Source organism: Streptomyces sp. NPDC059373 (assembly GCF_042751495.1).
Classification (GTDB): Bacteria; Actinomycetota; Actinomycetes; order Streptomycetales; family Streptomycetaceae; genus Actinacidiphila.
Map to the genome: position 1 here is coordinate 86585 of NZ_JBHYXC010000012.1, position 42038 is coordinate 128622.

The window sequence follows — 42038 nt, forward strand, 5'->3', positions numbered from 1 at the left end:
ACCCACACCGTCGCCGACGGCACCGGCCTGTCCGCCGAAGTCGCCACGCGCGTACGGACCTTCGTGGACGGCGTGACAGCGCTGAAGTCGCTGCGGCCGCGCGTCGCGGCCCGCTCCGCCGACTGGGACGAGGCGTACGACGACTACACCGCCGCCGTCGAGAACGCCTTCGCGGTCGGCGGCGCGCTGGCCGCAGATCCCTCCGACCGCGTCGCCCTGGACCTCGCCAGGTCCGCCGAACTCCTCTCCTGCGAGGACGCGCTGCTGTCCGCCGGCCGGCTCGGCCACGACATCTCCGCGGCCCACCAGCGCGAGTTCACCGGCGCCGTCAACAGCCGACGGCTGCTGCTGACCTCCTCCGCCCGCGACCTGCACGGCGCCCAGCGCGCCGCCTGGGACAAGCTGGCCCGCTCGGGCCCGTACCAGGACCTGGAGTCCCTGGAGGACCGGGCGGCCGCCGCCACGCCCGGCAGGGCCGCCGCGGGCGCCGTGTCCGCCACCGCCTGGGATCAGGCCTCGGCCCCGGTCCTGACGGACCTGCGCGACCTCGCCTCGGCCGCCGGGTCCACCGGCCGCGCCGACCCGGTCACCCACAGCGTGCTCACCAAGTCCGGTGCCGCCGTCCTCCTCGGCCTGTTCGCCGTCCTCGCCTCGCTGCTGATCTCCGTACGCATCGGGCGCGGCCTGGTCATCGAGCTGGTCGACCTGCGCAACACCGCGCTGGAACTGGCCCGCCGCAAACTCCCGCACGCCATGCGCCGCCTGCGCGCCGGCGAGGAGATCGACATCGACGCCGAAGTGCCGCGCGGCCATCACGGCAGCGACGAGATCGGCCAGGTCGGCGAGGCGCTCGGCACCGTCCAGCGCGCCGCCCTCCAGGCCGCCGTCGAGCGGGCCGAACTGCTCAGCGGCGTCTCCGGGGTCTTCGTCAACCTCGCCCGCCGCAGCCAGGTCCTGGTCCACCGGCAACTCGCCCTCCTGGACAGCATGGAACGCCGTACCGAGGACCCCAACGAGCTGGAGGACCTCTTCCGGCTCGACCACCTCACCACCCGCATGCGCCGGCACGCCGAAGGCCTGATCATCCTGTCCGGCGCGGCCCCCGGACGCGCCTGGCGCAGGCCCGTACCGCTCACCAACGTCGTCCGGGCCGCCGTAGCCGAGGTCGAGGACTACCAGCGGGTCGAGGTGCGGCGGCTGCCCCAGGCCGCCGTGGTCGGCTCGACCGTCGCCGACCTCACCCACCTGATCGCCGAACTCGTCGAGAACGCCACCCAGTTCTCGCCCCCGCACACCAAAGTCCGGGTCTACGGCGAACAGGTCGGCAACGGCTACGCCCTGGAGGTCGAGGACCGCGGCCTCGGCATGGGCAAGGAGGCCATGGCCGAGGCCAACCGCCGCATCGAACAGGCCCAGGCGCTCGACCTCTTCGACAGCGACCGCCTCGGCCTCTTCGTGGTCAGCCGGCTCGCCAAACGGCACAGCGTCAAGGTCTCGCTGCGCCCCTCCCCGTACGGCGGCACCACCGCCGTCGTCCTGCTCCCCACCGCCCTGCTCGAACTGGGCGTCCCCGAGGCCGATGCCGCCCGCAGCGTCACCGGCAAGGCCGCCGGTCCCGGGGCCCCGGTCGCCCCCGGCGCCTCCCGCGCCGACGGCGAGCTGCCCATGCGGATCCCCGCCGCCCAGCTGGACGGCGCGCCCCCCGGACCCGCCCGCAACGGCGCCTTCCGGCGGGCTCCCCAGGCGCCCGGCACGGCCGCCGACACCGGTGCCGACGCCGCCCGCTGGACCCCGCCCGAGCCCGCCGCCCCCGCCCTGTACGCCGGTGCCCAGGCCGAACCGGCCGCCGATCCGCCGTCGGACGACGCCGGCGGCGAACTCCCGCGCCGGGTACGCCGGGCGAACCTCGCCCCGCAGCTGCTCGACCCCCCGCCCCCCGACCGGCGCGAGCCGCAGGACGCCGGACGGCCCGGCGACCCCGAGCGCTCGCCGGACGAGGCCCGGGCCACCATGGCCGCCTACCGCAGCGGCTGGCTCCGTGGCGGTGGCCCCGAGGCCCGTGACGTACGGCCCGAGCGGCGGGCGCTGCGGGTCGCCGGCCGGCGGGAACAGATGCAAGCCACCGCCCAGGACCGCAAGGACTCGTCGGACACGCCGTCGAGTGAAGGAGACCACGGATGATCGACACATCGCACCGGGCCGGCGAACTCGACTGGCTGCTCGACGAACTCACCGAGCGGGTCGCGAACGTCCGCCACGCCGTCGTGCTCTCCAACGACGGCCTCGCGGTCGGCGCCTCGCGTGGCCTGAGCCGCGAGGACGCCGAGCACCTCGCGGCCGTCGCCTCCGGCTTCCACAGCCTCGCCAAGGGCGCCGGACGCCACTTCGACGCGGGTCACGTCCGCCAGACCATGGTCGAACTCGACCGCGGCTTCCTCTTCGTTGCCGCCGCCGGCGAGGGATCCTGCCTCGCCGTCTTCACCACCGCCGCCGCCGACGTCGGCCTCATCGCGTACGAAATGGCCCGGCTGGTGAAGCGGGTGGGCGAGCATCTGCACACGCCGCCGCGCGACAGGGCCGCCGACAGCCCGGTCGGCGGCTGACGGGACCGTGCTGACATGACAGACCCGGCGATGGGCGAGCGCGGCGGCCGCCACTGGTTCGACGACGAGGCAGGGCCGCTGGTGCGCCCGTACGCGATGACCGGCGGCCGCACCCGCCCCGGCTCGGAGGGCGCCCGGCTCGACCTGATCGCCCAGGTCGTCGCCGAACGCGGCGCCGTGGACGACCCGTCGCTGGCCCCCGAGCACAGCGCCATCCTCGCCCTGTGCCGCCGGGAACCCCTGTCGGTCGCCGAACTCGCCGCCGACTCCGACCTGCCCGTGGGCGTCGTACGCGTCCTCGTGGGCGACCTGCTGGCGCTGGGCAGCGTACGGGTGCACGTCCCCGTACCGCCCGCACAGCTCCCCGACGAGCACATCCTGCGAGAGGTGATCAATGGACTCCGCGCGCTCTGACCGGCCGGGCCGAGAAGGCCGAGAGGGACAGAATCCGCCACTGCCCGACGAGCCGGTCATGGCCCTGAAGATCCTGATCGCCGGGGGCTTCGGGGTCGGCAAGACCACCCTGGTCGGCGCGGTCAGCGAGATCCGGCCGCTGCGCACCGAGGAGCGGCTCAGCGAGGCCGGCCGGACCGTGGACGACATCGACGGCGTCGAGCGCAAGACCACGACCACGGTCGCCATGGACTTCGGCCGGATCACCATCCGTGCCGGCCTCTCGCTCTACCTCTTCGGCACCCCCGGCCAGGACCGCTTCTGGTTCCTGTGGGACGAGCTGTCCAACGGCGCGCTCGGCGCCGTGGTGCTCGCCGACACGCGCCGCCTGGACGACTGCTTCCCCGCCGTCGACTTCTTCGAGCACCGGGGCATCCCCTTCGCCGTCGCCGTCAACTGCTTCCCCGGCGCGCGCTCCTACCGCCCCGAGGACGTGTCACGCGCCCTGGACCTGGAGGCCGGCACCCCGGTCGTGCTGTGCGACGCGCGCAGCCGCGAGTCCGGGAAGGAGGTGCTGATCGCGCTGGTCGAGCACGCCGGCCGGATGCACGCGGCGCGCATGCTGGACTCGGTCGGCTGATGACGCCGCGTCAGTCCGACACCCCGCTCTCGCTGACCACCTTGCCGATCCTCAGCCGCACCAGCAGCTCACCGGGCACTCCGTTGCGCTCCCCGAACTCGTCCGCCCGGTCCTCGCCCATGTAGCGGCCGGCGATCCTGCCCGCCCACTCCCGCAGCGGGCCCGGCTCCTCGGAGATCTCCGCGCGCCCGGAGACGATGACGTACGCGAACGGCGGCCGGTCGTCGTCCACACACAGGGCGGCCCGGCCGTCGCGCAGGAGATTGCGGCCCTTGACCGACCGGGCGGCCGTGTTGAAGACCAGGTCGTCGCCGTCCAGCACGAACCAGATCGGCGCCACATGCGGGCTGCCGTCCTCCCGTACGGTCGACAGCTTGCCGGTGCGGGTGCCCTCGCTGACGAAGGCCCGCCACTGCTCGTCGCTCATCCTGTGTCCCATACGGCCATCGTGCCAGCGCCCCACCCGGACGCGCCGCTCACGACCCGCTGGACGGATGCGGCGGTTCGGTCTCCGCGTACAGCGCCTCGTCCACGCGGCCCCGGCGCAGCAGTCGCCGCCAGCGCACGGGGTCGTACTCCTGGGGCGACGTGGAGTCCAGGAAGTCCTCCAGCACGGACACGAACCGGTCCGGCGCGTCATGGTGCGGGAAATGCCCCGCGTCCTCGAACACCTCCAGGCGGCTGCCCGGCATCGCCGTGTGCGCGATCCCGGCGTGCTCGACCGGGATCACCCCGTCGTGCTCGCCCCAGACGATGAGCGTGGGCAGACCGGCCGTCAGATAGCTGCGGTCCATCATCGTGATGGCCTGGCCCCGCAGATCGACCCCGGCGCGCAGCGTCCGCAGGAAGGCCTGGCGGGCGGTGTCGGTGGACAGCGCGAGATAGCGCTCCAGTACGTAGTCGAAGTCGTGCTGTCCGAGCCCCAGCCCGCCGGTGAGGCGCAGCAGCGGCGCGACCGCCCGCAGCGCCTTGCGCACCGGAGCCGAGGTCGCCACCGGCAGTGCCAGTTCGGCGCCGGGCCCCGCCGCGAGCCTCAGCAGCGGATGCACCTCGGGGCCGACCCCGCCGCCGCCCACGATCACCAGCCGCTCACAGCGCTCGGGGAACTGATAGGCGAACTGCATGGCCACCCCGGCGCCCAGCGAGTGGCCGACCACCGACACCCGTTCGATGTCCAGGACGCTCAGCAGGTCGCGCATCCCGCAGGCGTAGGCCGCCACCGCGTAGTCGGCGCGGGGTTGTTCGCTGTCGCCGTGGCCGAGCAGATCCGGTGCGATGACGGTGCGGTTGCGGGCGAGGCGGGGCAGAATGTGCGACCAGGTCGCGGAGGAGTCACCCAGCCCGTGCACCAGGAGCAGCGGCGGGCCACTGCCCGCCATCCGGAAGGCCCTGCGGTAGCCGTGGATGTCCCGGTGCAGGACCGGCACCTCCGGCGTGACGTCCCGGGCACCGGGGACGGGGCCGTACGCCCACTTGACCACGAGACCCCGTTCCATGCGTCCAGCATGCAACAGTGGCGTTACCTGGGGAATGCGTCCCCGTTATCGGGCCGTGAACGGCGCGGAGGCGGGCGTACAGGCGGATCACAGACTTGTGAATTGTCACACCGGGGTGCCACCGTGTGGTGTCTCATAGGACATACTGTGCCCCCTCCGTATCGAACCAATGGTCGAAGCGGAGGCGTTCGCCCCCCACGCACGTCACCGAGGATCCACGGCCCATGCGTTTGCGTCCCCGCACCATCCGCACCCAGCTCGTCGCCCTTCTTCTTGTGCCGCTGCTCTCCCTGGCGGGCCTGTGGACCTACAGCACGTACTCCTCCGTGCGCGACGCACTGGCGCTGCTCAGGGTCGCCGAGACCTACCGCTACTACGGTGGCCCCACCGACGACCTCGACCTCGCCCTGCAGGACGAACGCCGCGCCGCCGTCGTCTACACCGCCTCACAGGGCAGCACCGGCGGCAGCACCCTGGCGCGGCTCGAGAAGAAGACCGACGCCGCCCTCGCCGTCCTGCGCGGCCACGCGACCGCCCAGGAGCGCGGCACCGCGCTCTCCGGTGACCAGAAGGTACAGCTCACCCGGACCCTGCAGGTGGCCACCGACGGGCTGGGCGCCCTGCGCCAGGAGGTCCGCGACCCCGAGGCCAGTTGGTCCCACGTACTGGAGACGTACTCGTCCGTCATCGAGCCCGGCTTCCAGCTGCGCGAGTCGCTCGGCGCCCTCCAGACCGGACGGCTGGCCCGGCAGGCGATCGTCGCCGTCCAGGTGGTCAGGGCCCGCGAACTCATCTCCCAGGAGGACGCGATCATGGCCGCCGCCCGGGTCGGTGGCATGACCGGCTCGGCCTTCAGGGACTTCACCAGCCTGATCAGCGGGCGGCGGCTGTTGGAGGACGCGTACGGAGCCGACCTTCCGGCCGGCGCCGAGGCGCGACTGGAGGCCTTCGAGAACGGCAAGCTGGGCGGCGCGCTGAGGTCCTCGGAGCTGCTGTCCACCAGCTCCGCACCCCGGGACGCCCCGTTCGCCCTCCAGGAATCACTGTGGCGGCAGAGCGTCGACGACGCGCTCGACGAACTCGACGCCATCGACGTCACAGCCGCCGACGAGATCGGCACCGAGGCCCGCGACACCGGCTACGACGTGCTGCTGCGCACCGGCGCGGTCAGCCTGGCCGGCCTGGTCCTCGTCATCCTCTCGATGGTGGTGTCGCTGCGCCTCGGCCGCCGCCTGGTGCGCCGGCTCAGGACCCTGCGCGACGAGGCGATGGAACTGTCCGGGAACCGCCTGCCCGAGGTCATGCGCAGACTCCGGGACGGGGAGATCCTCGACCACGAGGCCGTGCTGAAGGCCGCGCCCGCGCTGCACCTCGGCGACGACGAGATCGGCCAGGTCGGCCGGGCCTTCACCGCCTCGCAGCGCGCGGCGGTCCAGGCCGCCGTCGAGCAGGAGAAGCTGCGGCGCGGGGTCTCCGCGGTCTTCATCAACCTGGCCCGCCGCAGCCAGGTGCTCCTGCACCGTCAGCTCACCCTGCTCGACGCCATGCAGCGCCGCACCCAGGACCCCACCGAGCTCGAGGACCTGTTCCGGCTCGACCACATGACCACCCGCATGCGGCGGCACGCCGAGGGCCTGCTCATCCTCTCCGGCAACTCACCCGGCCGGGCGTGGCGGCGCCCGGTCCGGCTCGCCGAGGTCGTGCGCGCGGCGGTCGGCGAGGTCGAGGACTACCCCCGGGTGGCCGTCCGGCGGATGCCGCGGATCTCCGTCACCGGCGCCGCGGTCGGCGACGTCGTGCACCTGGTGGCCGAACTCATCGAGAACGCCGCCGCCTTCTCGCCGCCCGAGACCAAGGTCGTCGTGCGGGGCGAGGTCGTCGCCGGCGGCTACGTCATCGAGGTCGAGGACCGCGGCCTGGGCATGGGCCCGGAACGGCTGGCCGAGGCCAACGACGAACTCGGGCAGGCGGCTGCGGGCATGGATCTGCCCGAGACCGACCGCCTGGGGCTTTTCACCGTCGGCAGACTGGCCTCCCGTCAGGGGATCCGGGTCACCCTGCGACGGGGAGACTACGGTGGTACGGCGGCCGTCGTCCTGATCCCGACCGCGATCCTGGTCGACGCCGAGGACGACGAGCCCGAGACCGGCGAACTCACGCTGCGGCCCCGCCCGGCGCCGGAGCTGACGGCGCGGGCCGAGACGTCGGCCCCGGCTCGGGCGGCGGTGGCCGTCGCGACGAGGGCGCCGAGAGAGCCGAGGGAGGAGCGCACCGGCATGGGACTGCCGAAGCGGGTACGACAGGCCAATCTCGTACCTCAGCTCAGGGAAGACGCGGTGCACGAGAGCGCTGCGGACACACCACCGACGGGCGCTGAGCGGGAACGATCTCCCGATGAGGCCCGTTCCACCATGGCGGCGTTCGCCCGCGGGCTGGCCCGTGGCCGTTCAGCCGACGCACCACGAAAGAACGGGGAGAACGGGGGATGACGGTGAGCACCGGACTCGCATGGCTGATGGACGATCTGACGGATCGAGTTCCGCATGTACGGCACGCACTCGTGCTGTCGAACGACGGACTGGTGACGGGAGCGAGCAGCAGTCTGGACCGCGCGACCGCCGAGCACCTGGCTGCCGTCTCGTCCGGCTTCCACAGCCTCGCCAAGGGCGCCGGACGGCACTTCGAAGCAGGTGGCGTACGGCAGACGATGGTCGAGTTCGACGACGGCTTCCTCTTCGTCACCGCTGCCGGTGACGGCAGCTGCCTGTCGGTGCTCAGCGGGATGCAGGCCGATGTCGGCCAGATCGCCTACGAGATGACCCTCATGGTCCATCGCGTCGGTGAGCACCTGGGTGTGGCCCCGCGGCAGCACGACGCGGACGACCCGGGGGAGTGACGTGGCATGAGCCCGCCGGACGACGAGGGCGCGCTCTGGTATGACGACGAGGCCGGTCCGCTGGTCCGCGCGTACACCATCACGGGGGGCCGCACCCGGCCCGAGACCGGTCAGGACATCGACCTCATCGCGGTCATCGTCGCTGACCCGGACGCCGAGCCGGACGACGCCCTCGACGATCAGCACCTGGCGCTGATGGACCTGTGCCGCCGGGCCCCGCTGTCCGTCGCCGAGTTGGCGTCGGAGGCGGACCTGGCGATCGGCGTGGTGCGCGTGCTCCTCGGCGACCTGCTGCGGGACGGCCGGCTGCGCGTGATACGACCCGTGCCGCCGGCCGATCTGCCGGACGTCGGCCTGTTGCGGGATGTGATCAACGGGCTGCGGGCGCTGTGACGGGTGACGGGGACGGTGGCGGTCGAGTTATCCACAGGCTGGAGGGGAGCCGTTGTCGGCTGTCCGGTCTGTGATCTACCTTCGTGACTGTCGGTAATTGATCGTCACAGGGGGATGATGAGATGACAGTCGTTCAGGCCGTCGAGGCAACGCTGGGGATGGAGCGCGCCAGGGAGGAGCTGGAGCTCGACCTCGGTGAGTTCGAGGTGGCGCTGCAACTCGCCGAGGTACGTACGGTGCAGCCGGGTGGAGGACGGTGCAGAGTCCCGCAGGCAGAGGTGGAACGGCTCCGGGCCGACCCGGGGTTTCCCGGGACACTGCGTCGGCGGCTGGCCGTCGTCGGCAGCGTCGAGGGCGCCGACCTGATCGGCATCAGCCGCGACCGCTTCGCCAAGCTGGCCAAGGGCGGCCTGATCACCCCGGTCCGCTGGTACGCCAACCGCTACCGGGCGGTCGTCTGGCTCTATCCCGCCGACGAGGTACGCCGGTTCGCGCACGACAACCCGGAGCTGCTCACCGGACGGCTCCCCGCCGATCTGCGTGAGGCCCTGGACGAGGGCGAGGACCACCGCGCGCGCAGCTGGCGGGCCCGCCGCTCCGCCGGATTCGTACGCGACGCCGCCGACGCCTGGTGCGAGGCCGCCGTGTGGGCCGAACTGCTCGGACCCGAGGTGGCGGCGAAGACCGTGCCCGACATCTACGAGCGAACGTATCTGCGCAGACTCGGGCCCGGAATGCCCCCGAGCGGCATCGGCGCGCACGCGGTGCGCGCGGTCGTCGAGGCCACCGTCCTCGCCGGCCACCCGGACGAGATCGCCGACGCCCGGGTCCGGCTCGCCGAGGCACTGGCCCGCGCCCGGGCCGAGCGCGCGGCGCCACGGCCGGATTCCCCGGCGCCACCGGCCGAGCTCCCATCCCCGAGGCCGGTGGACCCGCCTGTGTCCTCGGCCTCGCCTCCGCCCGTGCACTCGCCCTCGCCTCCGGCCCGCCGGGGATGGCGCCGGCTGCTGCGCGTCGGGTGACGCCTAGGGCCTGTCTTGTGGATCTCCGCGGCGTCGCGTGCCCTGGCACCAGCGCTCGCGGCGTTGTCGTCAGTCAACGACGCTCCGCGTCGCTTCCTTCCTCCGCCTTGCGATCACAGGCGCCAGACCCCGCTCCTTCTCCCACGGAGATCCACAAGACAGGCCCTAGCCGGCCGGGCCCGAACGGCTAGGGGCCGAACCGTTGGCGAGCGCTCGCGCCGCCTCGGCGCCGGGTGCGATCTGCGCTGCCTGGTGGGGCCTGAAAAGGCCCTCCTGCATCACCGACACCAGCAGCCTGCCCGAGCGGTCGTAGATCTGACCGCGGGCCAGGCCACGGGCACCGGTCGCGATCGGCGACTCCTGCTGGTAGAGGAACCACTCGTCGGCCCGGAAGGGCCGGTGGAACCACATCGCGTGGTCCAGGGAGGCCATGTCGAAGCCGCGAGGTCCCCACAGCGGTTCGATCGGCACCCGTACGGCGTCGAGCAGCGTCATGTCGCTGGCGTAGGTGACCGCGCAGGTGTGCACGAGCGGGTCGTCGCCGAGCGGGCCCACGGCCCGCATCCAGACGGCGCTGCGCGGCTCCGCGTCGGTGATCTCCTCGGGGCTCCAGCGCAGCGGCTCGGCGTAGCGCAGGTCGAAGGGCTGGCGGCGGGCCATCCGCTCCAGCGCCTCGGGCAGTTCGCCCAGATGCTCACGGATCTCGTCGGCGAGCTTCGGCAGGCTCTCCGGGTCCGGCACGGGTGGCATCGGCAGTTGATGTTCGAAGCCCGGCTCGGGCTGATGGAAGGAGGCGGTCAGATTGAAGATCGTCCGGCCCTGCTGGATCGCGACCACCCGCCGGGTGGTGAACGACCGGCCGTCCCGCACCCGTTCGACCTGGTAGACGATCGGCACGCCGGGCCGCCCGGGCCGCAGGAAGTAGGCGTGCAGCGAGTGCACCGGCCGTTCGCCGTCCGTGGTCCGCCCGGCAGCGACCAGTGCCTGTCCCGCGACCTGGCCGCCGAAGACCCGCTGCAGACTCTCGTCAGGGCTCTGGCCCCGGAAGATGTTCTCCTCGATCTTCTCCAGATCGAGGAGGTCGACCAGCCGCTCGGCCGGGTTGGTCATCGGTCGTGCTCCTTCGTCCGTACCATCCGCGTTGTCACAGCGAGCCCACGTCCGTCACCCGGACCACGGCGCGGCCCTCCTCGTCGGAGGCGTCGAGGTCGACTTCGGCCGAAATCCCCCAGTCATGGTCGCCGTTGGGGTCGGCGAAGACCTGCCGGACCCGCCACAGGCGCCTCGTGGGCTCCTCCTCGATCTGCAGCAGCTTGGGGCCGCGCGCGTCGGGCCCGGTGCCCAGGTCCTCGTACTCGTCCCAGTAGGCGTCCATCGCGTCGGCCCAGGCGTCGGCGTCCCAGCGGGAGCCCTCCTCCAGGTCGGCCAGTTCCTGGTGGCGCTCCAGGGCCGCCAACTCCACCCGGCGGAACATCGCGTTGCGCACCAGCACCCGGAAGGCCCGGGCGTTGGAGGTGACCGGCTTGACCTGGTCGGCGCGCTCCTGCGCCTCCTCGGCCGTCATCTCCTCCGGGTTGGCGAGCTGCTCCCACTCGTCGAGCAGGCTGGAGTCCACCTGGCGCACCAACTCGCCCAGCCAGGCGATCAGATCCTGCAGATCCTCTGACTTCAGGTCGTCCGGGACGGTGTGCTCCAGCGCCTTGTAGGCGCCGGCGAGGTAGCGCAGCACGATGCCCTCGGTGCGGGCCAGCTCGTAGTGCGACACGAACTCGGAGAAAGTCATGGCGCGTTCGTACATGTCCCGCACGACCGACTTCGGGGACAGCGGGTGGTCGCCGACCCACGGGTGGCTCTTGCGATAGACGCCGTAGGCGTGGAAGAGCAGCTCCTCCAGCGGCTTGGGGTAGGAGACGTCCTGGATGCGCTCCATCCGCTCCTCGTACTCGACCCCGTCCGCCTTCATGGCCCCGATCGCCTCACCGCGGGCCTTGTTCTGCTGGGCGGCCAGGATCTGCCGGGGGTCGTCGAGGATGGACTCGACGACGGAGAGCATGTCGAGCGCGTACGACGGCGACTCCGGCTCCAGCAGTTCGAACGAGGCCAGGGCGAAGGTCGACAGCGGCTGGTTGAGCGCGAAGTCCTGCTGCAGGTCGACGGTGAGCCGCACGATGCGGCCCTCCTCGTCGGGCTTGTCGAGCCGCTCCACGACGCCGCCCGCGAGCAGCGAGCGGTAGATCGCGATGGCCCGCCGGATGTGCCGCAGCTGGGCGCGTCGGTCCTCGTGGTTGTCCTCCAGAAGGTGGCGCATCGCCTCGAAGGCGTTGCCCGGCCGGGCGATCACCGACAGCAGCATCGCGTGGGTGACGCGGAAGCGGGAGGTCAGCGGTTCGGGGTCGGAGGCGATGAGCCGCTCGAAGGTGCTGTCCGACCAGGCGACAAAGCCCTCGGGTGCCTTCTTGCGGACCACCTTGCGCCGCTTTTTGGGGTCGTCCCCGGCCTTCGCCAAGGCCTTCTCGTTCTCGATGACATGCTCCGGCGCCTGCGCCACCACGAACCCGGAGGTGTCGAAGCCGGCCCGGCCCGCGCGGCCCGCGATCTGGTGGAACTCCCGGGACCGCAGGGTGCGCACCCGGTTGCCGTCGTACTTCGTCAGAGCGGTGAACAGCACCGTGCGGATGGGGACGTTGACACCGACCCCGAGGGTGTCGGTGCCGCAGATCACCTTCAGCAGCCCGGCCTGCGCCAGCTTCTCCACCAGGCGGCGGTACTTGGGCAGCATCCCGGCGTGGTGCACGCCGATGCCGTGCCGCACGTAACGCGACAGGTTCTGGCCGAACTTGGTGGTGAAGCGGAAGTTGCCGATGAGCTCGGCGATGGCGTCCTTCTCGGCACGGGTGCACATGTTGATGCTCATCAGCGCCTGCGCCCGCTCCACGGCGGCCGCCTGGGTGAAGTGCACGATGTAGACCGGCGACTGGCGGGTCTCCAGAAGCTCCGTCAGCGTCTCGGTGAGCGGCGTGGTGACGTACTCGTACGACAGCGGAACCGGCCGGGTCGCGGACCGTACGACCGTCGTGGGGCGTCCGGTGCGGCGGGTGAGGTCCTTCTCGAAGCGCGAGACGTCGCCGAGCGTCGCCGACATCAGCAGGAACTGCGCCTGCGGCAGCTCCAGGATCGGGATCTGCCAGGCCCAGCCACGGTCGGCCTCGGCGTAGAAGTGGAACTCGTCCATGACGACCTGGCCGACGTCCGCGTTCCTGCCATCCCGGAGCGCTATGGACGCCAGCACTTCGGCGGTGCAGCAGATGACCGGGGCGTCGGGGTTCACCGAGGCGTCGCCGGTGAGCATGCCGACGTTCTCGGTGCCGAAGAGCTTGCACAGGTCGAAGAACTTCTCGGAGACCAGCGCCTTGATGGGCGCCGTGTAGAAAGTGACCTCGTCCCGGGCCAGGGCGGCGAAGTGCGCACCCGCCGCGACCAGGCTCTTTCCGGATCCCGTCGGGGTCGACAGGATCACGTTCGCCCCCGAGACAACCTCGATCAGCGCCTCCTCCTGGGCGGGGTAGAGCGAGATGCCCTGACTCTCCGTCCACGTCGAGAAGGCTTCGAACAGGTCATCGGGGTCGGCCTCGGAAGGCAGCTGATCGATAAGGGTCACCCCACCATCTTGCCTGTACCGGGGACCCAGGGGGGAACCGGCGGCATTCCGGAAGATCAACCGGCGGTATGGTGTGCCGTCGATTACGCGTCAACTCCGCCTGGTGGCGGGCCGAAAGGGGCGGGGCCAGAACATGATGGGACCGGCACACTCACTGTCCGGAGCGGCTGCGTGGCTGGGGGTGGGAGCCGCTGCGGCCGGCTTCGACCACCCCATGCCCTGGCCGACGCTCGTGGTCGGTGCCCTGATCTGCGCGGGCGCCGCCCTCGCTCCCGACCTCGATCACAAGGCGGCCACGATCTCGCGGGCCTTCGGCCCGGTCTCCCGGGCCCTGTGCGAGATCATCGACAAGCTCTCGTACGCCGCCTACAAGTCCACCAGGAAGGCCGGCGACCCCCACCGCTCCGGTGGCCACCGCACACTCACCCACACCTGGCTCTGGGCAGCGCTGCTCGGTGCGGGCTGCTCGGCGGCGGCGGCCTTCGGAGGCCGCTGGGCGGTGCTCGGCATCCTCTTCGTCCACATGGTGTTGGCGGTGGAGGGCCTGCTGTGGCGGCAGGCCCGGGTCTCCAGCGATGTGCTGGTGTGGCTGCTGGGCGCCACCAGCGCCTGGATGCTGGCCGATGTGCTGGACAGCACCGAGAACGGCAAGGGCTGGCTGTTCACCGGCCCCGGTCAGCAGTACCTCTGGATCGGGATCCCCATCGTGCTCGGCGCCCTGGTGCACTGCATCGGCGACGCCCTGACCGTCTCCGGCTGCCCGGTCCTGTGGCCCATCCCGATAGGCCGCAAGCGCTGGTACCCGATGGGGCCGCCGAAGTTCATGCGGTTCCGGGCCGGCAGCTGGGTGGAGATCAAGGTGCTGACCCCGGTCTTCTTCCTGCTCGGTGGCCTGGGCGCGCTGGGGGCGCTCGGCGTGATCGGCTGACCTGACGGACCACGCCGAGCGCCCCGGCACGGGTGCCTCACCCGTGCCAGGACCGCCACAGCGCCGCGTACGCGCCGTCCGCCTCGACGAGCTGGTGGTGGCTGCCGAGCTCGCTGATCCGGCCGTCCTCGACCACCGCGATCACATCCGCGTCGTGCGCGGTGTGCAGGCGGTGAGCGATGGCGACCACCGTGCGTCCGTCCAGCACCCGGGCGAGGGAACGCTCCAGGTGCCGGGCGGCGCGCGGGTCGAGCAGCGAGGTGGCCTCGTCGAGCACCAGGGTGTGCGGATCGGCGAGGACCAGCCGGGCCAGCGCCACCTGCTGGGCCTGGGCCGGGGTCAGCGCGGTTCCGCCGGAGCCGACCTCGGTGTCCAGGCCGTCGTCCAGACCGCGCGCCCAGCTGTCGGCGTCCACCGCGACCAGCGCCTCCCACAGCTCGGCGTCGTCCGCGCCCTCCCGGGCCAGCCGCAGATTGTCGCGCAGGCTGCCGACGAAGACGTGGTGCTCCTGGTTGACCAGCGCCACGTGCTCGCGGACCCGCTCGGCCGGCATCCGGGCCAGCTCCGCCCCGCCCAGCGTCACCTCGCCCGCCCTGGGTGCGTAGATCCCGGCCAGCAACCGGCCCAGGGTGGACTTGCCGGCACCGGACGGGCCGACCAGCGCCAGCCGGGTGCCCGGCCGCACCCGCAGGCTGATCCCGTGCAGGACGTCGCTGCCCGCGCGGTAGCCGAAGCGCACCTCGTCGGCGTGCACATCCCGGCCGTCCGGCGAGAGCTGCTCGTCCGCGCCGTCCTGCTCGATCTCGCGCACCCCCACCAGACGGCCCAGCGACACCTGGGCCACCTGCAGCTCGTCGTACCAGCGCAGAATCAGGCCGATCGGGTCGACCAGCATCTGCGCGTACAGCGCTCCGGTGGTCAGCTCACCGACCGACACCCAGCCGTGCAGCGCGAAGGTCCCGCCGATCATCAGCACCGAGCCGAGGATCAGGACGTGCGTAAAGTTGATGGCCGGGAAGAGCACGCTGCGCAGCCACAGCGTGTAGCGCTCCCAGGCGACCCACTGCCGGATCCGCAGCCGCGACAGTTCCTCGCGGCGGTCACCGAGCCGGTGGGCCTCGATGGTGCGCCCGGCGTCGACGGACTCGGTGAGCACCGCCGCCACCGCCGCGTATCCCGCCGCCTCCGACCGGTACCCGGCAGGGGCGCGCCGGAAGTACCAGCGGCACACCGCCAGCAGCAGCGGCACCGCGACCAGCACCGCCAGCGCCAGCGGCGGCGAGGTCACGGCCAGCGCCCCGAGCAGCAGCCCCGCCCACACCACGGCGATGGCCAGTTGCGGGACCGCCTCGCGCATCGCCTCGGACAGCCGGTCGACGTCCGTGGTGATCCGCGACAGCAGGTCCCCGGTCCCCGCCCGCTCCAGCACGCCCGGCGGCAGCCCCACCGCCCGTACGAGGAAGTCCTCGCGCAGATCGGCCAGCATCCGCTCGCCCAGGATCGCGCCCCGCAGCCGCACCAGCCGTACGAACGCGGCCTGCACGGCCAGCGCGACCGTGAACAGCGCGATGGTGCGCCCCAGATGGAGATCCCGGACACCGGACGACAGGTCCTGCACCAGACCGCCGAGCAGATACGGCCCGGCCATCGAGGCGATGACCGCGACACAGTTGACGGAGACGAGCAGCGCGAAGGCCGCACGGTGACGCCGGGCCAGCTCGCCCACATAGGCGCGCACGGTGGCGGGCGAGCCGACCGGCAGGGTCGTGCTCTGCTGCGGCGCTGCCGGATCGTGCTCCGGCGGCTTCACGCCGATCATGCGGATTCCTCAGCTCTCTGCAGCTCGTGCTCGGTCTCCCGGGTGACCACGGCGCGGTAGCCGAGGTCGCCGTGGAGCAACTCGTGGTGGGTGCCGACCGAGTTCACGGACCCGTCGGTGACGAAGACGACTCGGTCGGCCCGGTCGAGCAGCAGCGGGCTGGAGGTGAACACCACCGTGGTGCGCTCCGTCCGCAGCTCCTTCAGGCCGAGGGCGATCCGCGCCTCGGTGTGCGAGTCGACCGCGCTCGTCGGCTCGTCCAGGACCAGCACCTCCGGATCCGTGACCAGCGACCGGGCCAGGGCGAGCCGCTGCCGCTGCCCGCCGGACAGCGACCGCCCGCGCTCGGTGATCCGGGTCCGCATCGGATCGCCCGAGTCGTCCACCGAGGCCTGCGCCAGCGCGTCGAGGACGTCCCCGCACTGCGCCGCCGCCAGCGCCGCCTCCGGGGTCACCGCTCCGGACGACGGCACCTCCAGCAGCTCACGCAGCGTCCCGGAGAGCAGCACCGGGTCCTTGTCCTGGACCAGTACGGCGGCGCGGGCCTCGGCCAGCGGCAGCGCGTCCAGCGCCGTGCCGCCCAGCAGCACCGAGGGGTCCGCGGCGTCCCGGCCCGGGCTGTGCCCGCCGAGCCGGTCGGCCAGCAGCCCGGCGGCGTCCGGGTCGCCGCACACCACCGCGGTCAGCACCCCGGCCGGGGCCAGCAGCCCCGTCGCCGGGTCGTAGAGGTCACCGCTGGGCGCACCCCCCTCACCGGAGGCCACCCCGTCGGGAATCCCGCGCTCCAGCGACAGGATGCGCGCCGCACGCTTCGCGGAGGGCCGCGAGAAGGAGTACGCCATCGCGATCTCCTCGAAGCCGCGCAGCGGGAACATCAGGAAGACCACCGTGCCGTAGATGGTGACCAGCTCACCCACCGAGATCCGCCCGGCCAGCGCCAACCGGGCCCCGTACCAGGCCACCCCGACCAGCAGCAGCCCCGGCAGCACGACCTGTACGGCACTGATCAGCGACCACATCCGCGCGCTGCGCACGGCCGCCGTCCGGACCTCCTGCGAGGCACGCCGGTAGCGGGTGAGGAACAGCTCCTCGCCGCCGATGCCGCGCAGCACCCGCAGCCCCGCCACGGTGTCCGAGGCCAGTGTCGTGGCCCGGCCGGCCTTCTCCCGCTGCTCGTCCGCCCGCCGGGTGGCCCGGGGGAGCAGCGGCAGGACGGCGAACGCCAGCACCGGGATGCCGGCCGCCACCATGCCGCCGAGCGCAGGCTGGTAGACGACCAGTGCGACCGCGATGCCGATCGTCGCCACGAACGCGGAGGTGAAGCGGGCCAGCGCTTCGACGAACCAGCCGATCTTCTCGACATCGCCGGTACTCACCGCCACCACCTCGCCCGCCGCGACCCGCCGGGTCAGGACCGAGCCCAGCTCGACGGTCTTGCGGGCCAGCAGCAGCTGCACCCGTGCCGCCGCCGTGATCCAGTTGGTGACGGCCGTACGGTGCAGCATCGTGTCGCCGAGCGCGGTGAGCACGCCCAGGACCAGCATCAGTGCACCGGCCATCGCGAGTCGCCGCCCCGAGTGGTCGACCACGGCCTGGACCGCGATCCCGACCGCCGCCGGGAACGACGCCACGGCGGCCATGTGGAGCGTTCCCCACAAGGCGGCCGTGATCTGCCCGCCGATCTGGCGATTCTCCAGCCAGAGCAGGAAACGGAAGCCGGACCGGGTGTCGGGGACACCAGGGTCGGCATGAGGAAGATCGCGAAGCGACATGACGTCCCGACATGGACTGGGGGGTGAAAGGGAGACGTGTCAGGGTCGCGTTACCGAGGTCACACTTTCAACCGGTTTTTCTCCCCGCCGACCGGAACACGCCAAGCCCGTCCGCCCGTCATCCGTCCAGGAATGCGAAGATGAGGCACTGTGCGTGGATTAAGGATGGTACGAACCACGGCAGCCGCCCTGGGAATGCTCCTGCTGGGCGGCTGCGGCGGCGGTGCGTCCGCCGACGCCGCCCACAACGGCGGTGGCACCGGCGGAAACCGGATCCCCGGCGTCGGTGCGACCCTGCGCTCCAGGATCCCGACGAACGCCCGCCAGGTCGTGGCTGTCTACGGAGAAAGCGCCACCTCGGCCGACTCGACGATCGCGCTGTTCACCAGGCACGGCGACACCTGGACGCGTGAGCGCACCTGGACGGGCCACAACGGCAAGCGCGGCTGGACCACCGACCACCGTGAGGGCGACAACAAGAGCCCGGTCGGTGTCTTCACCCTCACCGACGCCGGCGGCGTCCTCGCCGACCCGGGTTCGAAGCTGCCGTACCACCGCAGCGCGGGCTTCAAGGCGCCCCGCTCCTGGGCGAAGAGCCACTGGCACGACTTCGATCTGGTCGTCGCCATCGACTACAACCGGGTCAAGGGCACCTCACCCCTCGACCCCGCCCGTCCGCAGGGCCGGTCCAAGGGTGGCAGCATCTGGCTCCACATGGACCACGGCAGCGGCACCTCCGCGTGCGTCGGCCAGTCCAAGGCCGACATGGAGTACCTGCTGCTGACCCTCGATCCAGCCATGCACCCGGTGGTCGTCATGGGCGACATCGCGGACCTGGCGGGCTGATCCGGGCATGCCTTCTGGCGCCCGCGGCACAACTCACGCTTCACTCCTGTCGCATGAGACGTCGACAGATCATGTCCATGCTCGCCGCCTTGTTCGGGCTCGTCCTCCTCGCCGCCCCGGTCGCCGCGGCCGCGACGCCCCCGGCGGAATTCGGCTCCGACTGGCACGACCCGGTCACCGCCGCCCCGCCCATAGCCACCCCGGACACCAGATCCTGCACGGTGACGGTCGCCGACACGCAGTTCAAGGACTTCACCCCCTACACCGGCACCTACACCCCGCCATCCGACTGCGGGACCCGTTGGAGCAAGGTCGTCCTGCACCTCGACGGCAGCGTGGCCGGCCGCCAGTACGACCGTCTCGGCTACCTCCACATCGGCGGCGTCGAGATCCTGCGCACCTCCACCCCCGAGCCCTCGCCCGACGGCATCGCCTGGTCGGCCGAGAAGGACGTCACCCGCTACGCCTCCACGTTGCGCGCGCAACAGCCCGTCGAGATGCTCATCGGCAACGTCGTCGACGACACCTACACCGGCGTCATCAACGTCAAGGTCACGCTGACCTTCTACACCGCCGAGGGCCGTACGAAGCCGGCCTCCGCGGCGACCACCCCCGACCAGGTGATTCCTCTCGACTCCGCCACCCTCACCACCCCGCGCAACAGCGAGCGCATCGTCGCCGAGGTGTACGCGACCGGATCGGGCGGCGGCTGCGAGGAGTTCTGGTACCTCGCCGTCCCCGCCGACGTCCCGTACTCCTGCCAGGCAGGTGACGACGGTCCCAACCGCGAGGTGCAGGTCACCGTGGACGGCCAGTTGGCCGGAATCGCCTCGCCCTACCCGCATGTGTGGACCGGCGGCTGGTCCAACCCCTTCCTCTGGTACGTGATCCCCGCTCCCCGCGCCTTCGACGTCCAGCCGATCGACTACGACCTCACCCCCTTCGCCGGACTGCTCAACGACGGCAAGCCGCACCAGGTCCAGGTCTCCGTGGTCGGTGTCCCCGAAGGCCAGAGCGGCTGGAGCGTCCCCACCAACATCCTGGTCTGGCAGGACGCCCACCGTGAGCACGTCACCGGCGCGCTCACCGTCCACAAGGAGAGCGCCCCGGCCGTGTCCACCTCCTACGACCCCGGCACCGACCTGCGCACCCTCGACGCCAAGGGCAGCCACCAACTCACCGTCTCCGGCTACGTGAACACCTCCCACGGCTGGGTCACCACCACCGTCCGCCGCACCCTGTCCGCGGCCTCCACCCACACCTGGAACGCCGACGAGACCACCGACGCCCTCCAGGCCCGCTGGACCGACGACGAGACCCACACCGTCAACGGCACCGCCACCCGCACCCGGCGCACCTACACCATGGACGGCGCGATCACGATCGGCTCCGACGACCGGCTGCGCACCGCCCTCTCCCTCGGCGACCACGCGGCCGTCACCGGTGCCACCCGCTCCCGGCTCGACGACACCTACACCGGTGACGCCACCTGGACCCTGAACGTCCCGCGCGACCAGCGCCATGCCGTCGGCACCTCGGCCGAGCGCTACCGGCTCACCGGCGACGGCGCCTGCTACGACCACACTCTCGCCACCGCACAAGGAACGCTGACGGAGGACCAACAGCGCTGCTGAGGCGGGGTTTTCCTCGCCGTAACAGGGGGCTCCCCCCCGGAAATCTCGTTCCGGCAGAGTGCGGCCGAGTGGAATGCGGGATTCCGTATTCCATCTGCCGACATCACTCGCAGGATCCCAGGAGGAGCCCCCGTGTTGATACGCCGCGCCGCAAGGCTGCTGCGCACGTCACTGTTCACCCAGGTCGCCGTCGCGCTGCTGCTCGGCATCATCGTCGGCAAGGTCTGGCCTGACGCGGGCACCTCGCTGCAGCCGTTGGGCGACGGCTTCACGCGCCTGATCAAGACGGTGATCGCGCCGCTCGTCTTCTGTGTCGTCGTCACCGGCATCGCCAAGGCCGGAAATCTCAAGGCGTTCGGCAGGATCGGCGTCAAGGCGCTGATCTGGTTCGAGGTGGCCAGCACCTTCGCGCTCCTCATCGGCCTCCTCGCGGCCAACGCGGTCAGCCCCGGCAGCGGCATGCACGCCGACGCCTCCACGCTCGACCCGTCCGCCGTGCACGCCAAGACCGGCGGCGGGCACCTGCTGTCCACCTCGGAGTTCATCCTCGAGGCGCTGCCCACCAGCGCGGTCGGTGCCTTCGCCGACAACTCGATCCTCCAGGTCCTGGTCCTCGCCTGCCTGGTGGGCGCCGCCCTGCTGCACCTCGGGCAGACCAAGGTCCCCGCGGTCCTCCCGGCGGTGGAGCAGGTCCAGCACGTCATCTTCACCGTCGTCGGCTACGTGATGCGGCTCGCCCCGCTCGCGGTCTTCGGCGCCGCCGCAAGCCTCATCGGGCAGTACGGCCTGAAGGTCATCACGACCTACGGCAAACTGGTCGCCGTCTGCTACGGCGTGGCCCTGATTTTCCTCGTACTGCTCGGCGTGGCGCTGCGGTTGCTGACCGGGCTGAGCCTGTGGAGCTTCGTCCGCTACACCCGCGAGGAACTGCTGCTGGCCCTGGGCACGGCGTCGTCCGAGACGGTGATGCCGCGCATGATGGAGAAGCTGCGTGCGGCCGGCTGCCGCGACGACGCGGTGGGTCTGGTGCTGCCCACCGGCTACTCGTTCAACCTCGACGGCGCGTCCATCTACCTCTCCGTCGGCACGCTGTTCATCGCCCAGGCCGTGGGCGTGGACCTGAGTATCAGTCAGCAGATCACCGTCGTCCTCGTCCTGATGCTCACCAGCAAGGGCATGGCCGGCGTGCCCGGCTCGGCCTTCCTCGCCCTGTCCGCGACCGTGTCCACGCTGGGCGTGATTCCGGCCGGCGCGGTGGCGCTGCTGCTGGGCGCCGACCGGATCATGGACTCCATGCGCGTCACCACGAACCTGCTCGGCAACTGCGTCGCCGTCTTCGTGGTCTCCCGCTGGGAGGGCGCACTGGACACCGAGGTGGCCAGGACCGTGCTCGCCGGCGAGCGGATCGCCGTACCGGCGCCCGTTCCGACGCCCGTTCAAGCGCCCGTTCCGGTGCCCGCGCCGTCCGAGGCCGCAGAGGTCAACCACAAAGTTTCTGCAAGCGACTGAAAGTATTTCCACAAGAAGTCTTGACGTGTTCCCGTCCGAGGGCCAGTCTCCTGACCGGAGTTCCCACGGGCGGGAACGCCACATCCCCTCACGGCGGCCTGGCGCGTGGCTGTCTTCAGGGCACCTGTGTGCCCGTTGACCGAAGGAGCCGCAGCATGAGATCCCGTGTACTTCGCGGGGCGCTCGCCGGGCTGCTCGCCGCGACCGGCCTCGTCGCCATGTCGCAGCAGCAGGCGCAGGCCGCGCCGCCCGGCAGCAAGGACGTCACCGCCACCCTCTTCGAGTGGAAGTTCGCCTCGGTCGCCAAGGCCTGCACCGACACGCTCGGACCGGCCGGTTACGGATACGTCGAGGTCTCCCCGCCGCAGGAGCACATCCAGGGCTCGCAGTGGTGGACCTCCTACCAGCCGGTCAGCTACAAGATCGCCGGCCGGCTCGGTGACAGCACCGCCTTCCAGAGCATGGTGACCACCTGTCACAGCGCCGGCGTCAAGGTCATCGCCGACGCCGTCATCAACCACATGACCGCCGGCTCCGGCACCGGGACCGGCGGCACCTCGTACACCAAGTACAACTACCCCGGGTACTACCAGGACCAGGACTTCCACTCCTGCCGCACCAGCATCTCCGACTACACCAACCGTGACAACGTCCAGAACTGCGAACTCGTCGGACTGGCGGACCTGAACACCGGCAGCGACTACGTACGTTCCACCATCGCCGCGTATCTCAACAACCTCATCTCGCTGGGCGCCGACGGCTTCCGCATCGACGCCGCCAAGCACATCGCGGCCTCCGACCTCTCCGCGATCAAGGCCAAGCTGACCAACTCCTCGGTCTTCTGGGCCCAGGAGGTCATCTACGGATCGGGCGAGGCCGTCCAGCCGAGCGAATACACCGGCACCGGCGACGTGGACGCCTTCCAGGGCGCGTACGACCTCAAGCGCGTCTTCACCAACGAGAAGCTGGCCTACCTCAGCAGCTGGGGCGCCGCCTGGGGTGCGGGCTATCTGCCCAGCTCGCAGTCCCGTACGTTCGTCGACAACTGGGACACCGAGCGCAACGGCTCGACCCTCAACTACAAGTACGGCAACACCTACACCCTGGCCAACGTCTATCTGCTGGCCTGGGCCTACGGCTCGCCGAACGTCTACTCCGGCTACGAGTTCTCCGACAACGACGCCGGCCCACCCAACGACGGCACCGTCAACGCCTGCTACAGCGACGGCTGGAAGTGCCAGCACGCCTGGCCTCAGATCGCCGCCATGGTCGGCTTCCACAACGCCGTCTCCGGCACCTCGGTGACCAACTGGTGGGACAACGGCAACAACGCCATCGCCTTCGGGCGCGGCAGCAAGGGCTACGTCGCGATCAACCACGAGAGCGGCTCGATCAGCCAGACCTTCACCACCTCGCTGCCCGCGGGCAGCTACTGCGACGTGCAGCACAGCGGCACCCGCTACACGGTCGGCTCGAACGGCACGTTCACCGCGACCGTCGGTGCCGGTGACGCCGTCGCGCTCTACGTCGGCGCGACCTGCTAGGGCAGGATCCAGCCGTCAGCAGCGGCCCGGCGCGGTGTCCAGGACGGCCAGCAGTGCCGTCAGGGCCTCGCGCTGGGCTGCGTCCAGTGGGGCCAGCAGGTCCTCCGCGGCCGCGCGGCGGGCCTGCCGCAGCCGTTGCAGGGTGGCGCGGCCGTCGTCGGTCAGCTCGATGCGTACGACCCGGCGGCTGGCGGGATCGGGGACGCGCCGTACGAGGGTGTGCGCCTCCAGTGCGTCGACCAGGGTGGTCACGGCGCGCGGCACGACGTCCAGTCGCTGGGCCAGATCGGCCATGCGGGGCGGCGTCTCACTGTGCGAGACGGTGCGCAGCAGCCGCGCCTGAGCGGGGGTGACGCCCAGCGGTTCGAGGTGGTGCCGCTGTGCGCGGTGGAGCCGGCGGTTCAGTCGCAGCAACTGGTCGGCGAGGCGGCCGGTGGTCTCGTCGGCTTGTGTGGCGGCGGTGCGGGATTCCATGGGTGCGATCCTATCAGGACCTGGCTCATTGTGAGTATAGGTAACAATGAACTACACTCCAATGGTCATGCTTCGCCCGACCCTCCCAAGGAGCCCTTTGCGCCCCGATCGCCCCGGTCACCCCGATCACGCCCCGCGGTGGACGCCACCGCCCAAGGACCCGGACCGGCCCACTGAAGTACGCCGCGTCCTCAGCCTCTTCCGCCCCTACCGCGCCCGGCTCGCCTTCGTCGGCCTGCTGGTCGCCGCCGCCTCGCTCGTCTCGGTGGCCTCCCCCTTCCTGCTGCGCGCCATCCTCGACACCGCGATCCCGCAGGGCCGCACCGGGCTGCTCAGCCTGCTCGCCCTCGGCATGATCGCCACCGCCGTCCTCACCAGCGTCTTCGGCGTCCTGCAGACCCTCATCTCCACCACCGTCGGCCAGCGCGTCATGCACGACCTGCGCACCGCCGTCTACGAGCGCCTGCAGCGCATGTCCCTCGCCTTCTTCACCCGCACCCGCACCGGCGAGGTGCAGTCCCGCATCGCCAACGACATCGGCGGCATGCAGGCCACCGTCACCTCCACCGCGACCTCCCTGGTCTCCAACCTGACCTCGGTCATCGCGTCCGTCGTCGCCATGCTCGCCCTCGACTGGCAGCTCACCGTCATCTCCCTGCTGCTGCTCCCGGTCTTCGTCTGGATCGCCCGCCGTGTCGGCGGCGAGCGCAAGAAGATCACCACCCGGCGGCAGAAGCAGATGGCCGCGATGTCGGCGATCGTCACCGAGTCGCTGTCCGTCAGCGGCATCCTCCTCGGCCGCACCATGGGCCGCGCGGGCTCCCTCACCAAGTCCTTCGCCGACCAGTCCGAGCAGCTCGTCGACCTCGAGGTCCGCTCCAACATGGCGGGCCGCTGGCGCATGTCCACCATCGGCATCGTCATGGCCGCCATGCCCGCCGTCATCTACTGGTCCGCCGGCATGGTCGGAACCGCCGTCTCCCTCGGCACCCTCGTCGCCTTCGTCTCGCTGCAGCAGGGCCTCTTCCGGCCCACCGTCAGCCTGCTGTCCACCGGTGTCGACGTGCAGACCTCGCTCGCGCTCTTCCAGCGCATCTTCGAATACCTCGACCTGCCGGTCGACATCACCGAGCGCCCCGACCCGGTGCGGTTCGCGCGTGCGCGCGGCGACGTCCGCTTCGAGGACGTCTCCTTCTCCTACGACCCCGCCTCCGGCAGCCGCACGCTGGACGGCATCGATCTCACCGTCCCGGCCGGCGGCAGCCTCGCCATCGTCGGCGCCACCGGCTCCGGCAAGAGCACCCTCAGCTACCTCGTGCCCCGGCTCTACGACGTCACCGGCGGCCGCGTCACCATCGACGGCACCGACGTCCGCGACCTCGCCTTCGACACCCTCGCCGAGACGGTCGGCGTCGTCGCCCAGGAGACGTACCTCTTCCACGCCTCCGTCGCCGACAACCTCCGCTTCGCCAAGCCCGAGGCGACCGAGGAGGAGATCGTCGCGGCCGCCCGCGCCGCCCAGATCCACGACCACATCGCCGCCCTCCCCGACGGCTACGACACCCTCGTCGGCGAACGCGGCTACCGCTTCTCCGGCGGCGAGAAGCAGCGCCTCGCCATTGCCCGCACCATCCTGCGCGACCCGCCCGTCCTCGTCCTCGACGAGGCCACGAGCGCCCTCGACACGCGTACGGAGCAGGCCGTCCAGGACGCGATCGACGCCCTCTCGGCCGGCCGTACGACCATCACCATCGCCCACCGGCTCTCCACCGTGCGCGACGCCGACCAGATCGTCGTCCTCGACCACGGCCGGATCACCGAACGCGGCACCCACGACGAACTCCTCGCGGAAGGCGGCCGCTACGCCGCCCTCGTCCGCCGCGACGCCGAACTCGCCCCCGCCGCCTCGGCGTGATCAACAGCACACCCTGTGTCAGCGCCGTCCCGGGCCGCCCGGCCCCGCGGCGGCGCTAGCGTGTGCCATGCCGCAGCCGACGCCCGCAGGAGGTTCCCCGTGGCCGTGCCCGACCGCTCCGCCCGGCTTCTGGCCCGCCTCCTCGCCACGTCGGGGACGGCCCACTTCGTCGTGCCCGGCCCCTTCGACGCCATGATCCCGCGCGTGCTGCCGGGCAACCCGCGGGCCTGGACCTATGCCAGCGGGGCGGCGGAACTGGCGCTCGCGGCGGGCATCGCACTGCCGCGCACCCGCCGTACGAGCGCGCTGCTCGCGGCGGGGCTGTTCGCGGCCGTGTTCCCGGCCAACGTCAAGATGGCCCGGGACTGGCGCGACCGCCCCCCGCCGCTGAAGGCCGCCGCCTACGCGCGGCTCCCGCTCCAGGCCCCGCTGGTGCTGTGGGCTCTCAAGGTGAGCCGGAGCACCGAGGCCTGAGCACCGAGGCCTGAGCGGCCAGGACTGAGCGGCGAGGACCGAGCGGCCAGGGCCGCACTGGTCACCGCCAATGTCAGTGCCCCGTTCTAACCTCGGACGGTGACCTCGTCCAGGGCTTCTGTCTCCATCGCTGTCGTCGCCGACCCCTACGGGGCCGGCGGACGGCTGCAGGTGCTGGGCGAGGACGGGACCGCCGCGGGCCCGGCGGAGAGTGTCAGCGATCTCGCGGCCACCGTCGCCGAGAGGGAGGCACGGCAGGCGCCGCGCTGGGTGTGGGCCGCCACCGAGGAGGTCTACCCCGGACTGCTGGCCCGGCTCACCGTGCGTCCCGCCCGCTGTCACGACCTCAAGCTCGTCGAGGCGCTCCTGCTCGCCCACGAGGAGCGGTACGGACTGCCCCGCGCCCTGGGCGCCGCCTGGGCCCGGCTGCGCGGCCTTCCGGTGCCCGACGACCCGCCCGACGGCGGCCCCGACGACCAGCCCGTGCTGTTCGCCGCCGACCGGCAGCGGCTGCCGGCCGGGACCGACCCACTGGCGGCCGTGACCGCCGTCCACGCCGACCAGCAGCGCCGCATGGCCCTGGCCGAACACCCGGACCGGATGCGGCTGCTGTGCGCCGCGGAGTCGGCGGGAGCACTGGCCGCCGCCGAGATGACGTACGACGGGCTGCCGTGGAGCGCCACCGCCCACGACGAGCTGCTGACCGGCATGCTCGGCCCGCGCCCGGCGGGGAGCGGGGCCAGGCCGAAGCTGCTGGGGGAGTTGGCGGGGCAGATCCAGGAGGCGCTGGGCCGGCAGGTCAATCCGGACTCGCCCGCCCAGTTGCTGCCCGCCTTCGCGCGGGTCGGCGTACAGATCTCCTCCACCCGCTCCTATGTGCTGCGCGAGGTGGAGCACCCGGCGGCCGCCCTGCTGCTGCGCTACAAGGAGCTGTCGCGGATCCACTCCGCCCACGGCTGGGCGTGGCGCGAGCAGTGGGCCCCGGCAGGAAGGTTCCGCCCGGAGTACGTGGTCGGCGGGGTCGTGTCCGGGCGCTGGGCCACCCGGGGCGGCGGGGCGCTGCAGATTCCGCGCTCCCTGCGGGCGGCCGTGGTCGCCGACCCGGGGCACCGGCTGGTCGTCGCGGACGCCGGGCAGTTGGAGCCCCGGGTGCTGGCCGCGCTGTCCGGCGACGACGGCCTGGCCAGGGCGGCCGCGGAGGGCGACCTGTACGCGGCCCTGGCCCGCACCGCCTTCGACGGTGACCGCCAACGGGCCAAACTGGGGCTGCTGGGCGCGATGTACGGGCAGACCAGCGGCGAGGTGCGGCCGCTTCTCGACGTACTGCACCGGCGCTTCCCCGACGCCATGCGGCTCGTGGAGTCCGCCGCCCGCACCGGAGAGGCAGGCGGTGTGGTCCGCTCCCGCCTCGGCCGCACCTCCCCGCCGCCGTCCAGGGACCGGCAGGACATGACCGACGGCGACGCCCGCGCCTGGGGCCGCTTCACCCGCAACTTCGTCATCCAGGCCAGCGCCGCCGAATGGGCCCTGGCCATGATGGCGTCACTGCGCCGCCGCCTCACCGCCCTCGGCGACGACGGCAACGGGGGCAACAAGGGCGACGGGCCGCGCCTGGTGTTCTTCCTGCACGACGAGATCATCGTCCACACCCCCGAGGCGCAGGCGCAGGCAGTCGAATCCGCTGTCGCCGAATCCGCCGACGAGGCCCGCCGCCTGGTCTTCGGCCGGACCCCGGTCCTCTTCCCCCTGGAGACCCACACCGTGCGGTGCTACGCGGACGCCAAGTGACTCAGACCGCATCCCACGGCGCGTCTTCGAACAACCGCGCCACCGTCCCGAGCAGCTCCGCATCCACCCGCAGCGCAAGATCGTCGATACCGCTGACCGCCGCGACACCGTGCGAGTTGGAGACGAAGGCCCCGTCGTACGACGCCACATCGGCGACCCGCACCGGCCGGTGCTCCCACCGCACGCCGTGCCGGGACAGCTCCCGCTGAAGCACCTGCATCGAGATCCCCGGCAGGGCAGGTGCGTCGGGCCAGACGATCGTGTCACCCGCGACGAAGGCGATGTTGGTGATGGCACCCTCGGAGACCGTGCCGTCGGGGCCCACCAGCAGCGCCTCGTCATAGCCCTCGGCAACGACGCGCTCGATGAAGTAACCCTGCGCGAAACCGCCGAGGTGCTTCAGGTGGGCGACGGGCCGCTGATAGGGGACCGTCCGCAGACGCCGGGGCCCGCTCGGCGGCGCGGCCGGCCCGCGCACGGTCACCAGGACCGACAACGGACCGCCGGGCACGGGACGGAAGACGTAGACCCGCACGGAGGCGTCGCGGACCCCGCCGCCGAGGGCGTGCCGGACGCGCCCGCGGACCAGGTCGCCGTCCAGGCCGGTCCCGTACAGCTCCTGCGAGGCGGTGTCGAGCCGGGCCAGGTGCAGGTCCATGCCGCGCACCCGCAGGTCCCGCACCTGCATGGCGGTGAAGTGTCCGTAGCCGGAAAGAGCGAGGAAGGTCAGCTTCTCCGCGGTGGCCGGGAGGCCGTCGATCTCGACGAGGGTGGCGTCCGGGGCGCGGTCACTCATGAACGAGCACGACCTCCAGGGTGCGCGGCCCGTGGACCCCCTCCACCCGGTCGAGTTCGATGTCGCTGGTGGCGGACGGCCCGGAGATCCAGGTCAGCGGGCGGGCCGGGTCCAGCCGCTCAAGACCCTCCGATACCGAGTCGACGACCTGCTCGGGCACCCGAACGACGCAGACGTGATGGTCCGGGACGAGCGTGATGCGGCGGCGGCCCTGGTCGGGGGAGGCGTCCAGGACGATGGTGCCGGTCTCGGCGATCGCGACGGCGCAGCCGGTGACCACGCTGTCCACGGCGTCCAGCTCACGGGGCGTCAGCCCGGCTGTGTCCGTGACGAGTTCGACGCCCTCCGCCACCGCCAGCCACTCCGGCGGCAGCCCCGGCGGTACGACGATCCGCCCGGCCCCGCGCCCGGCGAGCAGCGCCGCGATCCGGCCGGGGAGCTCGGCGGCGGTCGTACGGTGGACGATCGCCCGGTAGTCCGCGAGGTTCTCGGCGAGCAGCTCGGCGGTCTCCTCCGCCGAGCGCTCACCGTGCACCCGCAGATAGTCGCGGTTCACCGGCACATCGTCCGGGGTCTCCCCGCGCGGTACGTCGGCCAGGGCCCGGCTGATCCGGCCCAGAACCTGCTCTCGGGTGCTCACTTCGTCTCCTCACCCCGCGTACGCTGCCACCAGTCGCGGAACGACTCGGCCGGCACCGCCGGGATCTCGCGGGTCTCGGTCCACGCCTTGCCCGGCCCGGGCAGGCGCTTGGGATGCAGCCGCCGCGTACGGGCCGCGAGCCGCTGGCCCCCGCGCAGCGCCGCCGGATGGTCCAGCGCCCACCGGGCGGCCCGCATGGCGGCGCGCTCAGCGGCATGGCCCTTGGCGGGCTTGATGGTGGTCCGGCTGCCGCGCAGGGTCACCTCGCCGCCCTGGACGACGCGTTCGCGCAGATGGACCAGGACCTCCGGGATGTCGATGGCCACCGGGCACACCTCGTAGCAGGCCCCGCACAGCGACGACGCGTACGGCAGCGACGCGTCCAGCTCGCTCTGCATACCCCGCAGCTGCGGCGTGAGGATCGCCCCGATCGGCCCCGGATAGGGGGAGCCGTACGCATGGCCGCCGGCCCGCTCGTACACCGGGCAGACGTTCAGGCAGGCCGAGCAGCGGATGCAGCGCAGCGCCTGCCGGCCGACGGTGTCGGCCAGCGTGTCGGTCCGGCCGTTGTCGATCAGGACGAGGTGGAAGGTCTGGGGTCCGTCCTCGTCGGTCGTGCCGGTCCACATCGAGGTGTACGGGTTCATCCGCTCGGCGGTGGAGGAGCGGGGGAGCAGCTGGAGGAAGACCTCCAGGTCCTGCCAGGTCGGCACCACTTTCTCGATGCCGACGACGGAGATCAGCGTCTCGGGCAGCGTCAGGCACATCCGGCCGTTGCCCTCCGACTCCACGACCACCAGCGTGCCGGTCTCCGCGACCATGAAGTTGGCCCCCGAGATCCCGACCTTCGCCCGCAGGAACTTCTCCCGCAGATGCAGCCGCGCCGCCTCCGCCAGCTCGGCGGGCCGGTCGGTCAGGCCCTCCGGCGCAGGGCGGCCCCAATGGCCCATCTCCTTGGCGAAGATGTCCCGGATCTCGGAGCGGTTGCGATGGATCGCCGGGACCAGGATGTGGGAGGGCAGGTCGTCGCCGAGCTGCACGATCAGCTCGGCCAGGTCGGTCTCGTACGCCCGGATCCCGGCCTCGCCGAGCGCGTCGTTGAGCCCGATCTCCTGGGTGGCCATCGACTTGACCTTCACGACCTCGGTCTCGCCGGTCATCCGGACGAGGTCGATGACGATCCGGTTCGCCTCGTCGGCGTCCGCCGCCCAGTGGACATGGCCGCCCGCCGCCTCGACGGCGGCCTCGACCTGCTCCAGATAGTGGCCGAGGTGGCGCAGCGTACGGTTCTTGATCGCGGCGCCGGCCGCCCGCAGCTGCGGCCAGTCGGCGAGTTCGGCGACGGCCTTGGCGCGCTTGTCGCGGATGGTATGCGTCGCGTGGGTGAGGTTCGCGCGCAGTTGCTTGTTCCGGGTCGACCCGGCCGCCGCCTCCGGGAAGGCCGGCATGCCCAGATACGTACCACCACTCATCGGATGCCTTCCGCGGCGTGCAGAGCGTAGGGGTGCTCCTCGGTGGAGGCGAGGATCTCGGCGAGATGGACCGGCCGGGTCTGCGATCCGATCCGGGCCAGGGTGCCGCCGATGTGCATCAGGCAGGAGTTGTCGACCGTGCAGACGGCTGCCGCGCCGGTCTCACCGATGTGCCGGGCCTTGTCGGCGCCCATCGCGGCCGACACGGCGGCGTTCTTGACGGCGAAGGTGCCACCGAAGCCGCAGCACTCCTCCGCCCCCGGCAGCTCACGCAGCTCCAGGCCCTTGACGTGGCTCAGCAGCTCCACCGGGCGGCGGCCGAGCCCCAGCATCCGCAGGCCGTGGCAGGTCGGATGATAGGTGACGGTGTGCGGGAAGTAGGCCCCCACATCGGTCACCCCCAGCACGTCCACCAGGAACTCCGTCAGCTCGTACGTCCTCGGCACGACGGACGCGGCGATCTCCGCGAGCTCGTCCCCGCGGCCCTCGGCGGCCGCCTTCTCGCCGATCCGGGGATAGTTGTCGCGGACCATGGCGACGCACGATCCGGACGGCGTCACGATGTGGTCGTAACCCTCGAAGGCCCGTGCGTAGCGCCGCACCAGCGGCTCGGTCTCGTAGCGGTAGCCGGTGTTGAACTGCGCCTGCCCGCAGCAGGTCTGCGCCGCCGGGAAGTCCACCTCCACGCCGAGCCGCTCCAGCAGCGTGACGACCGCTCGGCCCGTGTCCGGGTAGAGCGTGTCGTTCACGCACGTCACGAAGAGCGCAACGCGCATGCGGCCTCCTCCCATGCAGTGCCGTCACCTGAGGGTTCATACTGCCTCAGTGGCTGGGTGGTGTGAAGCAGAGATCGGATGTCTGCGAGTCCGCCGTTGATCACACCGGCCGCTCTGGCCTGTACGAGAACGTTCCCCAGCGCCGCCGCCTCGGCCGGTCCGGCCACCACCGGCAGCCCGCAGGCATCCGCCGTCAACTGGCACAGCAGGGCGTTGTGCGCCCCGCCGCCGACGATGTGAACCACGTCCACCTCCCGGCCCGACAGCCGCCGCGCGTCCTCGATCGCCTGCCGGTGCGCCAGCGCGAGCGAGTCCAGCACGCACCGCACCGTCTCCGCCGCGTCCCGCGGCACCGGCTGCCCCCTGCGGCGACACGCCGCCGCGATCCGGTCCGGCATCCCGCCCGGCGCCAGGAACCCCGGGTCGGCCGCGTCCACCACCGAGCGCAGCGGCGCCGCCTCGGCGGCCTGGGCCAGCAGATGCGACAGCTCGAAACGTACGCCCTGGTCAGCCCAGTGGCGCAGGCTCTCCTGCAACAGCCACAGCCCCATGATGTTCCGCAGATAACGGACCGTGCCGTCCACCCCCAGCTCATTGGTGAAGTTCGCCGCCCGCGACTCCTGCGTCAGCACCGGCGCATCCAGCTCCACCCCCGCCAGCGACCACGTCCCGCACGAGATGTACGCGAACCGGTCCGTCCGGGCCGGCACCGCCGCCACCGCCGACGCCGTGTCGTGCGACCCGACGGCCACCACCGGCACCGGGCCCTCCAGGCCGGTCTCCGCCAGCACCTCCGCCCTGAGCTCGCCCGCCGGATCGCCCGGCCGCCGCAAGGGCGGAAACAGCGACAGCGGCACGCCCAACCTCTCCGCCACGCCCCGCGCCCAATCCCCGGTACGCGGATCGATCAACTGCGTGGTCGACGCGTTCGTCAGCTCGGTGCCGGCGGTCCCGGTCAGCCAGTACGAGATCAGGTCGGGCATCAGCAGCAGCTGCTCCGCGGCGGCCAGTTGCGGCGTCCCCTGCGCCGCCACCAGCTGGTAGAGCGTGTTGAACGGCGCGTACTGCAGCCCCGTCGCCGCATACAGCTCCTGCTGCGGCACCGTCTGCCACACCTTCTCGGGCACGCCGTCGGTGCGCGCGTCGCGATAGTGCACGGGGTTGCCGAGCAGCGACCCGTCGGCCGCGAGCAGCCCGTAGTCCACGGCCCACGTGTCGATCCCGACCGACGTGACGGGCCCTGCGGCCCGCAGCCCGTCGAGCACGCCCTGGTAGAGGGCGAGGACGTCCCAGTGGAGGGTGCCGCCGATCCGTACGGGCCTGTTGGGGAAGCGGTGGACTTCTGCCAGGTCCAGTACGCCTGGTGCGACGCGGCCGACCATGACGCGCCCGCTGGACGCGCCCAGGTCGACGGCCGCGAAGGCTGGTGGAGAGGCTGTCACGCGGTTACCTCGGTTGTGTGATGCGGGTTGGGGGTAGTCCGTCCGCCTTGGGGGTCCCCCCGGCCGAAGGCTGGGGGGAGGGTCTGGGGCGGAGCCCCAGCGGGGTCCGGGGCGGAGCCCCGGTTTCGGGAAGGGGCGGGGTGGGGGACAACAACCGTCAGCGCAGGAACGCCGCCGCGACGCCCGCGTCGACCGGGACGTGGAGCCCCGTCGTGTGCGTGAGGTCGCCGCCCGTCAGGGCGAAGACCGCGTTGGCCACATGCTCGGGCAGAACCTCCCGCTTCAACAGCGTGCGCTGCGCGTAGAACTCACCCAGCTTCTCCTCCTCCACCCCGTACACAGCCGCCCGCTTCGCGCCCCACCCACCCGCGAAGATCCCGGAGCCGCGCACCACGCCGTCCGGATTGACGCCGTTGACGCGGATGCCGTGCTCGCCCAGCTCGGCGGCGAGCAGCCGCACCTGGTGCGCCTGGTCGGCCTTGGTGGCTGAGTAGGCGATGTTGTTGGGTCCGGCGAAGACGGCGTTCTTGGAGGCGATGTAGACGATGTCGCCGCCGAGGCCCTGCTCGACCATGACCCGGGCCGCCTCGCGGGAGACCAGGAAGGAGCCGCGGGCCATGATGTCGTGCTGGAGGTCCCAGTCCTGGGCGGTGGTTTCCAGCAGCGGCTTGGAGATGGAGATGCCGGCGTTGTTCACCACCAGATCCACCCCGCCGAAGGCGAGCAGAGCCGCGTCGAACGCCGCCGCGATCTGCTCCTCGCTCGTGACGTCGACCGTCACCGCGACCGCCTTGTCGGGGCCGCCCAGTTCCTCGGCCACGGCTGCCGCGTTCTCGCCGTTCATGTCCGCGACGACCACGACCGCGCCCTCGGCGGCCAGCCGGTGGGCGATCGCCCTGCCGATGCCGGAGCCGGCGCCGGTCACGAGCGCGATCCGGGTTGCCAGCGGCTTCGGCGCGGGCATCCGCCGCAGCTTGGCCTCCTCGAGTTCCCAGTATTCGATGCGGAACTTCTCGGACTCCTCGATGGGCTTGTACGTCGACACCGCCTCGGCGCCGCGCATCACGTTGATGGCGTTGACGTAGAACTCACCGGCGACGCGCGCGGTCTGCTTGTCCTTGCCGTACGAGAACATCCCGACGCCCGGGATCAGGATGACCGCCGGGTCCGCGCCGCGCATCGCGGGCGAGTCGGCAGTGGCGTGCCGGTCGTAGTACGCGCGGTATTCGGCGCGGTATTCGGCGTGCAGTTCCTTCAGCCGCGCCACGGCGCCCGCCAACGGCGCCCCGGCAGGGAGGTCGAGCACGAGCGGGCGGACCTTGGTGCGCAGGAAATGGTCCGGGCACGAGGTGCCCAGCGCGGCCAGCCGGGGGTGCTCGGCGCGGGCCAGGAAGTCCAGGACGGCGTCGGAGTCGGTGAAGTGGCCGACCTGAGGACGGTCCGCCGACGCGATCGCGCGCAGCACCGGCGCGAGGGCTGCCGCCCGAGCCCGGCGGTCGGCGGCGGGCAGCGCCTCGTAACCGGGCAGTACGGGGCCGAAGGGCTCGGCCTTGCCGCGCTGCCGCAGGAAGGCCTCGGCGGTACGGATGACGTGCAGCGAGTTCGCCTCGCACTCGTCGGACGTGGCGCCCCAGGTGGTGATGCCGTGGCCGCCGAGGACGCAGCCGATGGCCTGCGGGTTGGCGGCCTTGACGGCGGCGATGTCCAGGCCGAGCTGGAAGCCGGGCCGCCGCCAGGGCACCCAGACGACCCGGTCGCCGAAGCACTCCTTGGTGAGCGCCTCACCGTCGGCGGCGCAGGCCAGGGCGATACCGGAGTCGGGGTGGAGGTGGTCGACGTGGGCCGCGTCGACCAGGCCGTGCATCGCCGTGTCGATGGACGGCGCTGTGCCTTCTCCCCCCGGGAGCCATCCCTTGCCGTGCAGGCAGTAGTCGAACGCGGCGACCATCTCGTCCTCGCGCTCGACCCCGGGGTACACCCCGGCCAGCGCCCGCAGCCGGTCGAGCCGCAGCACGGCCAGCCCGCCCCCGGTCAGCGTCCCGAGGTCGCCCCCGGAGCCCTTGACCCACATCAGCTCGGTCTCCTGCCCGGTGACCGGGTCGGTGGCGGAGCCCTTGGCGGAGGTGTTGCCGCCCGCATAGTTGGTGTTGCGCGGGTCGGCGCCGAGCCGGTGGCTGCGCTCCAGCAGCGCGGCGGCCTCGGGATGCGGCTGTGCGGCGGTCATTCTGCGGTCCTTTGCGGGTCGGATCTTCAGAGGGGAAGGAGCGAGGCGGGCTTACGCCCCCCAGCCCGCCTGCGTGCCGCCGACGCGCTCGGCGACGATGCGCTCGGCCCAGCCGGACGCCTTGTAGGCGGCGATCGGGTCCGGGTCGATACCCAGTTCCTCCCGCACCTCGCGCAGCAGCGGCCGTACGTCCGTGTTGTACGCGTCCATCAGCGCGGCGTTGGCCTCCAGCACGTCGCCCGACTGCTGGGCGGCGCGCAGCGCGCCCGCGTCGACGAGCAGTGCCTTGGCCGTGGCCTCCTGGACGTTCATCACGGAGCGGATGATGGCCGGGATCTTGGCCTCGATGTTGTGGCACTGGTCGAGCATGAAGGCCACGCCGGTCTCGGGCCTCAGGCCGCCGCCGCGGATGACCTCGTACATGATCCGGAAGAGCTGGAAGGGGTCGGCGGCGCCGACCATCAGGTCGTCGTCGGCGTAGAAGCGGGAGTTGAAGTCGAAGCCGCCGAGCTTGCCCTCGCGCAGCAGCGTGGCCACGATGAACTCGATGTTCGTGCCGGGGGCGTGGTGGCCGGTGTCCACGACGACCTGGGCCTTCTCGCCCAGCTTGAGGCAGTGGACGTAGGCGGTGCCCCAGTCCGGCACGTCGGTGGCGTAGAAGGCGGGCTCGAAGAACTTGTACTCCAGCAGCATCCGCTGGTCGTCCCCGAGTCGCTCGTAGACCTCGGCGAGCGCCTCGCCGAGCCGCGCCTGGCGGTCGGCGATGTCGTCCTGGCCGGGGTAGTTGGTGCCGTCGGAGAACCACAGCTTCAGGTCGCGGGAGCCGGTGGCGTCCATGATGTCGACGCAGTCCAGGAGGTGGTCGGTCGCCTTGCGGCGGATTGTGGGATCCGGGTTGGTGACCGAGCCGAGTTTGTAGTCGTCGTCCTGGAAGACGTTGGAGTTGATCGTCCCGAGCTTGAGCCCGCGCTCCTTGGCGTAGGTGGCGAGCGCCGTGTAGTCGTCGACCCGGTCCCAGGGGATGTGCAGGGCCACCGTCGGGGCGACCCCGGTGTGCTCGTGGACGCGCGCGGCGTCGTCGAGCTTCTCCTGCGGGGTGCGGGGCACGCCGGCCTGTGCGAACACCTTGAAGCGGGTCCCGGAGTTCCCGTACGCCCACGAGGGTGTCTCGACGGCCTGCGCTTTGAGCGCCGCCTTCACCGAGACAGTCCTGCCCAACGACGTGTCGGTCATGTCATCGCTCCCGCCATGAATCGTTTCACTGAGGGGAAGCTAGGCGCACCGGGGCAGGGTGTCAACCCGCTGTCAATGCCCTTCCTTCGCCGTCACATCACGGCTGAGAAAAGTTGAAACGAAACCATTGACGCTTCCCGCCCAGTGGGCCTAACGTCCGTGAAACCTTGTTGAAACCTTTCATGCGAGGCTCATATGAACCAGCCGGAGACGGCGCGACGGCCCGTGCTCGCACTGGAGGACGCGTCCAAGTCCTTCGGTGCCGTACGGGCTCTGCAGGGCGTGTCCCTGGAGCTCTTCGCCGGCGAGGCACACGCACTCGCAGGGGAGAACGGCGCCGGGAAATCGACCCTGATCAAAATGCTCGCGGGGGTGCACCGACCGGACAGCGGCCGGGTGTTGATCGACGGTGAGCCCGTGGTCTTCCACGGTCCCTCCGACGCGCGTGACGCCGGCATCGCGGTGATCTACCAGGAGCCGACGCTCTTCCCGGACCTGACCGTCGCCGAGAACATCTTCATGGGCCGCCAGCCCCGCCGGTCCCTCGGCCGGGTCGACCACAAGGCCGTGCACAGTGCCACCGCCGCCCTGATCGCCCGCCTCGGTGTCGACCTCGACCCCGACCAGCCGTGCCGCGGCCTGTCCATCGCCGACCAGCAGATCGTCGAGATCGCCAAGGCGCTCTCCTTCGACGCCCGCGTCCTGATCATGGACGAGCCCACCGCCGCCCTGACCGGCGCCGAGGTCGCCCGGCTCTTCGGCGTCGTACGGACGCTGCGCGAGCAGGGCGCGGCGGTGCTGTTCATCTCGCACCGCCTGGAGGAGATCTTCGGGCTCTGCCAGCGGGTCACCACCCTGCGCGACGGCCGCTGGATCGCCGGCGAGCCGCTGGACGGACTGACCGAGGACGATCTCGTACGCCGTATGGTCGGCCGGGACCTCGACGAGCTCTACCCCAAGCAGCCCGCGGACATCGGCGGGACCGCACTGTCAGTGCGGCGGCTCACCCGGGAGGGCGTGTTCACCGACGTCTCCTTCGAGGTCCGCAGCGGCGAGATCGTGGCCCTGGCCGGGCTTGTCGGGGCCGGGCGCAGCGAGGTGGTCCAGGCCGTCTTCGGCGTCGACCGGCCCGACGCCGGCGAGGTCCACGTCGGTGGCAGGAAGCTGCCGCCCGGGTCGCCGACGGCCGCGATGGACGCCGGGATCGCCCTGGTGCCGGAGGACCGGCGCCAGCAGGGCCTGGTCATGGAGATGTCCATCGAGCGCAACATCGGCCTCACCGGCCTGGACAAGCTCGGGCGCGGCGGTCTGGTCCGCAAGACGCTGGAGCGCGGCCGGGCCACCGACTGGGCCGTGCGGCTCCAGCTGAAGTTCAACCGGCTCTCCGACCCGGTCGGTGTCCTGTCCGGCGGCAACCAGCAGAAGGTCGTGCTGGCCAAGTGGCTCGCCACCGAGCCCAGCGTCCTCATCGTCGACGAGCCCACCCGCGGTATCGACGTCGGCACCAAGGCCGAGGTCCACCGTCTGCTCTCATCGCTCGCCGCCGAGGGCCTCGCCGTCCTCATGGTGTCCTCCGACCTCCCCGAAGTGCTCGGTATGGCCGACCGCGTCCTGGTGATGCACGAAGGCCGGATCGCGGCCGAACTCGACCGCGCCGACGCCACGGAGGAGACGGTCATGGCCGCCGCGACCGGCCGCGCCGACACGGAGCGGGCGGCATGAGCGGCAGCAGCGCGATCACGGCGCCACACCGTTCCGCCGAACGCGCTGCCGCGCGCGGCGGGAAAGCGGCGCAGCCCGGCCGATGGGTGCGGGGCCGCCGTCCGGCGCGGGGCCCGGCCTCTGCCCCGGGCACTGCGGTCAGCCCCGGCGTGCGGTACGGGCGCGGAAGAGCCGCTGAGCCCGTCGCAACGCTTCCGCGCGGCACGGAACGTCCGCAACCCACGACCCCGGCAGCCCGCACGCCCGAAAGGACACCGTCGTGACGGCCACTCTCGACAGCCCTCCGGCACCCCCGGAAGAGCGGCGATCAGCCCGCTCGCTGACCGAAACCGTCTTCCGGGCACGCGAGATCAGCATCGCCGCCTGCCTGGTCCTGCTGGTGCTCGGCACGTGGCTGGCCAACTCCCGCTTCCTGTCCGACCAGGGCATCAACGACCTGCTCCTCAACGCGTCGATCCTGGCGCTGCTCGCGGTCGGCCAGTCGGTCGTCGTCCTGACCCGCAACATCGACCTGTCGGTCGGCTCGGTCGTCGGCCTGTCCGCCTTCGCCTGCGGCAAGTTCGTGTCCGGCAGCGACCACAACGTCGTCCTCGTCATGCTGCTGGGCATCGCGCTCGGCGCGCTGTGTGGCCTGGTCAGCGGCGCGCTGGTCAGCTTCGGCCGGGTCCCCGCCCTGGTGGTCACGCTGGGGATGCTCTACATCATCCAGGGCGTCGACTACTGGTGGGCGCACGGCGAGCAGATCAACGCCGTCAACCTGCCCTCGCCCGTGCTCTCCCTGGGCAGCGGCAGCGTCCTGGGCATCCCGTACCTGCCGCTGATCGCCGCCGTCGTACTCGCGGCGACCGCGTACTACCTGCGGTCCTACCGCAGCGGCCGCGAGCTGTACGCCATCGGCTCCAACCCCGAGGCGGCCCGCCTCGCCGGCGTGCCGATCCGGCGCCGGATCCTCGCCGCGTACGTCTTCTCCGGCGCCGTGGCGGGCTTCGCGGGCGCGCTGTGGCTGGCCCGCTTCGGCACCGTGGTGGCGGACAACGCGCACGGCTGGGAGCTGACCGTGGTCAGCGCGGTCGTGGTCGGCGGTGTCGCCATCACCGGCGGCGTGGGCACCGTGTGGGGCGCGGCACTGGGTGCCCTGCTGCTCACCACGATCGGCAGTGCGCTCGTGGTGCTGAAGGTCGACTCCTTCTGGCAGAGCGCCATCACTGGCGCCCTGCTCCTGGCGGCCATCAGCCTCGACCGGATCCTGAACCTGCGCATGACCAGCGCGTTGCGGAAGAGGAGTGCCCGCCATGTCCACAAGGCCTGAAATGAGCCTGAGCCGCCTCCTGCGCTGGGACGTCGCCGTCGGCATCCTGCTGGTAGCGGTCTTCGCGACCGGCGCCGGCTCCACCGAGGGCTTCGCGACCACCGGCAACCTGGCCTTCGCGCTCAACGACATCGCGCCGGTCGCGATCATCGCACTGCCGATGATCCTGCTCGTGGTGGCCGGGGAGATCGACCTGTCGGTCGCCTCCATGCTCGGCCTGTCCAGCGCGCTGACCGGGAAGCTGTGGGACGCCGGCTGGGCCTTCGAGACCATCGTCCCGGTGGTCCTGGTCGTCGGAGTCCTCGGCGGACTGCTCAACGGCTGGCTGGTGACCAAGGTCGGACTGCCGTCGCTCGCCGTCACCATCGGCACCCTCACCCTCTTCCGCGGCCTTGCCTCGGTGGTGCTGGGCAGCGACGCCATCACCGACTTCCCCCAGAAGTACGCCGACTGGACGGCGGACACCACCACCGTCCTCGGCTTCATCCCCTACCCCTTCGTCCTGTTCATCGTCCTGGCGGTCGTCACGGGTGTCGTCCTGCACCTCAGCGGCTTCGGCCGGTCGCTGTTCGCCATCGGCGCGCAGGAGGCGGCCGCGTACTTCGCCGGAATCCGGGTCAAGCGGATCAAGCTGCTCCTCTTCGTCCTCACCGGCTTCTTCTCGGCCTTCGCCGGAGTCGTCTTCACCCTGCGTTACGGAAGTGCCCGCGCCGACAACGGCTCCGGATTCGAAATGCTCGTCATCGCCTCCGTCCTGCTTGGCGGCGTCGACTTCGACGGCGGCAAGGGCACCCTCGGCGGCGCGGTCGCCGGACTCCTGCTCATCGGCTTCCTCAAGAACCTGCTGATCCTCAACGACGTGGCCAACGAGATCCAGGTGATCGTCACCGGACTGCTCCTGGTGGCCTCCGTCCTGACCCCCCGCGTCATCGCCGTGGTCCTCGAACGGCGGCAGCGCCGTACAGCCGCCGTGGCTGTCTGACGGCGCACCCCCCACAACTCCCTCTGGTAACCCGTTCAATGAAGAAGGGCTCCGCCATGCCACTCAGCACCACCGTCAGAGTGCGCGGTCTCGCCGCAGTCGCCACCGTCTGCGCGCTCGCCGTCTCCGCCACCGCCTGCGGCGGCACCACCAAGAACTCCTCCAAGAGCGACAGCGGTAGCTCGGTGACCTCCTCCGCCACCGCCAACCCCGACGCCCCGCTCAAGACCGGGCTGAAGATCGCCTTCCTTCCCAAGCAGATCAACAACCCCTACGAGACCATCGTCGACAAGGCCGGCATCTCCGCCGCCCAGGGCTTCGGCGGCACGGCCAAGGAGGTCGGCCCCTCCGACGCCAGCGCCTCGTCGCAGATCTCGTACATCAACACCCTCATCCAGCAGCAGCAGGACGCCATCCTGCTCGCCGCCAACGACCCCAACGCCGTCTGCGCCCCGCTCAAGCAGGCGATGAAGAAGGGCATCAAGGTCGTCGCGTACGACTCCGACACCGCCAAGGACTGCCGTCAGCTCTTCATCAACCAGGCCAGCTCCGAGCAGATCGGCCGCAGCCTGGTGCAGAACATCGGCAAGCAGCTGAACTACACGGGCCAGATCGCCATCCTGTCGGCGACCCAGAACGCCACCAACCAGAACACCTGGATCGGCTTCATGAAGCAGGAGCTGGCGCTCCCCAAGTACAAGAACATGAAGCTGGTCAAGGTCGCCTACGGTGACGACGACGACCAGAAGTCCTTCCAGCAGACCCAGGGCCTGCTGTCGGCCTACCCGAAGCTCAAGGGCATCATCTCGCCGACCACCGTCGGTATCGCCGCCGCCGCCCGCTACATCAGCTCCTCGTCCTACAAGGGCAAGATCGTGGTGAACGGCCTCGGAACGCCGAACCAGATGCGCAAGTACGTCAAGGACGGCACCGTCGAGCAGTTCGCGCTGTGGAACCCCAAGAACCTGGGCTACCTGGCCGCGTACGCCGCCGCCGCGCTGGCCTCCGGCCAGATCACCGGCGCCGAGGGCGAGACCTTCAAGGCCGGCACGCTCGGCACCTACAAGATCGGTGCGAACGGCGAGGTCATCCTCGGCAAGCCCACCGTCTTCGACAAGTCCAACATCGACGGCTTCAACTTCTGATCGACATGTCGCGACAAGGGGCTGTGTGACGTGGAGCGCGTCTGCTTCCTGCTGAAGGTCCGTCAGGACCGGCTCGCCGAATACCGCGAGCGCCACGCCGCCGTGTGGCCGGAGATGCTGGACGCGCTCTCCGCCACCGGCTGGCACAACTACTCCCTCTTCCTGCGCGAGGACGGCCTGCTCGTCGGCTATCTGGAGACGGACGACTTCGCCGCCGCGCAGGCCGCCATGGCCGCCACCGACGTCAACGCCCGCTGGCAGGCCGAGATGGGCGGCTTCTTCGAAGCCCTGGACGGCGACCGGCCGGACGAGGCCATGCGCCCCCTCACCGAGGTCTTCCACCTAGCCTGACCGACCGTCCGAGGAGCCAACGATGTCCCTCACCCCCAACCGCCGAAGCCTCCTGCGCGGCGCCTTCGGCGGAGCGGCCCTCTTCGCCATGGGTGGCGCGGCGGCCGGCCGCGCCACCGCCGCCACCGGGCCGTCCGGCACG

At 71.5% G+C, this 42038-nt stretch carries 35 protein-coding genes (1 of these 35 cut by a window edge); 21 read left to right on the top strand and 14 right to left on the bottom strand.

All coding sequences use genetic code 11. The features are described 5' to 3' along the window. The 4 genes in view from ACFXJ5_RS18735 to ACFXJ5_RS18750 are tightly spaced (at most 58 nt apart) and all read left to right on the top strand, a layout consistent with a single transcriptional unit that may run on beyond the window. Positions 1–2181, top strand: the 3' portion of a protein-coding gene (locus tag ACFXJ5_RS18735) for a nitrate- and nitrite sensing domain-containing protein (RefSeq protein ID WP_384631700.1). The gene continues 450 nt to the left of window position 1, outside the view; the window shows 2181 of its 2631 coding nt (coding positions 451–2631); the start codon falls outside the window, past its left edge; it ends in the stop codon at positions 2179–2181. Further along, positions 2178–2603: a roadblock/LC7 domain-containing protein gene (locus ACFXJ5_RS18740; protein WP_384631702.1), complete on the top strand. Its 426-nt coding sequence runs from the start codon at positions 2178–2180 to the stop codon at positions 2601–2603. The genes ACFXJ5_RS18735 and ACFXJ5_RS18740 overlap by 4 nt, the downstream gene beginning before the upstream one ends. 15 nt (positions 2604–2618) lie before the next feature. After that, positions 2619–3017 (top strand): DUF742 domain-containing protein, encoded by a 399-nt coding sequence (locus tag ACFXJ5_RS18745; RefSeq protein ID WP_384631704.1) that lies wholly within the window; start codon positions 2619–2621, stop codon positions 3015–3017. A 58-nt stretch (positions 3018–3075) separates the two neighbouring features. Further along, positions 3076–3636 carry an ATP/GTP-binding protein gene (locus ACFXJ5_RS18750; protein ID WP_384631706.1) on the top strand — a complete coding sequence of 187 codons (561 nt, stop codon included), beginning with the start codon at positions 3076–3078 and terminating at the stop codon, positions 3634–3636. A 10-nt stretch (positions 3637–3646) separates the two neighbouring features. Here ACFXJ5_RS18750 and ACFXJ5_RS18755 read toward each other — a convergent pair whose 3' ends face one another. Both ACFXJ5_RS18755 and ACFXJ5_RS18760 read right to left on the bottom strand, forming a co-directional pair. Next, positions 3647–4075, bottom strand: coding sequence for a PPOX class F420-dependent oxidoreductase (locus tag ACFXJ5_RS18755; protein ID WP_384631708.1), 429 nt, complete (start codon positions 4073–4075; stop codon positions 3647–3649). A 37-nt stretch (positions 4076–4112) separates the two neighbouring features. Further along, positions 4113–5132, bottom strand: coding sequence for an alpha/beta fold hydrolase (locus ACFXJ5_RS18760; protein WP_384631710.1), 1020 nt, complete (start codon positions 5130–5132; stop codon positions 4113–4115). 224 nt (positions 5133–5356) lie between these two features. Here ACFXJ5_RS18760 and ACFXJ5_RS18765 point away from each other — a divergent pair, with 224 nt between their 5' ends. From ACFXJ5_RS18765 to ACFXJ5_RS18780, 4 genes are all read left to right on the top strand, one after another. Next, complete coding sequence (locus ACFXJ5_RS18765) at positions 5357–7621, top strand: nitrate- and nitrite sensing domain-containing protein (RefSeq protein WP_384631712.1); 2265 nt, start codon at positions 5357–5359, stop codon at positions 7619–7621. Continuing rightward, positions 7618–8028, top strand: coding sequence for a roadblock/LC7 domain-containing protein (locus ACFXJ5_RS18770; RefSeq protein ID WP_384631714.1), 411 nt, complete (start codon positions 7618–7620; stop codon positions 8026–8028). The genes ACFXJ5_RS18765 and ACFXJ5_RS18770 overlap by 4 nt, the downstream gene beginning before the upstream one ends. A 6-nt stretch (positions 8029–8034) precedes the next feature. Next, on the top strand, positions 8035–8421 hold the full coding sequence (locus ACFXJ5_RS18775; RefSeq protein ID WP_384631715.1) for a DUF742 domain-containing protein: 387 nt from the start codon (positions 8035–8037) through the stop codon (positions 8419–8421). A 122-nt stretch (positions 8422–8543) separates the two neighbouring features. Next, the gene (locus ACFXJ5_RS18780) at positions 8544–9443 is read left to right on the top strand and encodes a DUF6397 family protein (RefSeq protein WP_384631716.1); all 900 of its coding nucleotides are present in this window, start codon (positions 8544–8546) and stop codon (positions 9441–9443) included. 165 nt (positions 9444–9608) lie between these two features. On the opposite strand, the gene ACFXJ5_RS18785 is transcribed toward ACFXJ5_RS18780, so the two are convergent. Next, positions 9609–10553, bottom strand: a complete 945-nt coding sequence (locus ACFXJ5_RS18785) for an acyl-CoA thioesterase (RefSeq protein WP_384631718.1) — start codon at positions 10551–10553, stop codon at positions 9609–9611. Between the two features lie 34 nt (positions 10554–10587). Continuing rightward, entirely contained in the window at positions 10588–13161 is a 2574-nt protein-coding gene (locus ACFXJ5_RS18790; protein ID WP_384631720.1) for a DEAD/DEAH box helicase, read from the bottom strand. 73 nt (positions 13162–13234) lie between these two features. Here ACFXJ5_RS18790 and ACFXJ5_RS18795 point away from each other — a divergent pair, with 73 nt between their 5' ends. Continuing rightward, positions 13235–14029, top strand: coding sequence for a metal-dependent hydrolase (locus tag ACFXJ5_RS18795; RefSeq protein ID WP_384631722.1), 795 nt, complete (start codon positions 13235–13237; stop codon positions 14027–14029). 37 nt (positions 14030–14066) lie between these two features. On the opposite strand, the gene ACFXJ5_RS18800 is transcribed toward ACFXJ5_RS18795, so the two are convergent. After that, positions 14067–15848 (bottom strand): ABC transporter ATP-binding protein, encoded by a 1782-nt coding sequence (locus tag ACFXJ5_RS18800; RefSeq protein ID WP_384631724.1) that lies wholly within the window; start codon positions 15846–15848, stop codon positions 14067–14069. Beyond that, on the bottom strand, positions 15845–17620 hold the full coding sequence (locus tag ACFXJ5_RS18805) for an ABC transporter transmembrane domain-containing protein (protein WP_384631726.1): 1776 nt from the start codon (positions 17618–17620) through the stop codon (positions 15845–15847). The genes ACFXJ5_RS18800 and ACFXJ5_RS18805 overlap by 4 nt, the downstream gene beginning before the upstream one ends. 165 nt (positions 17621–17785) lie before the next feature. Between ACFXJ5_RS18805 and ACFXJ5_RS18810 the strand changes: the two genes are divergently transcribed. The 4 genes from ACFXJ5_RS18810 (at position 17786) to ACFXJ5_RS18825 (ending at position 23153) form a co-directional block, all read left to right on the top strand. After that, the gene (locus ACFXJ5_RS18810; RefSeq protein WP_384631728.1) at positions 17786–18466 is read left to right on the top strand and encodes a hypothetical protein; all 681 of its coding nucleotides are present in this window, start codon (positions 17786–17788) and stop codon (positions 18464–18466) included. A gap of 53 nt (positions 18467–18519) precedes the next feature. Beyond that, positions 18520–20100 (top strand): peptide-N4-asparagine amidase, encoded by a 1581-nt coding sequence (locus ACFXJ5_RS18815; RefSeq protein WP_384631730.1) that lies wholly within the window; start codon positions 18520–18522, stop codon positions 20098–20100. A 114-nt stretch (positions 20101–20214) separates the two neighbouring features. Beyond that, positions 20215–21609, top strand: a complete 1395-nt coding sequence (locus tag ACFXJ5_RS18820; protein ID WP_384631893.1) for a cation:dicarboxylate symporter family transporter — start codon at positions 20215–20217, stop codon at positions 21607–21609. 155 nt (positions 21610–21764) lie between these two features. Then, positions 21765–23153, top strand: coding sequence for an alpha-amylase family protein (locus tag ACFXJ5_RS18825; protein ID WP_384631732.1), 1389 nt, complete (start codon positions 21765–21767; stop codon positions 23151–23153). A gap of 15 nt (positions 23154–23168) precedes the next feature. Here ACFXJ5_RS18825 and ACFXJ5_RS18830 read toward each other — a convergent pair whose 3' ends face one another. Beyond that, complete coding sequence (locus tag ACFXJ5_RS18830; RefSeq protein WP_384631733.1) at positions 23169–23627, bottom strand: MarR family winged helix-turn-helix transcriptional regulator; 459 nt, start codon at positions 23625–23627, stop codon at positions 23169–23171. A 97-nt stretch (positions 23628–23724) separates the two neighbouring features. On the opposite strand from ACFXJ5_RS18830, the gene ACFXJ5_RS18835 reads away from it, so the two are divergent. From ACFXJ5_RS18835 to ACFXJ5_RS18845, 3 genes are all read left to right on the top strand, one after another. Then, a complete protein-coding gene (locus tag ACFXJ5_RS18835; protein WP_384631735.1) occupies positions 23725–25542 on the top strand; it encodes an ABC transporter ATP-binding protein in 1818 nt (605 codons plus the stop codon). A gap of 99 nt (positions 25543–25641) precedes the next feature. Continuing rightward, positions 25642–26016: a hypothetical protein gene (locus tag ACFXJ5_RS18840; RefSeq protein WP_384631737.1), complete on the top strand. Its 375-nt coding sequence runs from the start codon at positions 25642–25644 to the stop codon at positions 26014–26016. A gap of 99 nt (positions 26017–26115) precedes the next feature. Continuing rightward, positions 26116–27804 carry a bifunctional 3'-5' exonuclease/DNA polymerase gene (locus ACFXJ5_RS18845; RefSeq protein ID WP_384631739.1) on the top strand — a complete coding sequence of 563 codons (1689 nt, stop codon included), beginning with the start codon at positions 26116–26118 and terminating at the stop codon, positions 27802–27804. Position 27805: 1 nt separating this feature from the next. Here the strand turns inward: ACFXJ5_RS18845 and ACFXJ5_RS18850 are convergent, their stop codons facing one another. From ACFXJ5_RS18850 to rhaI, 7 genes are all read right to left on the bottom strand, one after another. After that, positions 27806–28600 carry an aminotransferase class IV gene (locus tag ACFXJ5_RS18850; RefSeq protein ID WP_384631741.1) on the bottom strand — a complete coding sequence of 265 codons (795 nt, stop codon included), beginning with the start codon at positions 28598–28600 and terminating at the stop codon, positions 27806–27808. Further along, positions 28593–29240, bottom strand: coding sequence for a lactate utilization protein C (locus tag ACFXJ5_RS18855; RefSeq protein ID WP_384631743.1), 648 nt, complete (start codon positions 29238–29240; stop codon positions 28593–28595). The genes ACFXJ5_RS18850 and ACFXJ5_RS18855 overlap by 8 nt, the downstream gene beginning before the upstream one ends. Next, positions 29237–30712 (bottom strand): lactate utilization protein B, encoded by a 1476-nt coding sequence (locus tag ACFXJ5_RS18860; RefSeq protein ID WP_384631745.1) that lies wholly within the window; start codon positions 30710–30712, stop codon positions 29237–29239. Before ACFXJ5_RS18860 ends, ACFXJ5_RS18855 begins: the two co-directional genes overlap by 4 nt. Next, positions 30709–31488 (bottom strand): (Fe-S)-binding protein, encoded by a 780-nt coding sequence (locus ACFXJ5_RS18865; RefSeq protein WP_384631747.1) that lies wholly within the window; start codon positions 31486–31488, stop codon positions 30709–30711. Before ACFXJ5_RS18865 ends, ACFXJ5_RS18860 begins: the two co-directional genes overlap by 4 nt. After that, the gene (locus ACFXJ5_RS18870; RefSeq protein ID WP_384631896.1) at positions 31467–32870 is read right to left on the bottom strand and encodes a rhamnulokinase family protein; all 1404 of its coding nucleotides are present in this window, start codon (positions 32868–32870) and stop codon (positions 31467–31469) included. Before ACFXJ5_RS18870 ends, ACFXJ5_RS18865 begins: the two co-directional genes overlap by 22 nt. Positions 32871–33087: 217 nt before the next feature. Further along, positions 33088–35154 carry a bifunctional aldolase/short-chain dehydrogenase gene (locus tag ACFXJ5_RS18875; RefSeq protein WP_384631749.1) on the bottom strand — a complete coding sequence of 689 codons (2067 nt, stop codon included), beginning with the start codon at positions 35152–35154 and terminating at the stop codon, positions 33088–33090. Positions 35155–35205: 51 nt separating this feature from the next. Continuing rightward, positions 35206–36387 (bottom strand): L-rhamnose isomerase, encoded by a 1182-nt coding sequence (rhaI, locus tag ACFXJ5_RS18880; RefSeq protein WP_384631751.1) that lies wholly within the window; start codon positions 36385–36387, stop codon positions 35206–35208. Positions 36388–36582: 195 nt separating this feature from the next. On the opposite strand from rhaI, the gene ACFXJ5_RS18885 reads away from it, so the two are divergent. The 5 genes from ACFXJ5_RS18885 to ACFXJ5_RS18905 all read left to right on the top strand — a co-directional run bounded on the left by ACFXJ5_RS18885 (position 36583) and on the right by ACFXJ5_RS18905 (position 41896). Further along, entirely contained in the window at positions 36583–38109 is a 1527-nt protein-coding gene (locus ACFXJ5_RS18885; RefSeq protein WP_384631753.1) for a sugar ABC transporter ATP-binding protein, read from the top strand. 259 nt (positions 38110–38368) lie between these two features. Further along, positions 38369–39418, top strand: a complete 1050-nt coding sequence (locus tag ACFXJ5_RS18890) for an ABC transporter permease (protein WP_384631755.1) — start codon at positions 38369–38371, stop codon at positions 39416–39418. After that, positions 39402–40400, top strand: a complete 999-nt coding sequence (locus ACFXJ5_RS18895) for an ABC transporter permease (protein WP_384631757.1) — start codon at positions 39402–39404, stop codon at positions 40398–40400. Before ACFXJ5_RS18890 ends, ACFXJ5_RS18895 begins: the two co-directional genes overlap by 17 nt. A 56-nt stretch (positions 40401–40456) precedes the next feature. Continuing rightward, positions 40457–41545, top strand: coding sequence for a rhamnose ABC transporter substrate-binding protein (gene rhaS / locus ACFXJ5_RS18900; protein WP_384631758.1), 1089 nt, complete (start codon positions 40457–40459; stop codon positions 41543–41545). 30 nt (positions 41546–41575) lie between these two features. Beyond that, complete coding sequence (locus ACFXJ5_RS18905; RefSeq protein ID WP_384631760.1) at positions 41576–41896, top strand: L-rhamnose mutarotase; 321 nt, start codon at positions 41576–41578, stop codon at positions 41894–41896. Positions 41897–42038: the final 142 nt, after the last annotated feature.

What these genes read in the sequence shown, in the direction of transcription:
- ACFXJ5_RS18740 (WP_384631702.1), top strand. Translation starts at nt 2,178, where the DNA reads ATGATCGACACATCGCACCGGGCCGGCGAACTCGACTGGCTGCTCGAC.
- ACFXJ5_RS18745 (WP_384631704.1), top strand. Translation starts at nt 2,619, where the DNA reads ATGACAGACCCGGCGATGGGCGAGCGCGGCGGCCGCCACTGGTTCGAC.
- ACFXJ5_RS18750 (WP_384631706.1), top strand. Translation starts at nt 3,076, where the DNA reads ATGGCCCTGAAGATCCTGATCGCCGGGGGCTTCGGGGTCGGCAAGACC.
- ACFXJ5_RS18755 (WP_384631708.1), bottom strand. Translation starts at nt 4,075, where the DNA reads ATGGGACACAGGATGAGCGACGAGCAGTGGCGGGCCTTCGTCAGCGAG.
- ACFXJ5_RS18760 (WP_384631710.1), bottom strand. Translation starts at nt 5,132, where the DNA reads ATGGAACGGGGTCTCGTGGTCAAGTGGGCGTACGGCCCCGTCCCCGGT.
- ACFXJ5_RS18765 (WP_384631712.1), top strand. Translation starts at nt 5,357, where the DNA reads ATGCGTTTGCGTCCCCGCACCATCCGCACCCAGCTCGTCGCCCTTCTT.
- ACFXJ5_RS18770 (WP_384631714.1), top strand. Translation starts at nt 7,618, where the DNA reads ATGACGGTGAGCACCGGACTCGCATGGCTGATGGACGATCTGACGGAT.
- ACFXJ5_RS18775 (WP_384631715.1), top strand. Translation starts at nt 8,035, where the DNA reads ATGAGCCCGCCGGACGACGAGGGCGCGCTCTGGTATGACGACGAGGCC.
- ACFXJ5_RS18780 (WP_384631716.1), top strand. Translation starts at nt 8,544, where the DNA reads ATGACAGTCGTTCAGGCCGTCGAGGCAACGCTGGGGATGGAGCGCGCC.
- ACFXJ5_RS18785 (WP_384631718.1), bottom strand. Translation starts at nt 10,553, where the DNA reads ATGACCAACCCGGCCGAGCGGCTGGTCGACCTCCTCGATCTGGAGAAG.
- ACFXJ5_RS18795 (WP_384631722.1), top strand. Translation starts at nt 13,235, where the DNA reads ATGATGGGACCGGCACACTCACTGTCCGGAGCGGCTGCGTGGCTGGGG.
- ACFXJ5_RS18800 (WP_384631724.1), bottom strand. Translation starts at nt 15,848, where the DNA reads ATGATCGGCGTGAAGCCGCCGGAGCACGATCCGGCAGCGCCGCAGCAG.
- ACFXJ5_RS18805 (WP_384631726.1), bottom strand. Translation starts at nt 17,620, where the DNA reads ATGTCGCTTCGCGATCTTCCTCATGCCGACCCTGGTGTCCCCGACACC.
- ACFXJ5_RS18810 (WP_384631728.1), top strand. Translation starts at nt 17,786, where the DNA reads ATGGTACGAACCACGGCAGCCGCCCTGGGAATGCTCCTGCTGGGCGGC.
- ACFXJ5_RS18815 (WP_384631730.1), top strand. Translation starts at nt 18,520, where the DNA reads ATGAGACGTCGACAGATCATGTCCATGCTCGCCGCCTTGTTCGGGCTC.
- ACFXJ5_RS18825 (WP_384631732.1), top strand. Translation starts at nt 21,765, where the DNA reads ATGAGATCCCGTGTACTTCGCGGGGCGCTCGCCGGGCTGCTCGCCGCG.
- ACFXJ5_RS18830 (WP_384631733.1), bottom strand. Translation starts at nt 23,627, where the DNA reads ATGGAATCCCGCACCGCCGCCACACAAGCCGACGAGACCACCGGCCGC.
- ACFXJ5_RS18850 (WP_384631741.1), bottom strand. Translation starts at nt 28,600, where the DNA reads ATGAGTGACCGCGCCCCGGACGCCACCCTCGTCGAGATCGACGGCCTC.
- ACFXJ5_RS18860 (WP_384631745.1), bottom strand. Translation starts at nt 30,712, where the DNA reads ATGAGTGGTGGTACGTATCTGGGCATGCCGGCCTTCCCGGAGGCGGCG.
- ACFXJ5_RS18865 (WP_384631747.1), bottom strand. Translation starts at nt 31,488, where the DNA reads ATGCGCGTTGCGCTCTTCGTGACGTGCGTGAACGACACGCTCTACCCG.
- ACFXJ5_RS18870 (WP_384631896.1), bottom strand. Translation starts at nt 32,870, where the DNA reads ATGGTCGGCCGCGTCGCACCAGGCGTACTGGACCTGGCAGAAGTCCAC.
- ACFXJ5_RS18875 (WP_384631749.1), bottom strand. Translation starts at nt 35,154, where the DNA reads ATGACCGCCGCACAGCCGCATCCCGAGGCCGCCGCGCTGCTGGAGCGC.
- rhaI (WP_384631751.1), bottom strand. Translation starts at nt 36,387, where the DNA reads ATGACCGACACGTCGTTGGGCAGGACTGTCTCGGTGAAGGCGGCGCTC.
- ACFXJ5_RS18885 (WP_384631753.1), top strand. Translation starts at nt 36,583, where the DNA reads ATGAACCAGCCGGAGACGGCGCGACGGCCCGTGCTCGCACTGGAGGAC.
- ACFXJ5_RS18895 (WP_384631757.1), top strand. Translation starts at nt 39,402, where the DNA reads ATGTCCACAAGGCCTGAAATGAGCCTGAGCCGCCTCCTGCGCTGGGAC.
- rhaS (WP_384631758.1), top strand. Translation starts at nt 40,457, where the DNA reads ATGCCACTCAGCACCACCGTCAGAGTGCGCGGTCTCGCCGCAGTCGCC.